This is a genomic window from Rodentibacter mrazii (assembly GCF_001998825.1).
Lineage (GTDB): Bacteria > Pseudomonadota > Gammaproteobacteria > Enterobacterales > Pasteurellaceae > Rodentibacter > Rodentibacter mrazii.
On record NZ_MLHG01000023.1, the window covers coordinates 1 to 44,320 of the forward strand.

The 44,320-nt window shown below is 39.3% G+C and carries 41 protein-coding genes, 1 other RNA gene and 1 pseudogene; 28 read left to right on the forward strand and 15 right to left on the reverse strand.

The features are described from left to right. Positions 1-1,404: ATP-binding cassette domain-containing protein (locus BKK47_RS04355; protein ID WP_077493681.1), on the forward strand; the 1,404-nt coding region annotated here is incomplete at its 5' end. Between the two features lie 41 nt (positions 1,405-1,445). Here BKK47_RS04355 and BKK47_RS04360 read toward each other — a convergent pair. The 13 genes from BKK47_RS04360 to malQ all read right to left on the reverse strand — a co-directional run bounded on the left by BKK47_RS04360 (position 1,446) and on the right by malQ (position 18,929). Beyond that, a complete protein-coding gene (locus BKK47_RS04360) occupies positions 1,446-2,819 on the reverse strand; it encodes a sodium-dependent transporter (protein WP_077493682.1) in 1,374 nt (457 codons plus the stop codon). Positions 2,820-2,863: 44 nt separating this feature from the next. Further along, on the reverse strand, positions 2,864-3,499 hold the full coding sequence (gene nth, locus BKK47_RS04365; protein ID WP_077493683.1) for an endonuclease III: 636 nt from the start codon (positions 3,497-3,499) through the stop codon (positions 2,864-2,866). A 1-nt stretch (position 3,500) separates the two neighbouring features. Then, entirely contained in the window at positions 3,501-4,214 is a 714-nt protein-coding gene (locus BKK47_RS04370; RefSeq protein ID WP_077493684.1) for an electron transport complex subunit E, read from the reverse strand. A 10-nt stretch (positions 4,215-4,224) separates the two neighbouring features. Then, complete coding sequence (rsxG, locus tag BKK47_RS04375) at positions 4,225-4,842, reverse strand: electron transport complex subunit RsxG (protein WP_077493685.1); 618 nt, start codon at positions 4,840-4,842, stop codon at positions 4,225-4,227. After that, the gene (gene rsxD / locus BKK47_RS04380) at positions 4,842-5,918 is read right to left on the reverse strand and encodes an electron transport complex subunit RsxD (protein WP_077493686.1); all 1,077 of its coding nucleotides are present in this window, start codon (positions 5,916-5,918) and stop codon (positions 4,842-4,844) included. Before rsxD ends, rsxG begins: the two co-directional genes overlap by 1 nt. A 3-nt stretch (positions 5,919-5,921) precedes the next feature. Beyond that, positions 5,922-8,093: an electron transport complex subunit RsxC gene (gene rsxC, locus BKK47_RS04385; protein WP_077493687.1), complete on the reverse strand. Its 2,172-nt coding sequence runs from the start codon at positions 8,091-8,093 to the stop codon at positions 5,922-5,924. Then, positions 8,094-8,675 carry an electron transport complex subunit RsxB gene (gene rsxB / locus BKK47_RS04390; protein WP_077493688.1) on the reverse strand — a complete coding sequence of 194 codons (582 nt, stop codon included), beginning with the start codon at positions 8,673-8,675 and terminating at the stop codon, positions 8,094-8,096. A gap of 96 nt (positions 8,676-8,771) precedes the next feature. Beyond that, a complete protein-coding gene (rsxA, locus tag BKK47_RS04395; RefSeq protein WP_018355691.1) occupies positions 8,772-9,350 on the reverse strand; it encodes an electron transport complex subunit RsxA in 579 nt (192 codons plus the stop codon). A gap of 108 nt (positions 9,351-9,458) precedes the next feature. Then, positions 9,459-11,612, reverse strand: a complete 2,154-nt coding sequence (gene yccS, locus BKK47_RS04400; RefSeq protein WP_077493689.1) for a YccS family putative transporter — start codon at positions 11,610-11,612, stop codon at positions 9,459-9,461. A gap of 65 nt (positions 11,613-11,677) precedes the next feature. Then, positions 11,678-12,346, reverse strand: coding sequence for a curli polymerization inhibitor CsgI-related protein (locus BKK47_RS04405; protein WP_077493690.1), 669 nt, complete (start codon positions 12,344-12,346; stop codon positions 11,678-11,680). Positions 12,347-12,676: 330 nt separating this feature from the next. Then, entirely contained in the window at positions 12,677-14,341 is a 1,665-nt protein-coding gene (locus tag BKK47_RS04410; RefSeq protein ID WP_077493691.1) for a PTS transporter subunit IIBC, read from the reverse strand. A 10-nt stretch (positions 14,342-14,351) separates the two neighbouring features. Next, positions 14,352-15,143: an endonuclease/exonuclease/phosphatase family protein gene (locus BKK47_RS04415; RefSeq protein ID WP_077493692.1), complete on the reverse strand. Its 792-nt coding sequence runs from the start codon at positions 15,141-15,143 to the stop codon at positions 14,352-14,354. 12 nt (positions 15,144-15,155) lie between these two features. Beyond that, positions 15,156-18,929, reverse strand: a complete 3,774-nt coding sequence (gene malQ, locus BKK47_RS04420; protein WP_077493693.1) for a 4-alpha-glucanotransferase — start codon at positions 18,927-18,929, stop codon at positions 15,156-15,158. A 182-nt stretch (positions 18,930-19,111) separates the two neighbouring features. On the opposite strand from malQ, the gene BKK47_RS04425 reads away from it, so the two are divergent. The 6 genes from BKK47_RS04425 (at position 19,112) to cspD (ending at position 21,875) form a co-directional block, all read left to right on the forward strand. Next, positions 19,112-19,843 carry a UTRA domain-containing protein gene (locus tag BKK47_RS04425; RefSeq protein ID WP_077493694.1) on the forward strand — a complete coding sequence of 244 codons (732 nt, stop codon included), beginning with the start codon at positions 19,112-19,114 and terminating at the stop codon, positions 19,841-19,843. A gap of 150 nt (positions 19,844-19,993) precedes the next feature. Beyond that, entirely contained in the window at positions 19,994-20,263 is a 270-nt protein-coding gene (locus BKK47_RS04430) for an acylphosphatase (RefSeq protein WP_077493695.1), read from the forward strand. An 87-nt stretch (positions 20,264-20,350) separates the two neighbouring features. Continuing rightward, positions 20,351-20,665 carry a YqcC family protein gene (locus tag BKK47_RS04435; protein ID WP_077493696.1) on the forward strand — a complete coding sequence of 105 codons (315 nt, stop codon included), beginning with the start codon at positions 20,351-20,353 and terminating at the stop codon, positions 20,663-20,665. Next, entirely contained in the window at positions 20,662-21,354 is a 693-nt protein-coding gene (truC, locus tag BKK47_RS04440) for a tRNA pseudouridine(65) synthase TruC (protein WP_077493697.1), read from the forward strand. Before BKK47_RS04435 ends, truC begins: the two co-directional genes overlap by 4 nt. A 4-nt stretch (positions 21,355-21,358) precedes the next feature. Further along, positions 21,359-21,517, forward strand: coding sequence for a YoaH family protein (locus BKK47_RS04445; RefSeq protein WP_077493698.1), 159 nt, complete (start codon positions 21,359-21,361; stop codon positions 21,515-21,517). A 148-nt stretch (positions 21,518-21,665) separates the two neighbouring features. Further along, positions 21,666-21,875, forward strand: a complete 210-nt coding sequence (gene cspD / locus BKK47_RS04450) for a cold shock domain-containing protein CspD (protein WP_018355702.1) — start codon at positions 21,666-21,668, stop codon at positions 21,873-21,875. A 153-nt stretch (positions 21,876-22,028) separates the two neighbouring features. Here the strand turns inward: cspD and BKK47_RS04455 are convergent. Together BKK47_RS04455 and ssrA are read right to left on the reverse strand one after the other, a co-directional pair. Beyond that, positions 22,029-23,298, reverse strand: a pseudogene (locus BKK47_RS04455) (integrase arm-type DNA-binding domain-containing protein). 246 nt (positions 23,299-23,544) lie between these two features. Continuing rightward, positions 23,545-23,909: a transfer-messenger RNA gene (gene ssrA / locus BKK47_RS04460) on the reverse strand. Between the two features lie 161 nt (positions 23,910-24,070). Here ssrA and BKK47_RS04465 point away from each other — a divergent pair. The 21 genes from BKK47_RS04465 (at position 24,071) to BKK47_RS04565 (ending at position 44,310) form a co-directional block, all read left to right on the forward strand. Continuing rightward, positions 24,071-24,508 (forward strand): hypothetical protein, encoded by a 438-nt coding sequence (locus BKK47_RS04465; protein WP_244149109.1) that lies wholly within the window; start codon positions 24,071-24,073, stop codon positions 24,506-24,508. Positions 24,509-24,675: 167 nt separating this feature from the next. Next, positions 24,676-25,743 (forward strand): DNA polymerase IV, encoded by a 1,068-nt coding sequence (gene dinB / locus BKK47_RS04470; RefSeq protein ID WP_077493700.1) that lies wholly within the window; start codon positions 24,676-24,678, stop codon positions 25,741-25,743. A gap of 41 nt (positions 25,744-25,784) precedes the next feature. After that, a complete protein-coding gene (locus tag BKK47_RS04475; RefSeq protein WP_077493701.1) occupies positions 25,785-26,321 on the forward strand; it encodes an elongation factor P hydroxylase in 537 nt (178 codons plus the stop codon). Positions 26,322-26,506: 185 nt separating this feature from the next. Next, complete coding sequence (gene prfA, locus BKK47_RS04480; protein ID WP_077493702.1) at positions 26,507-27,589, forward strand: peptide chain release factor 1; 1,083 nt, start codon at positions 26,507-26,509, stop codon at positions 27,587-27,589. 53 nt (positions 27,590-27,642) lie between these two features. Continuing rightward, the gene (locus BKK47_RS04485; protein WP_077493703.1) at positions 27,643-28,098 is read left to right on the forward strand and encodes an RDD family protein; all 456 of its coding nucleotides are present in this window, start codon (positions 27,643-27,645) and stop codon (positions 28,096-28,098) included. Beyond that, a complete protein-coding gene (prmC, locus tag BKK47_RS04490) occupies positions 28,098-28,976 on the forward strand; it encodes a peptide chain release factor N(5)-glutamine methyltransferase (RefSeq protein WP_077493704.1) in 879 nt (292 codons plus the stop codon). The genes BKK47_RS04485 and prmC overlap by 1 nt, the downstream gene beginning before the upstream one ends. Continuing rightward, positions 28,976-29,779, forward strand: a complete 804-nt coding sequence (locus BKK47_RS04495; RefSeq protein ID WP_077493705.1) for a SirB1 family protein — start codon at positions 28,976-28,978, stop codon at positions 29,777-29,779. Before prmC ends, BKK47_RS04495 begins: the two co-directional genes overlap by 1 nt. Before the next feature lie 12 nt (positions 29,780-29,791). Then, a complete protein-coding gene (gene kdsA, locus BKK47_RS04500; protein ID WP_077493706.1) occupies positions 29,792-30,646 on the forward strand; it encodes a 3-deoxy-8-phosphooctulonate synthase in 855 nt (284 codons plus the stop codon). A gap of 68 nt (positions 30,647-30,714) precedes the next feature. Further along, a complete protein-coding gene (locus tag BKK47_RS04505; protein WP_077493708.1) occupies positions 30,715-31,662 on the forward strand; it encodes a 2-hydroxyacid dehydrogenase in 948 nt (315 codons plus the stop codon). Position 31,663: 1 nt separating this feature from the next. Continuing rightward, positions 31,664-32,845, forward strand: coding sequence for a lipoprotein-releasing ABC transporter permease subunit (locus tag BKK47_RS04510; RefSeq protein ID WP_077493709.1), 1,182 nt, complete (start codon positions 31,664-31,666; stop codon positions 32,843-32,845). Between the two features lie 26 nt (positions 32,846-32,871). Further along, positions 32,872-34,161 carry an adenosylmethionine--8-amino-7-oxononanoate transaminase gene (bioA, locus tag BKK47_RS04515; protein ID WP_077493710.1) on the forward strand — a complete coding sequence of 430 codons (1,290 nt, stop codon included), beginning with the start codon at positions 32,872-32,874 and terminating at the stop codon, positions 34,159-34,161. An 8-nt stretch (positions 34,162-34,169) separates the two neighbouring features. Continuing rightward, positions 34,170-35,312 carry an 8-amino-7-oxononanoate synthase gene (bioF, locus tag BKK47_RS04520; RefSeq protein ID WP_077493711.1) on the forward strand — a complete coding sequence of 381 codons (1,143 nt, stop codon included), beginning with the start codon at positions 34,170-34,172 and terminating at the stop codon, positions 35,310-35,312. A 7-nt stretch (positions 35,313-35,319) separates the two neighbouring features. Beyond that, complete coding sequence (locus BKK47_RS04525; RefSeq protein ID WP_077493713.1) at positions 35,320-35,964, forward strand: pimeloyl-ACP methyl esterase BioG family protein; 645 nt, start codon at positions 35,320-35,322, stop codon at positions 35,962-35,964. Next, a complete protein-coding gene (gene bioC / locus BKK47_RS04530; RefSeq protein ID WP_077493714.1) occupies positions 35,955-36,725 on the forward strand; it encodes a malonyl-ACP O-methyltransferase BioC in 771 nt (256 codons plus the stop codon). The genes BKK47_RS04525 and bioC overlap by 10 nt, the downstream gene beginning before the upstream one ends. Positions 36,726-36,738: 13 nt before the next feature. Then, the gene (bioD, locus tag BKK47_RS04535; RefSeq protein WP_077493715.1) at positions 36,739-37,380 is read left to right on the forward strand and encodes a dethiobiotin synthase; all 642 of its coding nucleotides are present in this window, start codon (positions 36,739-36,741) and stop codon (positions 37,378-37,380) included. Positions 37,381-37,477: 97 nt separating this feature from the next. Continuing rightward, the gene (lolD, locus tag BKK47_RS04540; protein WP_077493717.1) at positions 37,478-38,164 is read left to right on the forward strand and encodes a lipoprotein-releasing ABC transporter ATP-binding protein LolD; all 687 of its coding nucleotides are present in this window, start codon (positions 37,478-37,480) and stop codon (positions 38,162-38,164) included. After that, positions 38,161-39,411, forward strand: coding sequence for a lipoprotein-releasing ABC transporter permease subunit LolE (gene lolE, locus BKK47_RS04545; RefSeq protein WP_077493718.1), 1,251 nt, complete (start codon positions 38,161-38,163; stop codon positions 39,409-39,411). Before lolD ends, lolE begins: the two co-directional genes overlap by 4 nt. A gap of 108 nt (positions 39,412-39,519) precedes the next feature. Further along, positions 39,520-40,605 carry a 3-deoxy-7-phosphoheptulonate synthase AroG gene (gene aroG, locus BKK47_RS04550; protein WP_077493719.1) on the forward strand — a complete coding sequence of 362 codons (1,086 nt, stop codon included), beginning with the start codon at positions 39,520-39,522 and terminating at the stop codon, positions 40,603-40,605. 179 nt (positions 40,606-40,784) lie between these two features. Then, the gene (araC, locus tag BKK47_RS04555) at positions 40,785-41,642 is read left to right on the forward strand and encodes an arabinose operon transcriptional regulator AraC (RefSeq protein WP_077493720.1); all 858 of its coding nucleotides are present in this window, start codon (positions 40,785-40,787) and stop codon (positions 41,640-41,642) included. Between the two features lie 148 nt (positions 41,643-41,790). Continuing rightward, positions 41,791-42,765: a substrate-binding domain-containing protein gene (locus BKK47_RS04560; protein ID WP_077493721.1), complete on the forward strand. Its 975-nt coding sequence runs from the start codon at positions 41,791-41,793 to the stop codon at positions 42,763-42,765. 51 nt (positions 42,766-42,816) lie between these two features. After that, complete coding sequence (locus tag BKK47_RS04565) at positions 42,817-44,310, forward strand: sugar ABC transporter ATP-binding protein (protein ID WP_077493722.1); 1,494 nt, start codon at positions 42,817-42,819, stop codon at positions 44,308-44,310. The last annotated feature ends 10 nt before the right edge of the window (positions 44,311-44,320 follow it).

Below are 44,320 nucleotides of genomic sequence, written 5' to 3' on the forward strand. Positions count from 1 at the left end.
GTGTTATTACTTGATGAACCGACCAACCATTTAGATGTAGAAGCGATTGAATGGCTGGAAAATTTTCTTTTAGAATTTAGCGGTAGTATTGTGTTTATTTCCCATGATCGTTCTTTTATTCGTAAAATGGCGACCCGTATTGTGGATTTAGATCGAGGACAGCTTGTTTCTTATCCGGGGAACTATGATTTATATCTCACGACAAAAGAAGAAAATCTCCGTGTCGAAGCCCTTCAAAATGAGCTGTTTGATAAGCGATTAGCTCAGGAGGAAGTATGGATTCGCCAAGGTATAAAAGCACGTCGTACCCGTAATGAAGGGCGTGTTCGAGCATTAAAGGCCATGCGTGAGGAACGCCGCCAACGTCGTGATGTGACGGGTACGGCGAAATTACAACTTGATACTTCAACCCGTTCCGGAAAAATCGTGTTTGAAATGGAAAATGTGAGCTATGAGGTGGCGGGGAAGCAATTGTTAAAAGATTTCAGCACCACGATTTTACGGGGAGATAAAATTGCCTTAGTTGGGCCAAATGGCTGTGGCAAAACGACGTTTATCAAGTTGCTCCTCGGTGAAATCCAACCTACGGCTGGAAAAATTCGTACGGGAACAAAATTAGAGATCGCTTATTTTGATCAATATCGTGCGGATCTTGATCCGGAAAAAACGGTGATGGATAACGTTGCTGACGGCAAGCAAGATATTGAAGTGAACGGCGTAAAACGCTATGTGTTAGGTTATTTGCAAGATTTCTTATTCCCACCTAAACGGGCGATGACACCGGTGAAATCCTTATCGGGTGGGGAACGTAACCGTTTATTGTTGGCGAAACTGTTGCTTAAACCGAATAATTTGCTGATTCTTGATGAACCTACCAATGATTTAGATGTGGAAACCTTAGAATTACTCGAAGAAATTTTAACGGATTATCAAGGCACATTATTGATCGTGAGCCACGATCGTCAATTTATTGATAATACTGCGACGGAATGCTATTTGTTTGAAGGAAACGGTATCGTCAATAAATATGTCGGTGGCTTCTTTGATGCGAAGCAGCAGCAAGCTAATTTTTGGGCAAGCAAAGGTGAACAGGAGGCAACGAAGAAATTGCCAACGAAACCGCAAGAAAATATTGCCAAAATTGACCGCACGGCTAAGCCAAAAGCCATTAAATTATCTTATAAAGAGCAGCGTGAGTTGGAGCAACTTCCACAGCAATTGGAAGAATTAGAGAAAAAATTGACCGCACTTCAGGCAGAGGTGAGCGAGCCTACCTTTTTCCAACAGTCCCATGAAATCACCGATGCGAAACTAAAAGAGTTGGCGGATATGGAAGCACTGCTTGAACAAACTTTCTTGCGTTGGGAAGAATTGGAGGAGAAAAAAACGATTGCAGAAAGTTAGTGATATAAGAAAAACCGAGCCTTGGCTCGGTTTTTTATGGGTTAGAATAAGTTGCTGATAAAAATCACGATAATAATTACCGGCACAACAAATTTTACATAGTTAAACCAAATTTTGGTGAAGGTCGAATCAGGTGTCGGGGAGAGTTCCTTTTTCGCTTCATCTTTCAGCACAAAGCCCACGAAAATCGCACAACCTAATGCGGTAAGCATAAATAAAATATTGCCGCTCGCATAATCATAGAAATCAAAAATACTTTTACCGAAAATAGTGACATTTTTCCAAACATTGTCGCCTAAAATAGCCGGAATATTCCCAAGTAGGAAAATTCCACCTAAAACAAGTGCAATCGCTTTTCCACGACGCATACGAAGTTTTTCTTGTAATGCCGTGATGAGGACTTCATAAATCGTAATAGATGTGGTGAGGGCGGCAATTAATAATAAACTAAAGAAAACTATCGCAAAAAACTTGCCTGCCCATAAATGGGAAAAGACGATGGGTAAACTTTGGAAAACTAAGGTTGGGCCGGCATTCGGTTCGATGCCGAAAGTAAATAAAGAAGGGAAAATCATAAATCCGGCAAGTACGGCAATGATAGTATTGGTAAAGCCGGTAATCACTGCTGTATGAATGAGGTTTTCTTCTTTATTAAGATAACTTGAAAGGGTGATTAGAACCCCAAAGCCAAGACTTAATGCAAAGAACACTTGCCCTAATACAAAAATGAAAAGTTGGGGGGTGATTTTGCTGAAATCCGGTTTTAAATAGAAAGTAATACCTTCCATTGCCCCCGGTAAGGTGATATTGCGGATCACCATACCGATTAGGAAAATAAAGAGCAGTGGCATTAAATATTTCACCGAGCGCTCAATGCCACCAATGATACCTTTTGCTAAAATAATATAATTCACCACCACAAAGAGGAAGGTGTAGAGCATGATTGCATAAGGGCTATTGCCGATATGCAGATCATAGAAATTTTTTGCAATATCTTTCGTAATTGGTGTTGAAATATCAAGCGTACCGCTGATTAAACTGATGATATAGGAAATAACCCAGCCGCCCAGCACCATGTAATAAGCCATAATACCAAAAGCACCCAGCAACCCCATATAACCGATGATTTTCCAATATTTAGAAATGTGTTTACCTTTGTCCTGAAGCTTATCACCGAAAGCATCAATGGAATTGACACGCAAACGGCGACCAATCACATTTTCTACTAAAATCATGGGAATGCCGATTACAATCATGGCAAGACAAAAAAGCAGTACATAAGCACCGCCACCATTTTCACCCACAAGATAAGGGAATCGCCAAGTTGCACCAAAGCCTACGGTTGCACCGGCAACGGTCATCACATAGGTTAATCGGCTCGACCAAGTTTGACGTTGTTGTTTATTTGTTGTCATTGTTTTTCCTATTAATAAAAGAGCGGTCAAAAAATTAATTATTTTTAATATTCGGTTTTTTCTTTATATTCGCAAAGATCTTCGATAATGCAGGAACCGCAGCGAGGTTTTCTTGCCACACAAGTATAGCGACCATGTAAAATGAGCCAATGATGCACATCCACTTTAAATTCATCAGGCACGACTTTTAACAGTTTTTCTTCCACTTTGACGACATCTTTACCCGGGGCAAAATTGGTGCGATTGCACACCCGAAAAATGTGGGTATCGACGGCGATTGTGGGGTGTCCAAAGGCGGTATTTAGCACCACATTCGCTGTTTTCCGCCCAACACCGGCAAGGGCTTCTAAGGCTTCACGATTTTCAGGTACTTCACCTTTGTGTTTTTCGATGAGATCGCGGCAGGTTTTGATAATGTTTTCAGCTTTACTATTATAAAGCCCGATAGTTTTAATGTAACTTTTTAAATCATCTAGACCTAAATCCAAGATCGCCTGTGGGGTATTGGCAACAGGAAAAAGTTTTTCTGTCGCTTTATTAACGCCCTTATCAGTGGCTTGTGCCGATAAAATCACGGCGATTAATAATTCAAAAGGCGAATTATACTGTAATTCGGTGGTAGGATGGGGATTTTGATCCCGCAATCGGGTTAATATTTCAATTCTTTTCTTTTTATTCATTTTATTTTTTCCGATTATCAATTCTGTTTTTTAGTGCAAGGAGTAATCCCAATCCAATAAATGCGCCCGGTGGCAGAATAAAGAGTAAAAAGCTGCTGTCCGTTTGGTAAATATGGAGTGTGAGAAATTTTGCTTGCTCACCAAAAAGATGTTCAATTCCTGCAAAAAGTGTGCCTTGTCCGAGAATTTCACGGATCGCGCCAAGTACGGTAAGGCTTAACGCCATACCACATCCCATAGAAAAACCGTCCCATATAGAATGTAAAAGGTTGTTTTTTGAGGCAAAAGCTTCCGCACGGCCAATCACAATACAGTTTGTCACAATGAGAGGTATAAAAATTCCCAAGGATTGATAGAGCGTATAAGTGTAAGCATTCATCAATAATTGCACCACGGTAACGGTGGTCGCAATAATCATTACATAAATAGGAATGCGAATTTCATGGGGAATTTGTTTCCGAAATAAAGAAATGACCGTGTTGGTACAAGTTAAAACTAACATGGTTGCCAGCCCTAAACCGAGGGCATTGGTCGCTGTACTGGAAACCGCCAATAGGGGACAAAGCCCGAGTAGTTGAACAATAGCAGGGTTATTTTTCCAAATGCCTTGAGTAAAAATGGCTTTCCATTCGGATGGTTTTATTTGCGTTTCAACCGCCTGTTGAGAAGGGGGATCTTCCAAAAGAGCGGCTGTTTTTTCGGTTAAATTTGTCATATCACAGTCCTTATTGGATAGCGAGTTGTTGTAGTGTTGCCTGATTGTTAATCATCACTAAAGCAGAGCGTTTTACTTGATTGACAATAGCGCGAGGCGTAATAGTTGCACCGGAAAATTGATCAAATTTCCCGCCGTCTTTTTTCACTGCCCAATCATTTAAATTTGTTTCATTAATCGGTTTATTATTGAAACTTAAAATCCAATTGGAAATACGTAATTCTATTTTATCGCCTAATCCCGGGGTTTCGTGATGTTCAATAACACGCACACCGAGAATTTCCCCTTCCGGTGTTAATCCCACAAGTAAGCGGATATCGCCGGAATAGCCATCCGGTGCGGTGGTTTCATAGGCGTAAGCAGAAATTTTTTGTCCTTTTTTAGCGAAATAAATTTTTTGAATTCCCTTTAAATTTTCGTGTGTTGGAATGACCGCACTTTCCACGAGATTATTATCAAAATAATCATGGGGAACGACTTGTAATAGCTGTTCATGTTGTTGTGCTGCCATAGTTTCATCAATTTTTTCTTTTGTCAGGAAAAAAATACCGGAGGATATTGCGGTGCAAATTAAAGCCACTAATCCTAAAATAACTGCATAGCGTGAAGTAATTTTAACAATGTTCATTATTTTCTTCCTTTTATGCCATAACCTGCAACACGAGGACGTGTGTAATGATCGATGAGGGGGACGCAAATGTTACTCAATAAAATAGCAAATGCCACGCCATCAGGGAAATTGCCATGATATCGAATAAGATAGACAAAAAGTCCAACCAATGCACCAAAAACAATTTTTCCACGTGGTGTTATTGAAGCAGTGACAGGGTCGGTAGCAATGAAAAATGCACCGAACATCATCGCACCACTCACCATTTGGCTTATAGCACTTAAATGTGCTCCACCGGCAAATGCAGTAATGGTTGCTAAACAGAAAAACGTCACTAGCATTGCGACGGGAATTTGCCAATGAATCGTGCGCTTTAATATTAGGAATAACCCACCCAGTAGAAATGCAACGTTCACTTGCCACCAACCCTGTGCGAAATCTGTACCGTTACCCATAAAAATTGGCATTTTAACGAGCTGATAGAAATCTGTGAATTCTTTGTGACTGGAATAAAAGATTTTTGCACTATCTAATGGTGTAGCCTGTGCTATACCATCAATGCTATGAGTAAGTTGTGACAGGGTAAACCCATCAGTAGTTAATCCGGAAAAAATTAATGCGCTAGCATCAGAAAATGTCGGGGGTTCTTGTAATAAATGAATTGGAGGAAGCCATGTTGTCATTTGTAATGGGAAAGAAATCAATAAGACGACATAGCCAACCATTGCCGGATTAAATAAATTTTGCCCTAGACCACCATACACATGTTTACCTAGCAATACGGCACAAAGTGTACCGATAATAATGATCCAATAAGGCGCATAGGGGGGAATTGCCATGGCTAAAATTAAGGCAGTTAATATCACACTAAAATCAGAAAGTGCGGATAATGGTTTATTATTACGTAATTTCATTGCTAAAAATTCAGTAAGTAATGCAGCGATGATTGCCAATGCAGACTGAATCAGTACACCGAAACCAAAATAATAAATTTGTGTAAACAAAGCCGGTATCATGGCTAAGATAACCCAAAGCATAATACGTGCTGTTAATTTCCCCGAATGAGTGTGAGGAGAACTGGCCATTTTAAACATTATTTATTCCTGAGATTTGCCTGATTGTTGTTGAGTTTGTGCTAATTTCTTTGCTTTTGCCCGAGCAATCGCCGCAGCCACCGCCGCTTTTTTTGGATCAAGTGCGGTCAGATTTTCCTCTGTTTTTTCTACTGCGCTTTCGGTGCTTGCCGTATCTTTGGTTTGTGTAAGCTTTTTAGCTTTTGCCCGAGCAATCGCAGCAGCTACCGCCGCTTTTTTTGGATCAAGTGCGGTCGGATTTTCCTCTGTTTTTTCTACTGCGCTTTCGCTTTCGGTGGTTGCCGTATCTTTGGCTTGAGCAAGCTTTTTGGTTTTTGCCCGAGCAATCGCCGCAGCCAACGCCGCTTTTTGGGGATCAAGTGCGGTCGGATTTTCCTCTATTTTTTCCACTGTGCTTTCGCTTTCGGTGCTTGTCGTATCTTTGGTTTGTGTAAGCTTTTTAGCTTTTGCCCGAGCGATAGCCGCAGCTACGGCAGACTTTTGGGTCTCTGCCGTTGTTTCTTCTATATAATTTTCTTTTACCTCATTTTGTTGGCGAGCTAAGCGACGAGCTTTACGCAATGCCATCATATCGCTATTATCCGGTAAAACTTCACCTTTTTCTGTTGTTAATGTTTTCTGATGAGTGGTTTCTTCTGCTTCGGTTTTCTTCGCTTTGAGACGCGCTAATGCTGCTTTTACCGGATCTTCACCTTTTGTTTTAGCTAATTCCTCGCGGCGGGCTTCCGCAGCGCGTTGAGAACGGGCTTTACGTTCCTGTTCTTCGCGTTCCATACGGGCTTGTTTTGCTTCAAAACGAGTTTTTGCTTCTTCCGATTTTTTCTGTTTTTCTTTTATTTGCCAAATTTTCGCTTTTTCTTGGCGGAAATATTGAATAAGCGGGATGTGACTTGGACAAACGTAAGCACATATGCCACATTCAATACAATCTTTTAAAGCATATTCTTCCGATTTTTTGTGATCCTCACTGCGTGCGAACCAATATAATTGCTGTGGCATTAAATTCACCGGACAGGCATCCGAACAGTTTGAACAACGAATACAGGCTTGTTCGGGCTCAGGTTCGGTATATTCAAAATGATCCGGTGCAAGTAAGCAGTTGACGATTTTTGTTACCGGTGCATTTAAATCCGGCAATTCTAATCCCATCATTGGGCCTCCGGCAAATACAGGAAAGCGTTCATCAAATTGATAACCTGTATGAGTTAAAGCATAGTAAATTGGCGTACCGAGGCGTATTAGGTAATTGCCTTTTTCTTGAATTTTATCACCAGTTAATGTTACTACGCGTTCGATTAAAGGTTCGTCATTTATAACCGCTCTTTTGATCGCAAAAGCCGTTCCCACATTATGCATTAATACGCCAATACTGGAGGAGCGAGAGCAGCTAGGCACTTCCATCCCGGTAAGTAAATAAATCAGCTGTTTTGCAGCTCCGGAAGGGTATTTGGTTGGAATGACTCGAACCTCAATATCATTTGCACCATGTAATGCCATATTGATCGCTTTGATGGCTTGAGGTTTGTTATCTTCAATGGCTATAACGACTTTTTCTGGGCGTAGGATATAGCGTAAAATACGAATGCCTTCAATAATTTCATCAGCACATTCACGCATTAGCCGATCATCACAAGTGATGTAGGGTTCACATTCAGCCCCGTTGATAATCAATAATTTAACTTTTTTATCTGCCGATTGGATTTTCGCGGCTGTAGGGAAGACTGCGCCTCCCAAACCCGCAACGCCTGCTAGATAAATTTTTTCGATAAGTTGTTCTGCTGTAAGACTAAGAAAATCGTCAATAGGGTGCCGCTCAATGCTTTGATCCAACCCATCTGCCTGTAAATGAATAGCCATTTCATCAAGCCCTGAAGGATGAGCGGCAACATAAGGGGCAATATTTTTAATTGTGCCGGATGTTGGCGCATGGACAGGTAGTACGCGTAAACCACCTCCCTGCGTTAAAGGCTGCCCTTTTAAAACATAATCACCAACTTTTACTAAAACCTCACCCGCCAAACCTGAATGCTGTTTGAGCGGAATATAAAAATCCTTGCTTAGTGGAAGTGTTTTGACTGGTTGATGGTTAGATTGATCTTTCATTTCCGGAGGATGAATTCCCCCTTTGAAATCCCATAGTTTACCGGAATTAAAACGAGATAATACGTCCGCCATTTATTCCCCCACAACCAATTTTTTTTCGCTACTGTTCACATTCACCACAGGAATGACTAATTTCGCATCAAATTTCCAATTCCAATTATCAATATCTTTTTTTACCGGAATCATCGAAATACAGTCTGTCGGGCAAGGCGCAACGCAAAGTTCACAGCCGGTACAAAGATCAGGGAGAATAGTGTGCATCATTTTATTTGTCCCAATGATGGCATCTACCGGGCAAGCTTGAATACATTTGGTGCAACCGATACACATATTTTCATCAATAAATGCTACCATTTCAATAGGCTCTTCCATACCATCAACTGTTGGTACATCAATCCCGAGAATTTCAGAAATTTTCACGACAGTTTCCCGGCCACCCGGTACACATTTTGTGATCTCATCACCGTTGCAAATTGCTTCCGCATAGGGTTTACAGCCGGGATAACCACATTGACCACATTGGCTTTGTGGCAATATGGCATCAATTTTTTCAACAATGGGATCGGCTTCCACTTTGAGTTTTAAGGATGCAATTCCCAAAATTGCACCAAATATGAGTGCAAGCAGTGTGATAACAATGAGTAAAATAGTCATTATTTCTTTGTTTTTCCTGAAAATCTTTGATAGAACCAGATTAATAAAATTAACAGGGTAATTACCATTAAAAAGTAGATCATAATCAACAATGAGTTATTTAATGAGTCCGGCAAATCCCATAAAAGCAAGCGACATTAAACCAGCTGTGATTAAAGCGATGGAGGCACCCTGAAATGTATTGGGAACATCTGCGGCGACCAAGCGTTCACGCAGTGCAGCAAATAAAACCAATACTAAGGAAAAGCCCAGTGATGCACCAAAGCCATAAATGACGGATTCGGTTAAATTATGGGCAAGATTGACATTGAGTAATGCCACACCAAGAACGGCACAGTTTGTCGTGATCAGTGGTAGAAAAATACCAAGCAGGCGGTAAAGTGTCGGGCTGGTTTTGTTGATCGCCATTTCAGTAAATTGAACGACAACGGCAATCACTAAAATAAATACAAGAGTACGTAAAAAAGTGGCGTTTAAAGGCAATAAAATATAGTATTCGACCAAATAGGCAGAAAGGGATGCAACAGTTAAAACAAACATTGTCGCTAACCCCATACCGATTGCGGTTTCAATTTTTTTTGATACGCCCATGAAGGGACAAAGCCCAAGAAACTTCACTAATACGAAGTTGTTAATTAATGCGGTACCAATAATTAATAAAATATAATGTGTCATCACTGCCTGCCTTTTGAATAGGGGCGTTATTATCGCTATTTATGGGCGGAAGAACAATAAGAAATTTGGGGTAGGGCATTACCCCAAAATAAGTGCGGTCAAAAAATCCTATCTTTTTTCTATCACCCGCTTTAAATCATGATTGAGTGTTTTATGAAAATAACCATAAATTTGCGGTAAGAGCTGTGCAATTAAATTTAATTGCTGGTAGGGGAGAATAAATGCCGTATTTTCAGCGATTTGAATCTCTTTCAAACTGGATTCAATATTTTCAAATAATTTAGCAAAAACCTCTGGGGAGAGTTTTTCGATATTTTCAAGAGTATAGATAATTTTTTTGGCGGTAGGGTAGAAACCGGATAAGAATCCTTTGGTTTGCTGTAATTCACGCATTTTGTAGCGGTATGAACCCAATGCGGAAATATAGCTCAGTAAAGAATAATTGATTTTGAGTAAATCAAAGCCTTCTTGTAAATGCGTTTGATATTTCATCGGTTCGCTATTCATATTTGAAATGGTTGTACTGAGTGCAGCGTTGTATTCGTGTGCATTACGGCGGGCAATGCGATATTTGAGATCATCACTTTTACTGAATTGTAGTTGGCTTGTGATATGTAGCAAATACTGAGCATCACTTTTAATAGCCAGTCGGCTGACTTTATCCAGTTGTAAGTACTTCCAATCCGGCCATAAATAAGAGACACCAAACCAAGCGATAGCCGAACCAAGCAAGGTATCAAGCAATCGCGGAATAAGTGCGGATTCTGTACTTACACCCATAATATCAAAGCCTAATAATACTTGTAGAGTAATGAAAAAAGTTGAGAAACTGTAGTTATTACTGCGAAAGAAGAAAAACAATGTACTGGTCATAACAATTAAACCGAGTTTTAATTCAAGGGTTGGATTTAAATAAGGTAATAATAATCCAACAATAACGCCTAAAATTGTACCGATAATACGTTGGCGTAATCGTGTTTTAGTCGCAGAATAATTGGGTTGGCAAACAAAAATTGCGGTGAGTAAGATCCAATAGCCTAAATTAAATTGAAAGAAGTCCACAATGGTACAGCAAAGGAAAACCACGATAGATAGCCGTACAGCATGACGAAATAATTGTGATTCAAAAGTAAAATGCCCGGCAATGGTGGAAAGGATATTTTTTAACCCTGTTACTTGCACGGTATGAATTTGTGCAAGTGGTTCATTGATGTTGGATTCTTGCTCTAACTGATTCATTTGCCAATTAATATTTTGCAAGTTATCCAATAAACCCTGAATATCGATAATCAGATCTTTGTCATCGGGGGATTTTTGACGGTATAACTCAAAAGATTGTAATGTGCCGAGGAGGGCTTTTTCTACCCGTTGATTATAATGGTAAGGGCGGTTATGGCGTAAACTTTCTTTAATTTCTTGACAGGACTGAGCCTGTAATTCTAATAGCCGCTGAATACGAAAAATCAGATCCGTATTTTTGAGTTTTTCAGCAATTTGTTGATAGTCAAAATGGGTAGAATTGGCACGTTCGTGGATTTCTTGGGCAGCAAAATAATAGCGCACCATTTTTTGTGTGCGGATATGGCGATGTTGCCCTCTAATACGGTAGAACAGCACCGTTCGGGCAAGATTAAAAGCACTAATGACATTGGCATTTTTCAGGGCAAAATTGAGGTGCTTTTTCTCGATCTCATCAATTTCATCGGGATCAAAAAATATAGATTTGGCATCTAAATATTCTCCTAATGCACAAAAGGCTTTAGCAACACTTTCCTGTACAGGGCGATTAGGAAAAAAAAGATGAACAATTAGAGTCACCACACTATAAAGTAGCGTGCCGAGTAAAATCATGGTTGGGTTAATAAACCAACTTTCTGTGGCATTCTGATCATAAGTGAGGGTTGTATAGAGTGCAACCACAAGTGAACCGAAAGCAATGGTGCTGTAACGTTGTCCAACCGCCCCTATCATTGTAAAGATAAAGGTAAGCGAGGTCATTAACGCAATGTATTGAATCGGTTTGCCGATATTTAGTTGAACTACAAAAGAGGAAATGGCAAAAGCAATTAATGTGTAAAAAATATTTTTTAAACGACCGGTCAAACGGTTATCCAAGTCCACTAATCCACCTGCAATAATTCCTAAAATTAATGGCATGGATTGACTGGAAATATCAAAGAACCAAACACCGAAAGCGGCGAGATTAACGCTAATAAATATTGGAATGGCAGCGATGACTTTTGCGTTTAACCAGTTATTCATTTTGAATCCTTATCAAAATAGAAAAGTGAGCTTGATAGCTCACTCTCCGTTATAAAGTGCGGTTATTATTTATGGGATTTTGCCCAGCTTAAGAAACGGGTTTGGGTTTCTTTATCCGCCTGTTGGAACCAATACTGTAATTGCTGCTCTGCGATATTTTCGCCTTGAATGATGACTTTACCTTTGGTTGCTTTGCCATTTGCCACAGGAACCATACCCATCATCGGTTGCACGCTCGCCGTAGCTAATGCCGGAACGGCTGCAGTTGCGCCTGAGGCGTTATAGTTCGCTAAATCACTAACAATATTTGCAGATGGAAATAGACCCTCTTGCTTTAACGTATCTATTTTTGCCGGAATTTCCTGACCGGATGTTGTTTTCACATTAATAACCGGCGCGCCGTTGAATTTTTCTGCCTCCGCTTTAGTGCGAATAGTCGGGGAGGAAATTACAATATCTTCAGCCGAACCCTGAAATGTAACAATAATTGGATTTGATTCAAAAAGAGATTGGCTTGAACCGCTACCAACGATTTCGCCTACACGTACTACCACTTGGTGGGTATTGGTATCATTTATGTTGAATGAATTGTTTTTCTTTAGAAGGGATTTACTTGCTTTTTGACCATCAATCGCTAAAAAATCAATATTTGATGAGCTGGAAACCATACCTGCAAAACTTGCAGTGCTGACAAATAGTGTTGCGATACCGAAGACAGCTGTACGTAATTTCATGATTACTCCTTTTATTATGATGAAAATAAGATTCTTTGCCTATGCTATGATAATTTCTACAAAATGAAAATAAAAAAGTGCGGTTAAAAATGAAAAAGTTTTTCGGTGTTATGTAGCAGATACACAAAAATAGAAATTTCAACGATATGTAGGGACACACTGCATGTTTCCGTTATAAAATCAAATCATTTCAATAGGTTAAAATTCGGACATTTTCAGTGTGTCCCTACGGGTTAATGTTTGTGTTTGTAATTGCTAAATAATGTAATGGGGAAATGATAAAAAAGTGCGGTTAAAATGAACCGCACTTTTTTGTTACCTGAATATAGTTTAAATTTTCGGGATTTCAGCACCGGAACCTAGCAGATCTTGAATATCGGATTTCAGTACATCAGCTTTAGGCCCGTAAATGGCTTGAATGCCAGTCCCTTTGATAATAATCCCCATTGCACCGGCTTGTTTCCAACCCGCCTCATCACCGACCAAATCAGCGTTATGCACAGTAATACGTAGGCGTGTCATACAGGCATCTACATCGGCGATGTTATTGCGTCCGCCAAGTAAATTCACAATTTGTACCACTTGAGCGCTGGCATTGGCAACTTTGGGCTCATTAGATGTATTTTCATCGGCACTTTTCGCATCATAGTTACCATTCCGTCCTGCTGTTGCGAGATTGAATTTTTTAATCATGAAGTTCGCAATAAAGAACATTGCTACCGCAAAGAGAATGGAAACCCAAATAAAGTTGATCACATCCATACCAATGCCGGCTTTAATCGCCATTGGTGTACGGGTTAAAAACTCAATATTACCAAAGGAATGCATGCGTAGGTTTACGATATCTGCCATAGCGAATGCAGCACCTTGAACTAAGGCATACACAATGTAAAGTGGCATTGCCGCAAACATAAACATATATTCAATCGGTTCGGTTACACCGGTTAAGAAAACCGCAAGGGCAGAAGAGAGGAAAATCCCTTTGTAGAGTTTTTTCTTATCCTCATCCACATTCACGTACATGGCAAGAGTGATACCCATCAAGATACCGCTTGAACCAATCATTTGTCCCACTTTAAAACGAGCCGGAGTGACGGTTGAGAGTAAATCATTATATTGTGCTAAATTACCCGCATCTTTTAAATTAATTAAGTCGGAGATCCACGCTAACCACAATGGGTCTTGTCCAAAGACTTGCGCACCTTTTTGTGCTCCAGTTAAAAACTCATAAGTTCCGCCTAATGATGTATAGTTCATCGGGATAGTCAGCATATGATGTAAACCGAAAGGCAATAAAAGGCGCTCTAATGTACCGTAGATAAACGGTGCAAGGATTGGTGCGCTATTTTGTGAACTGGCAATCCACTGACCGAAATGGTTGATTCCCGATTGAACTAAAGGCCAGAATAAGGCGAGGATTAATGCGACCAATACAGAACGATAAATGACCACAAAAGGGACAAAACGTTTACCGTTAAAGAAGGTGAGGACTTCAGGCAATTTGCGGAAGTTGTAGTAGCGATTGAAGGTCGTTGCGCCAACAAAACCGGCAATGATCCCCACGAATACGCCCATATTTAATGCCGGCTGCCCAAGTATATTGACAAAGTAGTTCGCCACTGGAATTTCACCTGCAAGTAATGTGCTGACATGGGCATTGGGATCCACCAACATTTCAATTTTTACACCGAAAAAGTGTCCGGTGATTAAGTTAATCAAAATAAAAGCTAACCCTGCGGCAAATGCACCGCCTGCACGTTCATTTGCCCAGCTCCCACCAATCGCTAAAGCGAATAATAGATGAAGGTTACCAATAATCCCCCAACCAATTTGGGCGATAATGTTACCAATGCGAACGACCCATTCGGCATCGCTCAACAAAGGCAACGAATTACCAATACTGACCATTAATCCGGCAGCCGGCATGACAGCAATTACCACCATCAGGCACTTGCCAAATTTTTGCCAAAATTCAAAACTTAGCAATTTTTTCATTTGTTTTCTCCTACAGTATGACATCCACTTCCAAGCCAAAATGGTCGGAAACCACAGGTTTATTTTTACCGTTAAAAATTACCTGACTGGATAACACCCTTTTTGCTTGATTTAAAAAAATATAATCCAAACGCTTTTCTTCGCTATGACCACACCAACCGTCAATGGCTTTTTCCACCGTAATACCTGAGTCTCTTTGCTCGGCAAGTTCGTAGCTGTCAAGTAAACCTAATGATTTGATTTGCTGATAGGCTTGCGGATTATTGATTGCATCAGTATTAAAATCACCCATGAGGATTTTTAAATTTCCACTTCGGTTACGCTTAACGATATTCCGAATATTGTCGAGTTGATTTTCGCCTTCGCAATCGGGCAAATTAATATGGCAGGAATAACAATCAATAAGTTGGTTTTGGTATTCCACCGTTAAACCGAGGATTTTACGTGAAAGGATAGAATCAAGATGTTGGTGCTGACTGCAATAAAAAGGATCTACTTCATAAACCGGTAAACGGGTTAAAAATGCGATACCTTCATCATATTTATCATAGCCAATATGTGAATTGCTCCAAAATAACGAATATTTTTGCTCAACTTGTCGGTTAATTTGGCGTAATAAGATTACGCCATAATTATCCTGTTTTAAGGATTGAGCAATTACCGGAGCTGTTATGAGTTGGTTTACTTCCTGTAACGCAATAATGTCGTAACCCTTTTCCACTATTGTTTGAGCAAGAATTGCGATTTTTTCTGCTTGGTTATCTTCTAACCAAGCGTGTACGTTTAGGGTAAGTAGTTTCATTTTGTTCTTTCCTTAGCTCTCACAGTGCCAAATATCTGTATTATATTGCGCAATAGTTCGGTCTGAGGAGAAGAAGCCTGCTTTGGCGATATTGTGAATCACTTTTTTATTCCAACTATCTTGATCTTCATAATCCGCTAAAATTTGCTCTTTAACTTTGATATAAGCGTTGAAGTCAATTAAGGTCATAAACCAGTCTTTATTCAATAGTTCATTATAGAGGCGTTCCAAACGTACCGAATTACCGAGTTTTACTAATGCCGGATTAACAATAAAATCTACCGCACGTTTAATGTGTTCATCATTGGCGTAGTAGTCTTTTGAAACATATCCTGCCGTCTCATAAAGTTTAATGATACTTTGCGAATCTTTACCAAAGGTGTAAATATTCTCTGCGCCTGCCAGCTCCGCGATCTCAACATTCGCACCATCCATTGTCCCCAGCGTTAATGCACCATTAAGCATAAACTTCATATTACCTGTGCCGGATGCTTCTTTTGACGCAAGGGAAATTTGCTCTGAAATATCCGTTGCCGGAATTAATTTTTCAGCTACACTTACATTATAGTTTTCTACTAAATAAACATTTAAATATTTGTTTACTTCCGGATCATTATTGATAAGTTCGGATAAACAAAGAATTAAGTGAATAATATCTTGGGCAATCACATAAGCTGGGGCAGCTTTACCGCCAAAGATAACGGTAATTTTACGTTGAGGTAATTTACCTGCCTTAATTTCAAGATATTTATGAATCACATAAAGTGCATTCATTTGCTGACGTTTGTATTCATGGAAACGTTTAATTTGTGTATCAATAATTGAATTTTCGTCTAATTCAATGCCTTTATTTTCTTTAAGATAGGTTTTTAAGGCTAATTTGTTCTTAAATTTAATTTCAGCCAGTTTTTGATGAACTTGTTTATCATCAGCAAAGGCAAGTAATTTTTCTAATTGTGTGGCATCTTGTAGATAACTATCCCCAATGAGTTGTTTGAGATAAGCCGCCAATTCTTGGTTGGAAAACTCTAACCAACGACGGAAAGTGATCCCATTGGTTTTATTATTAAATTTCTCCGGATAAAGGGCATAAAATGCTTTGAGTTCCGCATTTTTCAAAATGTCTGTATGTAACGCCGCAACACCATTGACCGAGTTTGAAAAATGGATATCCATGTGTGCCATATGGACACGATTATGTTCATCAATAATTTGTATTGTAGGATCTTTATATTCGCTACGTACTAATTTATCTAATTTTTTAATGATGACGACTAAGTGTGGTACGACTTTCTTTAAATAAGTAAGCGGCCATTTTTCTAAAGCTTCGGCAAGAATCGTGTGGTTGGTATAACCCACCATGTTACGCACGATTTCTACCGCTTCTGAAAATTTAAGATGGTGTTTTTCAGTAAGTAAGCGAATTAATTCAGGAATCACCATAGAAGGATGGGTATCATTAATTTGTACATAAGCATAATCCGCCAAATCGTGTAAATTGCTACCACGTTCAAGGGCTTCATCAATTAATAATTGTGCTGCATTGGAGACCATAAAATATTGTTGGTAAATGCGCAATAATTCTCCATTTTTATCAGAGTCATCGGGATAAAGAAATAAAGTTAAATTTTCTTTAATGTTCGTTTTATCGAACTTAATCCCATCTTTGATTAAGTGATAATTCACCGATTCAATATCAAATAAATTGAGGTAATTTTTAGTTGATTTTTTATAACCCAAGATATCAATACGGTCTAATTTTGAAGTCAAAGTAAAAGATTTAAATGGCACTTCATAGCTAATTTTTGTTGGAATTAGCCAAGAATTTTCTTCGATCCAATAATTCGGTTCGGTTTTTTGCTCGTTTTGTTTAAAGACTTGTTTAAATAATCCGCAATGATAATTCAACCCCACACCTTCGGCGTTTAAGCCAAGCGTCGCCATTGAGTCAATAAAACAGGAGGCTAAACGCCCTAGGCCGCCATTTCCTAATGAGGGTTCAGGTTCAATATCTTCAATATGACTTAATGATTTTCCGGCTTGTGCCAATTCATCTTTAACTTCTTGATATATCCCAAGGTTAATAAGATTATTAGATAATAATTTACCAATCAAAAATTCAGCAGAAATATAATACACTTTCCGTTTTCCTGTATTTTTTGGTTTATCCGCAGAAAGGGTTTTTATATAGTTTAATAACTGTGCATAAATCGCCTGATCATTTAATTCTTCAAGAGACTTGTTTGTATTAGATTGCACAAAATTACTAAATTTAATCATTGTTTTTTCCTTATTTGCTCTTTGATATAACGTGGTTATTTTCGTTAAGAAATCTTTTTTATCTTGCGTTAAATCGGTTTCTTGCATTCGCCATTGCCAATTTCCTCCAATGGTAGAAGGAATATTCATTCTTGAACGGGTTGGTAAATCTAAAACATCTTGCATGGTTGCAATCGCTGTGTTACTTACCGTCGCGAATAATTGACGAATTACTGCCTGACAAATAGATTCATCAGCACCACGATGGGTATAATCATTGACATATTGTTGTTGTTCTGAAGTTAAATTGTCATACCAACCGTTAATAACATCATTGTCGTGTGTGCCGGTGTAGGCAATACAATGAGGGATGCAATGATGTGGGCTATCAAAACTTGCGCCGGTGGTATCTTCAAAACCGAATTGTAAAATTTTCATACCTGGATAACCGCAATCTGCTAACAGTTTCTTCGCTTTATCATCAATATTGCCCAGATCTTCAGCGATAATCGGTAAGTCACCTAATTGTTGTTTTACCGCTTCAAATAATTCGTAGCCGGGACCCGGTTGCCAGCTACCGTACTTGGCAATGTCTGCTTTGCCGTCCACTTGCCAGTAATCTGAAAAACCTTTGAAATGGTCGATACGAAGTACATCGTAAATTTTGAAACTTTCCGCGATACGATAAATCCACCAAGCATAGCCTTGTTTTTTATGTTCATCCCAATTATAAAGCGGATTGCCCCAAAGTTGTCCCGTAGCGCTGAATTGATCGGCTGGAACCCCTGCTACAAACAGTGGATTGCGTTCATCATCCAATTGGAAGAGTTCCGGTTTTGTCCATACTTCCACACTATCTGCGGAGACATAAATAGGCATATCACCGATAATTTTGATACCTTTTTGGTTCGCATAATTTTTCAAGGCTTGCCACTGTTTGAAGAAAAAATATTGCGTGACTTTAAAATATTGAATCTGCTGTGCCAGTATTGTGCGGTATCTTTCTAAGGTTTCGGGGTTACGCGCAATGAGTTGTTTATCGCCCCATTTTTGCAAAGCTTGATTACCGAAATGCTCTTTAATTGCCATAAATTCCGCATAATCAGCCAACCAAGTGCGGTTGTTTTTTTCAAAGTTTTCAAATTCAGGCTGTAACTTATCACTTGCAACGAAATTTTTTACCGCAATTTCTAAAATAGGACGTCTTGCATAAGATATACGCTCATAGTCAACTTGTGTCGGATCATCGCCAAAATTAACAGAAAGGTAGTCTTTTTCTTTTAAAAGCCCCATTTGTGCCAATAAATCAAAATCAATTAAGTGAGGATTACCGGCAATAGCTGAAAAAGATTGATAAGGGGAGTCGCCATAGCTTGTTGTAGTTAATGGAAGGATTTGCCAATAAGTTTGCTTAGTTTCAACCAAAAAATCTACAAAATCATAGGCGGGTTGCCCAAAACTGCCGATACCGAATGAATTAGGTAATGAGGTGATATGCATTAAAATGCCACTTGAACGAGTAAGCATAGTTTTTTCCTTATGGGAGCAAGAATTGCTGCCAATTTTAGCTAAAATTTTGCGTTATGCAATATCTTTTACGTAAAAGTTAAATCATTAACGTAAAAGTGTGATTTTAATCACAATTTATACGTATAGCTTTAGGTAATTTATGCTATCCTATTCACTAAGCAAGAAACATGGAATAAAGAATGAGTAAATATAAAAAAGTCTATAATGATATAAAAGGTCAAATCAACAAGGGAGTTTTAACGAAAAACCAGGAATTACCTAGTGAAAATGAGCTAATGCAAAGCTATGGTTTTTCGAAAGACACTATTCGTAAAGCACTTTCATTGCTCGAAATAGACGGCTATATTCAAAAGCAACAAGGAAGAAATTCTATTGTTTTAGAGCAGGAGCCGGTAAAACCTCAGGTACTTTCTGAAATTAAAACGCTGAGAGAATTAAATTACTCTTCAACCCATCAAGTGAAAACAACATTAACGAGCCTGTATATTGTACAAGGGGAAGAAAACCTAATGCATATCTTTAACGTAAATGATCAAATTGATTTTTACCGTATAGGTCGTATACGTGAAATTGATGGGGAAAATGTGGAATATGAACTTTCTTATTTTGATCGCCGTATCGTGCCTTTTATTAACCGTGATATTGCGGAGCAGTCTATTTATCACTATTTAGAAAATGAATTAGGTTTGAAAATTAGTCATTCACAACGGAAAATTGTCTTTCGTTATGCCAATGAAGAAGAAAAAAATGCTTTGGACCTTGGAGAGTACGAGATGATTGTTAGTGTAACCAGTACAACCTATTTGGCGGACGGACGCCCGTTTCAGTACGGTAGTATTAGTTATCGTCCTGATAAAATTATCTTTGCCGCCACAGCGAAACGGAATGTAAAACATTCATCACCAGAGTAACAATTATGGTGACGTTTTATCTGAATTTCATGGATTTTGAGGAAATGGGCGGTTTAACCGATTATGGAATCAAATTTTTATCATAAAAAATTACTATGATGATCAAAATCAAGGAAAGTGCCGAGTAAGAGTTGGTTTTGAGAGGATTATATGACAAAACAATTTTTCATTTATGGACGAGTGCAAGGCGTGGGATTTCGTTATTTTACTTGGAAAGAAGCGAAAAAATTAGGGATTAAAGGCTCGGTCAGAAATCGGGCTGATGGTTCGGTGGAAGTTATTGCTCAGGGGAGTGAAGAGCAGTTAGAAGTTTTTGAGCAATGGCTAAAGTTAGGTCCTAGAACGGCAAAAGTTGAGCGAGTGATGATTTATATTCATAAAGAAATTTCAGCGGAAGATTTTTCCGTAATTCATGGTTAAAAATGACCGCACTTTTTGCCTAGTCACTCGGTTTTACGTAGAATACAGCAATTTTCTAAGTTGCGAGTTTCATTATTAAGGAGGATTATGCGTAATCAAACCAAACTTCATCTTGAGCTACTTCAACAAACCATGCAACGTTTGAATTTGTGGCAGTCTGTACCACCGGCACAGGAAGCATTTTTAAGTGAAGAACCTTTTTCGCTTGATACGATGACACCGGAAGAATGGCTGCAATGGGTATTTATTCCACGCATGCATGCTTTATTGGAAAGTGGAGCTCCATTACCAAGTCAAATTGCTATTTCACCTTATATTGAAGAAGCGTTAAAAGAGTTTGATGGGCTTACGTTATTACTTGCTCCCTTATTAGAATTAGAAAAATTATTGCAGAATCAATGAACCTAGAGATTCTATATCAAGATGAATGGTTGGTTGCCGTGAATAAACCTGCCGGGATGTTGGTGCATCGTAGTTGGTTAGATCCCCACGAAACACAATTTGTTATGCAAACGTTACGCAATCAAATCGGGCAGCATGTCTTTCCTATACATCGTTTAGATCGTCCTACATCCGGTGTGCTATTGTTTGCCTTAAACAGTGAAATTGCAAATTTGATGTGTCGCCAATTTGAGCAAAAAAAAGTAAAAAAATCCTATTTAGCGGTGTTGCGTGGTTATTTGGAAGGGATAGGTCGAATTGATTATCCGTTGAAAATTCAGCTTGATAAAATTGCCGATAAATTTGCAAAAGAGAACAAAACGGCACTAACGGATTATGACGTAGAAATGCCTTATCCGGCAGGACGTTATAAGAATTCACGCTATTCTTTGGTGCGTTTAATTCCACATACGGGGAGAAAACATCAATTACGTCGCCATTGCAAACATATTTTTCATCCTATTTTAGGTGACACACAATATGGTGATTTGCATCAAAATCGGGCTTTAACGGAAAACACAGGTTGTAAACGTTTATTGTTGCATGCGGAAATGTTATGTTTTATCCATCCTATTTCACAGGCAACAATCACAATTCATGCACTATTGGACGAGCAATGGCAAGATTTAATGACAAAATTCGGCTGGTAAATTTATGTTAGATATACAATTAACGCACGAAGAACAACAAAGAGCGGTTGAAAAAATTCAACAATTAATGGCAAAAGGTATAAATAGTGGTGAAGCAATTCAAATTGTGGCAAGAGAATTGCGCGAATTATATGAAAAATCAGCAAAAAATACTGAAAAATAAAAATATTTTGTGATCTCTATAACATTTTTTAATATTGGTTGTTGCATAAAAAAACAAAATATTTAAATATAGCGACCAATTAAGGTGATAAGGCATGCGCCTTATTTTGTTTTATGGTTGTATAGGCAAAGCCTATAAGAGGTCAATAATGGAAATCGGTATTGTTAAGTGGTTTAATAACGCAAAAGGATTTGGTTTTATTTCCGCGGAAGGCGTGGAGGCTGACATTTTCGCACATTACTCTGTGATTGAGATGGATGGTTATCGTTCATTAAAAGCAGGACAAAAAGTGCAGTTTGAAGTGATTCACGGCGATAAAGGATCTCATGCCACAAAAATTATTCCGATTGTGGAATAAGATAAGAGCGTGAATTAAACTGCGCTCTTAAAATTTCTCTATTTAGTTTAATTTAAAAGACAAGGTTTGCAGCCTTGTTTTTTCTTAATAGTCAAACATAGTTTGCCTATTAAGAAAAAGTGCGGTGAAATTTGACCACACTTTATTTCAGATTTAAACAACCATTTGTAAATGATGTTTAGGCAATGCACCTTGAGAACATTCCTCTATAAAATCACCCCATACTTGCAGTAATTTGAATCGTTGTTCTAATCGTTCGCCACGGTCATAAGCGGCTTTTATCCGGTCTGATTTCATGTGGGATAACGCCACCTCGATTAATTCGCTGTCATAACCTTGTTCGTTAAGGTAGGTGCTGGCGATTGAGCGTAAACCGTGCGGCCACCAGCTTACCGGCATAGCCCATTCGCTTAATGGCCGCATTTGCGGTTTGCGTGTTTACGTGGGTTTGAGGATTTTTCACACAGGGGAAGAGATAGGTTTTGCCACCGCTTAATTTCTTGATTTCTCGTAGCAAGGCGAGGGCTTGGCGTGACAGGGTTATTTTATGAATGCGTCCCTTATCGCTTTCTTTAATGCCTTTTTGAATGTAAATCGTCCATAGTCTTGTGGTTTCGTCAATGTCCTCATAGCGTGCCGTTGCCGCCTCATTTGGGCGTGTCATCGTGAGAAGTTGCCATAGGATTAAATAACGTGTCTGTAAGTGAATTTGAGCGTGATTTAAGGTGTAAATAAACTCGCTCAAATCTTCCGGCTTGATGGTTTTGAAATGTTCGACTGTGGGACTATCAAATTCTTTTGAGATATTGGCGGTAGGGTTCACCGATATAATGTCACGGTGTAGGGCGTAGGTCATTATCTCGTTGTGTTTTTGAATCGTGCGTTTGAGTTTCTCTAATTTACCCTCGTCTTGATATTGCTTAAAGGCTTTCAAGGCTAAAGGGGCGGTAATTTGAGAAATAGGCAAGTGTCCAAAGTGGGGGAGTAGATTCCGTTTAATGAGGCTTTCTACGTCTTTTTGATAATCAAGTGAAAAGTTCTTTTTGGTTTTGCGATACTCGAACCACGCCCAAGCGATAGATTCATAGGTATTGATTAATTCTTTGTGTTTGATTTCTTCTTGCTGTTGCTGTTGCTGTTGCTGTTGGTGGTGGATTTGCGGATCGATACCTTGAGAAAGCAAAGCCCTTAATTCTTCCCGTTTTTCCCTTGCTTGTGATAGTGAAACATCGGGATATTTTCCCAATCCAATTAAAGCCCGTTTTTTGGTTAGTGGTTTGTAGTAATTAAACCGCCATAGTTTCGCACCGGTTGATTTAATCAATAAATAAAGCCCCAATCCATCAGATAGGGTGTAATCTTTATCTTTAGGCTTGGATTTGTCGATCTCTGTATTTGTAAGAGGTTTAGTTATACGTGCCAAAATAACCGCCTTTTCTGAGTATAACTAACAAAAAAATCTAACCAGCAACAAAGCCTTAAATATCAAGCTCTCGTGAGTTTTTAGTTATACGTGATTTGTTGATTGATGAGCAGTATAACTAAACGTATAACTAAAACTCAAGGATTTAGTAATACCTCATAGGCTCGCATTGGACAATAAAAAAGCCTTGAAGTTAGTATTTTCAAGGCTTTGTCGGTTCTTGTTGGATTTGTTTGGATTTCAATTTGGTGGAGCTGGCGGGAGTTGAACCCGCGTCCGAAATTACTCTACCTTCAGTACTACACGTTTAGTCAGTCTTTAGTTTCACTTAAGCATGCGGACAGACACGCTAAACTTAAATTAGTTTGATTTAATTTAATGCTTCGATCCTCAAACGGCGGCTTCCACACGATCTCGTTTTGGTTTGACTCCGCGTTATCCCCGTCTTACGAGCGGAAGCTGGGGCGCGAAGGCTAAATGCAGGTTATTAAGCTGCTAAAGCGTATTGTTCGTCGTTTGCGACTATTTTTTTGCGGTTTATTTACGAGGCCTACCGCACCTCGACGTGCACCTTGGGCTTCGCTAATCCCGTCGAATCCAGAATCAGCCCCAAAATTCCGGCAAGTGTAGCAAAAAAGAGAACCGAATAAAAGAATCTATTTATTAATCCTCTGTATTAGGTTAGAATTCGACCATTTTTTATTAAAGGAAAAACATAATGAAAAATTTAAAACTTTTCATCACAGTTTCAATGGCATCGCTATTTTTGGCTATGAATACATTTGCGGCGCCGACAAAAGCATCATCAAAAACAACGAGTAAAAAAGAGGCTGCCGCTGAGGTAAATTCTATTTCACAGGCTGTTTCGATTAATGTTGAAGATAGTCAATTAATGATTGATAACAATGGTCAAGCTTTGGTGGTGTTTAAATATGTGGTGACAAATACTGGCAATAAACCTATTTCAAATATTCAATGGATAAGTGCTTATGTGAGTAAACGTGAGGTAATTCACAGTCAAAATATGCAGCTGGAATTAGAGTCCACTTTAATGCCAAGTAAATCAATCACAATTAATTTACAAATTCCGTTCGTACAAATTGAAGAAAAATTTAGACCAATGTTTACAGATTTACAGTCTAAAATTGATGTTTATTTCATCGATCGTATTGTTCGATTTAATGATAAAAAGGAACTCCACGAACGTTAAGATTTATAGGGCTTTTTTAGCCGAGTGGCCGAGAATTGCCACGTACCTTAATCATTTCCCTCTGAATTTAAGCCTGCCGCTATGCAGGCTTATTTTATATGTATGGTTGAACAGTGGTTTTGTTCTCGCTATACTAAACACCTGTATTTTTAACCGCACTTTGATTTATGTTTTTGGCCCGCAAAATTATTCATATTGATATGGATTGTTTTTATGCTTCGGTAGAGATTCGTGATAATCCTTCCTTGCAGGGGAAACCTGTTGCCGTGGGTGGTAGTTCCCGTCAGCGTGGTGTTTTAACAACATGCAATTATGAAGCGAGAAAATTTGGTTTACATAGTGCAATGCCAACTTCACAGGCGGTGAAGAAATGCCCAAACCTTATTCTCGTGCCGGTGAATATGCCTCTATATAAACAGGTTTCGGTGCAAATTCATCAGATTTTTCGCCGTTATACCGATATTATTGAGCCTCTTTCCTTAGATGAAGCCTATCTGGATGTGACTGATTGCAAAAAATGTTCAGGATCAGCAACTTTAATTGCAAAAGAAATACGCCAGGCTATTTTTGATGAATTGAAATTAACCGCTTCAGCCGGTATTGCACCGCTTAAGTTTCTCGCTAAAGTTGCCTCTGATATGAATAAACCCAATGGACAGTTTGTGATAAAGCCTGATGACGTGGATGAATTTGTGAAAGCCTTATCTTTGAAAAAAATTCCAGGGGTGGGAAAGGTGACATCGCAACGTTTATTAGATATGGGATTGGAACACTGTGGGGATGTGCAAAAATTAGATCAAACAATATTACTCAATCAATTTGGCAAAATAGGCAAGCGGATTTGGGATTTTAGCCATGGCATTGATGAACGGGAAGTGCTACCTCATCGGGAACGTAAATCTGTGGGCGTAGAACGTACGTTGATAGAAAATATCCATCATCTGGAGCAAGGTATTGTGTTGCTGGATAAACTTTACACCGAACTCATTCACCGTCTTGAACGTAGCGTGCCAAATACACCGTTATCCTCATTTCGCAAAATAGGAGTAAAACTTAAATTTGAGGATTTTCAAGTGACCACTTTAGAAAAAACAGGCTTGCCATTGTCATTATCAGGGTTTCAACAGCTATTAACTCAGATTTGGCAACGGAGTAAGGGAAAGTCAGTACGATTAATTGGATTACACGTTAATTTACCCGAAGAAAATAAACATGAGCAAATGACCCTTTGGTGATATAATTCGCCCCTTTCTATGGGATAGGTGCTGGAGAAGTAATGGAACATCAACTCGATGATATTATCGCAATTTTTAATCAATGTTTTGAACAAGAATATAATACCCGCCTTGTAAAAGGGGGCGAAGAACCTATTTACATTCCGGCAAATGAAAATGTGCCATACCATGCAATCTATTTTGCACGGGGTTTTTATAGCAGCGCATTGCATGAAATCGCCCATTGGTTGGTTGCCGGCAAAGAGCGCCGTAAATTGGAAGATTTTGGCTATTGGTATGAGCCGGACGGACGTTCTGAGGCGCGCCAGCGTGACTTTGAAAAAGTGGAAGTCAAACCCCAAGCCTTAGAGTGGATTCTTGCCACCGCAGCCGGTTTCCGTTATTTTGCCAGTGTTGACAATCTCAACGGTAATCCCGGCGACACTCAACCTTTCAAACAAGCTGTCTATGAGCAAGTAAAAATCTATGCACAAAAAGGGTTACCAAAACGAGCGGAAACCTTACGTAAAGCCTTGGCGGATTTTTATGGCACGGAAGATCGAATTGATTTAAGCAAATTTGATGTAAGTCGGATTTAAAAGTGCGGTTGATTTTATGCATAATCACTGATGTGATTATTTATGGCTTAGCCAGCGTTGGTAAAAAGCCAATGTTCAAAAAACGTTGTTTTTTGTGACCGCACTTTCCACGCTGTCAATTTTTCCTAAAATCAGCTAGAATACGCTGATTTTATTAGTGGTTTGGAATATAAAAGAAAAAGAAGATGAAAGAATCCATTATTGTAAAACTTGAAAGTTTAAAAGAACGTTATGAAGAATTGGAAGCGTTGCTGGGCGATGCATCTGTCATTAGTGATCAGGATAAATTCCGTGCTTATTCTAAAGAGTATGCGCAACTTGAAGATGTAGTGAAATGTTTTCATCGCTGGACACAACTTAATAGTAACATTGAAGAAGCGGAAATGTTGTTAGATGATCCGGAAATGAAAGAAATGGCACAAATGGAAATTGAAGAATCCAAAGAGGAAATCGAAGAAGTGGAACAACAACTTCAAATTCTCTTGTTGCCAAAAGATCCGAACGATGAATATAACTGCTATTTGGAAATTCGTGCAGGAACAGGTGGAGACGAAGCGGGAATTTTTGCCGGTGATTTATTCCGTATGTATAGCCGTTATGCGGAAAGTAAACGTTGGCGTGTGGAAATGCTCAGTGCCAATGAAAGCGAGCAGGGCGGCTATAAAGAAGTGATTGTAAAAGTCAGCGGTGAGGGGGTGTACGGTCAGTTGAAATTTGAATCGGGCGGTCATCGTGTACAACGTGTGCCGAAAACCGAATCTCAAGGCAGAATTCATACTTCTGCTTGTACTGTGGCGGTTATGCCGGAATTGCCGGAATCGGAAATGCCGGAAATCAATCCTGCCGATTTGCGTGTTGATACTTATCGCTCATCCGGAGCGGGGGGGCAGCACGTCAATACCACCGATTCAGCTGTGCGTATTACCCATATCCCAACAGGTATTGTCGTAGAATGTCAGGATGAACGCTCACAGCATAAAAATAAAGCAAAAGCCATGTCGGTGCTTGCCTCACGTATTGTGCAGGCAGAGCAAGAACGCCAAGCGGCAGAACAAACAGATATGCGCCGTAATTTATTAGGTTCGGGCGATCGTTCCGATAAAATACGCACCTATAATTATCCGCAAGGGCGGGTGACGGATCACCGTATTAATTTAACGATTTATCGTTTAGATGAAGTGATGAATGGTAAAATTGATGAACTGATTCAGCCGATTATCACCGAATATCAAGCGGACCAGTTGGCGGCATTATCTGAAACGAATTAACGATTAGGGCATCTGATCTCAGATGCTCTTTTTCACTTTAAGGGAGAAATAAAATGTTAGTTGAAAATCCAAAGGATAAAAAAGTGCAAGATGCAGAATTTTCTTCATTTTCCCAAACTTCACAGCCGGTGTTGGCGAGCCGTTTTAAACGCTGGCTTGCCAGTTTGATTAATAACGTGCTGTCATGGGTTATACTTGTTATTGGATTTATGTTTGGGGATTTTATCGGCTTATTATCTACCCTGTTGTGTTTAGGTTTGCAAATTTATTTTATCAAGACCTATGGACAAACTATTGCAAAACGTTGGTTGGGGTTACGAGTGCTGGATTATCAAAGCCAACAACCGTTAACCTTTGGTAAATATATTGGGCGGGAAGCCATTGATTTTTTATTTGCGTGGACGAGTTTTTTGATCATTATCAGTGGGATTGTTGCGCTTATACGTGATGATCGTCGCTCTTTAACCGATTTAGTCATTGGTACTGTGGTAGTTCAAGACGAAAAATAATGAATTATCGACAATGGCTGGAGCAAGCCTCAGAAACTTTAAATCAAGCCAATCCTTATGAGAACGGTAAAAATGAGGCGTTGATTTTATTACAACAAGTTACCGGTAAATCCCGTACGCAAATTTTAGCCTTTGATGAAACCGAGATTGATGAAAAAGTGCGGTCAAATTTAACCGCACTTTTAGCTCGTCGTTTAAAAGGTGAGCCCATCGCCTATATTTTGGGTGAAAAAGAATTTTGGTCATTGCCGTTAAATGTATCGAAAGAAACATTAATTCCCCGCCCCGATACGGAAATTTTAGTGGAATCCGCTTTACAGATTGCGAAGGAAAAACTTCAAGAAAATCCACCGTACTTTGGCATATTGGATCTTGGCACGGGAACAGGGGCGATTGCTTTGGCCTTGGCATCAGAATTACGACCAATTTGTGAAAAACAACAGACCGAATTAAACATTATTGGGGTGGATTTGATCCCCGAGGTGGTGGAATTGGCAAAATCCAATGCAGAAAAAAATCAGCTTAGTGTGGTTTTTTTACAAAGCAAATGGTTTGAAAAGGTAGAAGGGAAGTTTGATTTGATTGTGAGTAATCCTCCCTATATTGATGAAAAAGATGAACACTTAACACAAGGTGATGTGCGTTTTGAGCCGCTGTCCGCTTTAGTAGCGGAAGAAAATGGATATGCGGATTTACGCCATATTATTGAGCAAGCACCACATTATTTAACGGAAAATGGCGTATTGCTGCTTGAGCATGGTTGGCAACAGGGGCAAAAAGTGCGGTCTATTTTTCAGGAGAATTTTTGGCAAGCGGTTGAAACGGTGCGTGATTATGGCGACAATGAACGCGTAACATACGGTTTTTGGAAGAGATGATGAAATATAATAGACGTGCATTGTTCGATCAATTTGTCCGTTTTTATCATGTTATTTTTGATAATTACGGGGAATCAAAGGTCGCAATTCGAGGAAAAATGGGGGCTTTGGTACGCAAAGCACGCCGTGAAATTTCACCGGATTGGTCGGTTGAAGTGCGTATTCAGCGTTTATTGCAGCTGGTTTATCGAGATTGGGGCTTTCATTGCGATCCGAATAATTATTTCCGTTCAAGAAATCTGTATTTGCCTTATATCTTAGAATATCGAGAAGGAATGCCGGTAAGCCTCGGTGCGATAATCTTATATCTCGCGGAAGCGTTGGATTTACCGATATATCCTGTCAATTTTCCAACGCAGCTTATTTTACGTGTGGAAATTGATGACAAGGTAATATTTATTGATCCTTGGAACGGTAACTCTATTTCTCAAGAAAAATTACAACAGCTTTATGAAGGCGCTTTTGGTTTCGGTGCGCAAATTCAGCCGGAAGAACTTGAGCGTGCGGATCTCCAGCTCCTTTTTTCTCGTTTTGAGCAGCTTGCCAAAAATGCACTCATTCGCGAAGAACATAATGATATGGCGTTTCGCTATATTGAATCACTGGTTCATCGTTCTGACGATCCCTATAATATCCGCGACCGCGGTTTAGTGCTGGCACAAATGGGGGCATATCCTACCGCACTGAAAGATTTAGAATATTTTGTTGATAAATGTCCGCAAGATCCGACATCAACGTTCATTCGTACACAACTTTCAGAACTTAAAAATGAGCTTGAACAAGCTCCTTACGCTATTCATTAATAAGGAAAACTTATGCAAAATAAAATTGTAAAAATCGGTCATATTGATGTTGCAAACCACAAGCCTTTTGTACTTTTCGGCGGAATGAATGTACTTGAAAGTCGTGATATGGCGATGCAAGTGTGTGAAGCCTATGTCAAGGTTACCGAAAAACTTAACGTACCTTATGTGTTTAAGGCGTCTTTTGACAAAGCCAACCGTTCGTCTATTCATTCATATCGCGGGCCGGGTATGGAAGAAGGTTTAAAAATATTCCAAGAATTGAAGGCAACATTCGGTGTAAAAATCATCACGGATGTACATGAAATTTACCAATGTCAGCCCGTAGCAGATGTAGTGGATGTAATTCAACTTCCGGCGTTTTTAGCCCGTCAAACGGATTTGGTCGAAGCGATGGCACGCACTGGGGCGGTGATCAATGTGAAAAAACCGCAATTTTTAAGCCCTGGTCAAATGGGTAATATTGTGGAAAAAATCGAAGAGTGTGGTAATGATCAGGTGATTCTCTGTGATCGCGGGACTAACTTCGGTTATGATAATCTCATCGTGGATATGCTTGGTTTCAGTGTAATGAAAAAAGTTTCTAAGGGTAACCCTGTGATTTTTGATGTTACGCATTCATTACAATGTCGTGATCCATTCGGTGCAGCATCTGGTGGTCGTCGCGAGCAAGTCACGGAACTTGCCCGTTCAGGCTTGGCAGTGGGAATTGCTGGTTTATTTTTAGAGGCCCACCCGAATCCGAATCAAGCAAAATGTGATGGCCCATCAGCCTTACCGTTGTCAGCTTTGGAAGGTTTTGTGTCACAAATGAAAGCCATTGACGATTTAGTCAAATCTTTTCCTGAATTGGATACATCAATTTAATGGCGGAGTGCGGTTAAAAACACGAATATTTTTGACCGCGCTTTTTTTAAATAAAAAAGGAGAACATTATGCAAATCGTATTTTTAGACAGTACCGCTATTCCAAAACATATTCCTATTCCTCGCCCAAATTTTGAGCATGAATGGGTTGAATATCCCCATACTTCCGCCACCCAAACTATTGAACGGGCAAAAGATGCAGATATTGTGATTACCAGTAAAGTGATTTTTGATCGCAAGACACTCGAGCAATTGCCGAAACTTAAACTTATTGCAATTACTGCGACGGGAACCAATAATGTTGATTTAATTGTGGCAAAAGAATTAGGGGTTGAAGTCAAAAATGTGACAGGGTATTCAAGCGTCACTGTACCGGAACACGTAATGGGGTTGATTTTCTCCTTAAAACACAGTCTTGCCGGTTGGTTGCGTGATCAGACTTCAGCTAAATGGGGAGAAAGCCAACAGTTTTGTTACTTTGATTATCCGATTACCGATGTGCGGGGTTCTACCCTTGGGATCGTAGGAAAAGGTTGCTTAGGCTCGGAAGTTGGGCGTTTGGCACAGGCACTGGGAATGAATGTGCTTTATGCAGAACATAAAGATGCTACAACTTGCCGTGAGGGTTATACGCCTTTTAATGAGGTCTTAAAGCAAGCGGATATTTTGACTTTACATTGCCCATTAACGCAAACAACAGAAAATTTAATCAATGCAGAAACCCTGTCACAAATGAAAAAAGGGGCATTTTTAATCAATACAGGACGTGGACCTTTAGTAGATGAAAGCGCTTTATTAAACGCATTAACAAGTGGACATCTGGGCGGAGCTGCGTTAGATGTGATGATTAAAGAGCCACCAGAAAAAGACAATCCGTTGATTCTTGCAGCAAAAAACATGCCAAACTTAATTATTACTCCTCACATTGCGTGGGCAAGTGATAGTGCGGTGACGACATTAGTGAAAAAAGTAACGCAAAATATGGAAGATTTTGTGGCGCAGTTAAACCAAAAGTAATATGAATTTACCCATTTCTCTTTATATTGCCTTGCGTTATTGGCGAGCGAAAAGTGCGGATCGTTTTGGACGATTAGTGACGAGCCTCGCCAGTTTAGGCATTGTGTTAGGTGTGATGGCATTGATTATTGTACTTTCGGTGATGAATGGATTGGAGGGGTATCAAAAGCAACAAGTGCTTTCCTCCATTCCCCATGCTATTGTTAGTCAAACACAACCGATTTCGACAAAAAAACCGTTGGAAAATCTACCGCACTTTGTGCAAAAAGCCGTGCCGATTAACACCACAAAAGTGATTTATCAAACAGCCAAAGGCGTGAGTGCCGGGCAGGTGATTGGTGTACAAGCCTTTTCTGATGATCCCTTATTGGAAAGCCAAGATCGTGTTCCTTTTGAAACTTTATTGCCTGCCGGTGAGTTTAAATTGATAATTGGCAATCAGTTGGCACAAAAACTCGATGTAAATGTCGGCGATAAAATTCGTTTAATGATTACGGAAAATAGCCAATATACCCCCTTTGGACGGGTGCCGATGCAGCGTTTATTTACCGTGAGCGAAATTTATTTTGATTATAGTGAAGCGTCCGCTTATCAAGCCTTTGCCAATTTATCGGATATTGGGCGATTAATGCGTATTCAACCGGAAGAGGCACAGGGCTATCGCTTGTTCTTGACCGATCCTTTTTTAATTACTGAATTACCCGCCTATTTTCCTCAGCAACAAATTACCGATTGGCGGGTACAAAAAGGCGAATTTTTCCAAGCCGTGCGTATGGAAAAAAATATGATGGGGTTATTGATTAGCCTGATCATTGTCGTGGCGATTTCCAATATCGTTACCTCTTTGAGCCTAATGGTGGTAGATAAACAAGGGGAGATCGCCATTTTGCAAACTCAAGGGTTAACGAAATCGAAAGTGCGTTCGGTATTTATTTACCAAGGCTTATTGGTGGGATTGGTTGGTACGTTGGTTGGGGTGATATTGGGCATATCGATCACATTAAATCTGACAGAGATCATAAGTGCGGTCAATCCGAACGGTGTTTTTTTACCCACTGCACTAGAACCTTGGCAAATTTGCCTTGTCACTGCGTTCTCTCTTTTATTATCTTTATTATCAACTATTTATCCTGCTTATCGTGCGGCAAAAACCGAGCCGGCGGAGGCATTGAGATATGAATAGCAAAATGATAAATAAAGGATAAAATGATGAACGAACAACAACTTTTGGCTTTTGATCATCAGCATATTTGGCACCCCTATTCTTCAATTTATTCTGATATGCCCCTGTATGCCGTTGAAAGTGCTGATGGTGTGAAGATTACACTCAAAAATGGGCAAACCTTAATTGATGGCATGTCCTCTTGGTGGGCGGCATTACATGGTTATAATCACCCGCGTTTAAATGCCGCTGCACAAAATCAATTAGCTCGCATGAGCCACATTATGTTTGGTGGTTTTACCCATGCACCAGCGGTAGAATTAGCACAATTATTGGTAAAGGTACTACCATCGGGACTGGATAAAATCTTTTTTGCCGATAGTGGTTCGGTCGCCGTTGAAGTCGCAATGAAAATGGCTATTCAATACCAATATGCGAAAGGTGAGCTACAGCGACAAAAATTTGCCACAGTTCGTTCCGGTTATCATGGAGATACTTGGAATGCGATGTCGGTTTGTGATCCTACAACCGGTATGCATCATCTCTTTCATCATAGTTTACCTGTTCAATATTTTTTACCTCAACCTTCCGTCACATTTAATGAGCCTTGGGATGAACGTGCCATTGTCCCTCTTGCCAATTTATTGCAAACCCATCATCAAGAAATTGCCGCTTTAATTTTAGAACCGATCGTGCAAGGGGCTGGGGGAATGTATTTTTATTCACCTGAATACCTTGTTAAAGCGCAGGAATTATGCCAAAAATACGGTGTTTTGTTGATTTTCGATGAAATTGCCACCGGTTTCGGGCGTACCGGTAAATTATTTGCCGCAGAGTATGCAGGGATTGCTCCTGATATTATGTGCATTGGCAAAGCCTTGACAGGCGGTTATTTAACCTTAGCGGCAAGCATCACAACAGAAACCATTGCGGAAGTAATATGTAGCGGTGAAGCGAAATGTTTTATGCATGGCCCGACTTTTATGGCAAATCCTTTGGCTTGTGCGATTGCGGCAGAGTCTGTTCGTTTATTGTTGGAAAGTCCATGGCAAGCGAGAGTCCGGCATATTGAAAACGTATTACATCAACAGCTTTCGCCATTGGCAGAAAAACATTATGTGAAAGAGGTAAGAGTGTTAGGGGCAATTGGCGTCGTCGAAATGCGTAATGAAGTGAATATGAAAACCCTGGTTCCTCGTTTTGTGGAAAATGGCGTGTGGATTCGCCCTTTTGGAAAATTGGTTTATGTCATGCCGCCTTTTATTATTCAAGATGAAGAATTAACCCAGCTGACGGAAGGTATGATGAATGCCTTAAGACAAGAATATGAGCAATAAGGAATAAAATGGACGATTTTCAAAAGCAATTAGCCTCGCTAAAAAGTATCAATCAATATCGTTCAGTTTCTTACTTAACGCACTATGGGCGTTATATTGAACGAGATAATCGGCGTATGCTGAATATGTCGTCGAATGATTATCTCGGATTGGCATCAAATGAAACCTTACAGCGTGCTTTTTTTCAGCAATACGGTAAGGATTTGCCTGCGCTAACCAGTTCATCATCCCGTTTATTAACAGGTAATTTCCCTATTTATAATGATCTTGAAGAACTTATTTCTCGCCAATTTCAGCGAGAGAACTGTTTATTATTTAACAGTGGCTACCATGCTAATCTGGGTATTTTACCGGCATTAACCACCTCTAAAAGTTTAATCTTGGCGGATAAATTGGTGCATGCCAGCATTATTGATGGCATTCGATTAAGTCAGTGCAAATTTTTTCGTTATCGTCATCATGATTATGATCATCTACGACAACTTTTAGAAAAAAACGCCGATAAATTTGACCGCACTTTTATTGTGACTGAATCTGTGTTTAGTATGGATGGCGATGTGGCAGATTTAGCTGAATTAGTCAAATTGAAAAAGCAGTTTCCTCATGTTTATCTTTATGTGGATGAAGCTCACGCTATTGGTGTCTATGGCGAAAAGGGATTAGGTATTGCAGAACAAGCCGGAGTGATTACCGATATTGATTTATTGGTGGGGACTTTTGGCAAAGCATTAGCGTCAATGGGGGCTTATGTTATTTGCGATCAAGTGATAAAAGAGATCTTAATTAACCAAATGCGTCCATTGATTTTTTCGACAGCACTACCTCCACTTAATGTGGCGTGGACTTATTTTCTCTTTGAAAAATTGCCACAATTTCGGCAAAAAAGACAACACCTCAATGAATTAAGTGCTTTTTTACGTAATGAAGTGGCACGTCGAACGGGGAATATGCCTAGTTCGACCTGTATCGTGCCTTATATTCTCGGTGATAATGAAGCAACACTGATGACAGCACACAGGCTTCAGCAACAAGGCTATTATTGTTTACCAATTCGCCCGCCAACGGTACCAAAAGGCACATCAAGAATACGTTTATCCGTCACGGCAGATATGACAAAAGAAGAAATCACAGAATTTATCACCTATTTATAGGCAAAAAATGAAAATAAAATTTGAAGATCATCAGGCTCAGAATTTGCTGGTTTATTTTGCCGGTTGGGGAACACCTATCTCTGCGGTTTCTCATTTAGTGATGCCTGAAAATTATGATTTATTGATTTGCTATGATTATCAAGATCTTTCCTTAGATTTTGATTTTTCAGGCTATCAGAAAATTCGCTTAGTGGCGTGGTCGATGGGCGTATGGGTGGCAGAAAGGGCATTACAAGGCACTCCGCTTGAATCTGCAACCGCAGTCAATGGAACCGGTTTACCTTGTGATGATCAGGCGGGTATCCCTTTTACTATTTTTAAAGGCACGCTAGATAATTTAAATGAAACCACAAGGGCAAAGTTTGAACGTAGAATTTGTGGTGATAAGACTAATCTGGCATTTTATCATTCGATGCCTGCACGGGATTTTCAAGAAATTCAACAAGAATTGACCGCACTTTTTCATGCGATTGAGCAAGATCAACGCACGGATTTAATTCAGTGGACAAAGGCGATTATCGGATGTAAGGATAAAATTTTTTCACCTGAAAACCAACGACATTATTGGTGTACCCGCTGTGAGATTAATGAGATAGAAGGGGAACATTATTTATTTTCCCATCTAACACATTGGGCGCAACTATGGAATTAGCGCTAAAACTTATTGAAAAACAACGTATTCGGCAGCATTTTGATAAAGCTCTTGATAGCTATGATGAGCATGCTTGGATACAAGAGAAAATCAACCGGAAGCTACTTTCCCACATAACAGCCCGTTTGCCGACGTCTTCACTTGAAAGTGTGTTAGAGCTTGGCTGTGGCACAGGGCAATTAAGCGAAGGGTTACAACAACATATTCATGCTAATTATTGGATGTTTAACGATCTTTGTGATGTTAAAGAGCGATTAAAGAAAAGGTTATCTCAACCCTTTGCATTTTATTGTGGTGATGCCGAGCAATTTCCGTTTAACCGCTCATATGATTTGATTGTGAGTGCCTCTGCCGTACAATGGTTTCATCATCAGTCATTATTTATTGAACATTGTAAAAAAGGATTAAAGCGAAATGGTTTGCTGGCGATAGCAACGTTTGGTCAGGAGAATTTGTATGAAATTCGAGCCTTAACCAATATTGGACTGGTTTACCCGAAGCTATCTGATTGGAAAAAGTGGCTACAAGATGATTTTGAATTGCTGTATGCCGAAACCATTACAGAAGAACTGTATTTCCCAACCCCATTTGATGTACTAAAACACCTTAAGAAAACTGGGGTGACAGCAACAGGACAAGGCACTTGGACAAAACAAAAATTACAGATATTTATCGACCGGTACCAACGATGTTTTTCCTTATCCGACAAACAAGTGAGACTGACTTATCAACCGCTATGGATTATTGCACGATACAAATGATAAAGAGAAAATGATGGGAAAAGTGATATTTATTTCCGGTATTGATACCGATGTAGGCAAAACCATTGCAACGGGGCTTTATGCCAGAGAACTTATGAATCAAGGCTTTTCTGTGATTACGCAAAAAATGATTCAGACCGGTTGTCGGGCGTTTTCCGATGATTTGTTAGTGCATCGTAAAATTCAAAAAATCGATCTGACCGAAGACGATCTCAATGGTACAACTTGCCCTTATCTCTTTGAATACCCTTGCTCCCCCCATTTAGCGGCAAAACAGGAGGGGAGGCTCATTGAGGCAGAAAAGATTGAAAAATCGACCGCACTTTTGGCAAAAAAATATGACTATGTATTGCTTGAAGGTGCGGGTGGATTGATGGTGCCTTACCATAATTGGGAAACCACATTGGATTATATTCAAAATCAAGGTTATCCATTGGTACTGGTAACATCGGGAAAGCTCGGGAGTATTAATCATACATTGTTAAGCTTAGAAGCCTGCAAAACACGAAATATTAATGTGCGGCGTGTGCTATATAATCTTTATCCGGAATATGATCCGATAATTTCGGAAGAAACACAGCGATATTTAAAACATTACCTTGCGCAATTTTTTCCCCACACACAATTTGAATCTTTTGGAAAAATAGCGATTTAATTAGGGGTAACTAGAATTGAAGAGAGAAACCGGCTCACATTGCCATTGTTTATCTCAATTAATTTATTCTCAAATATAGCCAAAATATGAGTAAAAAATGAATCAGTATTTATTAGAATGTCAAAACATCAACAAATTCTATCAAGAAGGCGATAACCAAACTCAAGTGCTAAAAGGGGTGTCTTTTGCCATGCAACCGAATGAATTGGTGGCGATTGTGGGCAGTTCGGGTTCCGGAAAAAGTACGTTGTTGCATACCCTAGGCGGTTTAGATCAGCCAAGTAGTGGGGAAGTGTTTATTAAAGGGCAGTCACTCCAAAAGGCATCTGAGTCGGAATTGGCAAAATTGCGAAATCAAAATTTGGGCTTTGTGTATCAATTTCACCACCTAATGGCGGATTTTTCAGCCCTTGAAAATGTCATGATGCCGCTATTAATTGGTCGCCAAAATAAAACAGAAGCGAAAGACCGTGCAGAAAAAATGCTCAATGCAGTGGGATTAAGCCATCGCATTTCTCATCGCCCCTCTGCACTTTCAGGAGGCGAACGCCAGCGCGTTGCCATTGCCCGTGCATTAGTGAATCATCCCGCTTTAGTGCTGGCAGATGAACCGACGGGAAATTTGGACCATAAAACAACGGAAAGCATTTTCGAGTTAATTCAAACTTTAAATCAGGAACAAAATATCGCTTTCTTGCTCGTTACCCATGATATGGGATTAGCTGAAAAATTATCCCGCCGTCTTACGATGCAAGATGGGGTATTAAGGGAAGGCGTAGAATGAATACTCCGTTTTTTATTAGTTGGCGTTATCAGCGTGGTAAGCAGAAAAATCCTTTGGTGGCATTGATTGCCAAATTTTCGGCAATCGGTATTGCTTTGGGTGTGGCAGTGTTGATTGTCGGTTTGAGTGCGATGAACGGTTTTGAGCGGGAACTAAATCAACGCATTTTAGCCGTAGTTCCTCATGCTGAAATTATTGTGAGTGAAAATAGTCATGAGAAAACGATTAATCATTGGCAAAATCTTGCAACACGTTTAAAAACAAATGAAAAAATCACCGCACTTTCCCCTTTTGTGAGTTTTACGGCATTGGTTGAAAACGGCAGTAAACTGAAAGTGGTACAGGTAAAAGGCGTGGATAAAAGCGCACAAGATCAGGTGAGCTCACTAGGAAAGTTTGTCGAGGAGAATGGCTGGCAACAGTTTGAAAAAGAAGGTGGGTTAGTGCTCGGTTTTGGTATCGCAAAAGAGTTGGAGGTCAAAGAAGGAGATTGGGTTTCCTTACTGATTTCACAACCAAATGGAGAAGAGCAGCTATCCCAACCTCATCGTGAGCGGGTTCAGGTGAGCGGCATTTTGCGTTTAGATGGACAACTTGATCACAGTTATGCTTTGCTTTCACTTCCACAAGCCCAAGAATTATTGGGTTATCGGGCAGATCAAATTACTGGGGTAGAGCTTAAAGTGGCTGATCCTTTTACCGTTCAAGAGATAAATTATTCCGAGTTGAGTGATTATCCGCAGCTGCTTTATGTACAAAACTGGATTGCCAAATTCGGTTATATGTATCGTGATATTCAGCTTATTCGCACCGTGATGTATATTGCCATGGTACTTGTGATCGGGGTTGCCTGTTTCAATATTGTTTCCACCTTGATTATGGCAGTGAAAGATAAGCAAGGCGATATTGCTATTATGCGCACACTGGGTGCAAATAATGGATTTATTAAACGAATTTTTATCTGGTACGGCTTGCAAGCAGGGATGAAAGGGTGTTTAATAGGCATCGTTCTTGGCGTAATTTTGGCGTTGAATTTAACCTCGCTTATTCAAGGCTTAGAATATTTACTCGGAAAGAAATTGCTATCGGACGGCATTTATTTTGTCGATTTTCTTCCTAGCGAGCTTCATTGGCAAGATGTTTTGTTAGTTTTAGTGGCGGCGTTAGTCTTAAGTCTCTTGGCGAGCCTTTATCCGGCAAGCCGGGCAGCCAAACTTCAACCGGCTCGGGTATTGAGTAGTCATTAAACACGTGTTGAATATTTTTCAATGAACTAGTTTACTAGTACAAAAAATGAGTGTAGAGTATTTGCAATTTTCAAACACAACATTTTAACAATTATAAGAGAGTGATGTATGACGAAAGAAAAAATTGAAATCATCGTGGCAAATGATGATACACGTATCGAAAAAGTCGATCAGGTTTTACCCCCAATCGCGTTATTAGAAAAATTTCCGGCAAGTGAAGAAGCTGCCACATTAGTTAAACAAACCCGCCAAGAGGCACATAATATTATTCATGGCAAAGATGATCGATTATTAGTGATTATCGGTCCATGTTCCATTCATGATCCTAAAGCGGCACTTGAATATGCCAATCGTTTAAAACCTTTACGTGAAAAATACAAAGACAGTCTAGAAATTATTATGCGTGTTTATTTTGAAAAACCGCGTACTACAGTAGGTTGGAAAGGTTTGATCAATGACCCTTACTTAAACGATACTTATCGTTTGAATGACGGTTTACGCATTGCCCGTAAACTGCTCTCTGATATTAATAATCTTGGTGTACCGTCCGCCGGCGAGTTTTTAGATATGATTACACCGCAATATGTGGCGGATTTTATGAGCTGGGGAGCAATCGGTGCACGTACCACCGAATCACAGGTTCACCGTGAATTGGCTTCCGGTTTATCTTGTGCGGTCGGCTTCAAAAATGCCACAAATGGTGGCGTAAAAGTGGCATTAGATGCGATTGGTTCTGCAGAGGCACCCCATTATTTCTTATCAGTCACCAAATTTGGTCATTCTGCCATTGTTTCCACCAAAGGAAATGAAGACTGCCATATTATTTTACGTGGTGGAGATAAAGGCCCGAATTATAGTGCCGAGTATGTGGAAAAAGTCTGTGCAGATATTGAAAAAACCGGTCGTATTCCGCATGTTATGGTGGATTTTAGCCATGCCAATAGTAGTAAACAATTTAAAAAACAAATGGAAGTTTGTGAAGATGTCAGCAAACAAATCGCCGGCGGTTCAAAAAAAATCTTTGGCGTGATGGTTGAAAGCCACTTAGTTGAAGGTCGTCAAGATTTGGTTAATGGCAAAGCCGCTACTTACGGACAGAGTATCACTGATGCTTGTATCGGTTGGGAAGATACGGAGCTCTTACTCAAGCAGCTGTCTGATGCGGTGATTGCACGTCGCAACGTCAACGCATAGTTTTAATTTCATTTCAGTGTATAAGGGCGAGTTTTTCGCCCTTTTTTCTTATTCGTGGTTAATTCATCGCAATGCGAATTCAGTGGTCTTTAATGTGTTTTATCAAAGTATTTATTGCGTTAAAAGTGCGGTTGGTTTTAAATGAGAAAATATTTGTGTATTAAGGAATCTCATTTTTTATGAAATTTGATGAGCTGGCTCTGTCAGACAGTCGGGCAAAACCGGATTTGGTTGCAGGCATTATCCAAATAGAAAAAGGGAATTATCTGGATTTTATCGTTGATCGTCCGGAAGGTATGAAAGGATATATGTTACAACTCACTACCTTCGGACATGGAAAAGTGTTTGATGGAAAGCAATTTTTTTCAGTTAAACGAGGGCAACTTGTATTGTTTCCACCGAATACGCTTCAGCATTACTATCGCCAATCCGAATGTCAATATTGGCATTATAAATGGATTTATTTTCATCCCAAACCACAGTGGCTAAAATGGTTGAATTGGACAAATTGCAGGGAAAATATCGGGCGTATTGCCATTAATGAAATGCTTTCTTTCCAAGAAATTAGTCAACTTTTCAGTAAAATTGCACAAGAATCTGAGTCAAATGATTTACTTAATAAAGAAATGAGCTCTGGTTTGTTGGAATATTTACTGATGAAATGTATTTCAGTGGAAAATATCAAAGAGGTTTCGCAAATTGATAGCAGAATATTAAAGGTTTGCGATCTAATTTTAGAAAATTTGTCACAAAATTGGAGTGTTGAATATTTTGCTAATCAGGTCTTTTTATCTGAGTCTCGTCTTTCACATTTATTTAAACAATCTCTAGGAATTGGTTTGATTCAATGGCGTGAACAGCAACGTATTAGCGAGGCGAAAAAATTGCTTTACTTCTCGAGTTTACCAGTCCATAAAATTGCAAAGTCCTTAGGTTATGAGGATTCTCTGTACTTTTCAAAAATTTTCAAAAAACATACCGCACTTTCGCCCTCTCAATTTCGTGTTGGTGAGTTGAGTGGTGAAATTAAAATGTGATCCATTTCTCACTTTATTGGCTGTAGCGGATTTTTCCATATTCTTAACAGAAAGTTACCTATGCTTTTTGAATTAAATTACTAAGATATTTAATAGCCTTAATTGCTGTTGTAAGTTAAGGAATTATTCATTTTATGAGGAAAATCTTATGAAAAAGCCAACATTCAAACATTTCTTACTTTCCGGTCTTTTTACATTTGCTTGTTGCAGTTCAGCGATTGCAAGTGATGTGGTAAATATTTCAAAAATTGATGGTATGCCTTGGTTTAACCGTATGGCTGAAGGGGTTGTTCAAGCGGGCAAAGATAATCATATTAATGCTTATCAGGTGGGGCCATCAAATACCGATGCTCCTCAGCAGGTGAAATTAATTGAAGATTTAATCGCTAAGAAAGTCAGTGCGATTTCTATTGTACCTAATGATGCCAGTGCATTAGAACCCATACTGAAAAAGGCCAAACAAAACGGTATTGTTATATTAACTAATGAATCGGTTGGTCAACCGAGTGCTGACTGGGATATTGAAATTATTGATAATACCCAATTTGCAGCGGATTATGTTGAAGAGGTGGCAAAATCATTAGGCGGCAAAGGGGGGTATGTACTCTATGTCGGGAGTTTAACCGTTCCGCAACATAACCTTTGGGCGGATCTTTTTGTGAAATATCAAAAACAACATTATCCAGATATGTTTGAGGTAACTAGCAGAATGCCGGTGGCAGAGAATATTAATGATGCCCGTCGTACGACGATTGATTTAGTAAAAGCTCATCCTGATCTTAAAGCGGTCATTTCTTTCGGTTCACAAGGTCCGATTGGAGCAGGGCTCGCAGTAAAAGAAAAACGATTAAAAGGTAAGTTAAATGTTTTCGGTATGATGATTCCTTCACAAGCCGCTTCTTTAATTAAGAGCGGTAATATTACAATGGGGATTACTTATGATCCGGCGAATGCAGGCTATGCTTTAGCAGCAGTAGCGGCAAAAGTATTGAAAGGAGAAAAAATTGAAGAGGGATTGGTCATTCCAAATGTTGGCCAAGCTAAAGTAGATCAAGAGAGAAAACTATTGCAATTCCACAACGTATTGAAGGTAACTCAAGAAAATATAGATAACCTATATTAACTAAAATTCTACCGGGTTCTTTTGAACCCGGTTTCCGCTAAAGGAGATTATATGTCTTTTATTTCAATGCGTAATATTAGTAAAACCTTTAATGGCGTAAAAGCCTTAAATCAGGTTGAATTATCATTAAATTATGGCGAAGCACTTTGTTTAGCTGGGCAAAACGGCTGTGGAAAATCAACATTAATTAAGATTTTATCAGGGGTTTATCAACCGGATCGGGGCGCGGAAATTCAGATTGGCGCAAGTCAATACGATAAATTAACACCGGAAGAATCTATTAACAAAGGTATTCAAGTTATCTATCAGGATTTATCTCTTTTTCCTAACTTGAGTGTTGCAGAGAATATTGCGATGAATGCGTATCGCCAATTCGGTTGGGTGAGTTCACAAAAAATACGAGAAATTGCCCGCCAAGCAATTGATAGCATTAATGCGGATTTGAATTTAGATGCTCTTGTTGAGGATCTACCTATTGCTCGACAACAATTGGTTGCGATTTGTCGGGCATTGGCACAAAACGCTAAATTGTTAATTATGGATGAACCGACGGCTTCATTAACCGCAAAGGAAGTCAATCATCTACTTGATGTAGTGATTAAGCTAAAAAGTAAAGGAATTAGTATTATTTTTGTCAGCCATCGATTAAAAGAAGTGATGAGGGTATCTGACAGCGTATTAGTTCTGAAAGACGGTAATATGGTGGGTAAATATCCTATTAAAGAGATGGATGAAAAGCGTTTGGCTTTTCTTATGAGTGGATTGGAAATCAATAAAGTGCGGTTAAATTTGCCGGATTTTTCACAATATCCGACAGTACTTGATGTAAGACACCTGACCCGAGAGCATCAATACCGGAATATTAATTTTTCCATTAAAAAAGGAGAGATTGTGTCTTTAGTCGGTTTACTCGGTGCCGGTAGAACGGAACTTTGTCTGAGTTTATTCGGTATTACACAGCCAACGAGTGGGGAATGTTATTTAAACGGCGAACCAACAAAAATTAACAATAACCGTGAGGCAATTGCAAAAGGGATTGTTTATGTTTCGGAAGATCGAATGAATACCGGCTTGATTATGCAAGAATCTATTCATCATAATATTATTTCAACCATATTTAAGCGCATTATTAATCCTTTTGGAATTATTCAATCACATAAAGCCCGTCAATATACAAATCAACTTATTCAGTCATTAAAAATTAAAGTATCGGATCCTGATCTTCCGGTTAATACATTATCAGGTGGTAATGCTCAGCGGGTTTCTATTGCCAAGTGGTTGGCAATCAACCCTAAAGTGATTATTTTAGACTCACCCACTATCGGTGTCGATGTTGCTAATAAAGAGGGGATTTTTCAAATTATTCAATCTCTTGCAGAACAAGGCATTACTGTTATTTTTGTGACCGATGAAATAGAAGAAGCCTATTATTATAGTCATCGTATATTGGTTATGAAAAAAGGGGAAATCATTGCAGAATTTATGCCGTCAAATTGTACTGAGCAAGATATCGAGGAACTGGTCTATGAAAAATACGAACAATAAAATCCTATTT

Coding starts and splice junctions, on each gene's coding strand:
- BKK47_RS04360 (WP_077493682.1), bottom strand. CDS start 2,819: ATGACAACAAATAAACAACAACGTCAAACTTGGTCGAGCCGATTAACC.
- nth (WP_077493683.1), bottom strand. CDS start 3,499: ATGAATAAAAAGAAAAGAATTGAAATATTAACCCGATTGCGGGATCAA.
- BKK47_RS04370 (WP_077493684.1), bottom strand. CDS start 4,214: ATGACAAATTTAACCGAAAAAACAGCCGCTCTTTTGGAAGATCCCCCT.
- rsxG (WP_077493685.1), bottom strand. CDS start 4,842: ATGAACATTGTTAAAATTACTTCACGCTATGCAGTTATTTTAGGATTA.
- rsxD (WP_077493686.1), bottom strand. CDS start 5,918: ATGTTTAAAATGGCCAGTTCTCCTCACACTCATTCGGGGAAATTAACA.
- rsxC (WP_077493687.1), bottom strand. CDS start 8,093: ATGGCGGACGTATTATCTCGTTTTAATTCCGGTAAACTATGGGATTTC.
- rsxB (WP_077493688.1), bottom strand. CDS start 8,675: ATGACTATTTTACTCATTGTTATCACACTGCTTGCACTCATATTTGGT.
- rsxA (WP_018355691.1), bottom strand. CDS start 9,350: ATGACACATTATATTTTATTAATTATTGGTACCGCATTAATTAACAAC.
- yccS (WP_077493689.1), bottom strand. CDS start 11,612: ATGAATAACTGGTTAAACGCAAAAGTCATCGCTGCCATTCCAATATTT.
- BKK47_RS04405 (WP_077493690.1), bottom strand. CDS start 12,346: ATGAAATTACGTACAGCTGTCTTCGGTATCGCAACACTATTTGTCAGC.
- BKK47_RS04410 (WP_077493691.1), bottom strand. CDS start 14,341: ATGAAAAAATTGCTAAGTTTTGAATTTTGGCAAAAATTTGGCAAGTGC.
- BKK47_RS04415 (WP_077493692.1), bottom strand. CDS start 15,143: ATGAAACTACTTACCCTAAACGTACACGCTTGGTTAGAAGATAACCAA.
- malQ (WP_077493693.1), bottom strand. CDS start 18,929: ATGCTTACTCGTTCAAGTGGCATTTTAATGCATATCACCTCATTACCT.
- BKK47_RS04425 (WP_077493694.1), top strand. CDS start 19,112: ATGAGTAAATATAAAAAAGTCTATAATGATATAAAAGGTCAAATCAAC.
- BKK47_RS04430 (WP_077493695.1), top strand. CDS start 19,994: ATGACAAAACAATTTTTCATTTATGGACGAGTGCAAGGCGTGGGATTT.
- BKK47_RS04435 (WP_077493696.1), top strand. CDS start 20,351: ATGCGTAATCAAACCAAACTTCATCTTGAGCTACTTCAACAAACCATG.
- truC (WP_077493697.1), top strand. CDS start 20,662: ATGAACCTAGAGATTCTATATCAAGATGAATGGTTGGTTGCCGTGAAT.
- BKK47_RS04445 (WP_077493698.1), top strand. CDS start 21,359: ATGTTAGATATACAATTAACGCACGAAGAACAACAAAGAGCGGTTGAA.
- cspD (WP_018355702.1), top strand. CDS start 21,666: ATGGAAATCGGTATTGTTAAGTGGTTTAATAACGCAAAAGGATTTGGT.
- BKK47_RS04465 (WP_244149109.1), top strand. CDS start 24,071: ATGAATACATTTGCGGCGCCGACAAAAGCATCATCAAAAACAACGAGT.
- dinB (WP_077493700.1), top strand. CDS start 24,676: ATGTTTTTGGCCCGCAAAATTATTCATATTGATATGGATTGTTTTTAT.
- BKK47_RS04475 (WP_077493701.1), top strand. CDS start 25,785: ATGGAACATCAACTCGATGATATTATCGCAATTTTTAATCAATGTTTT.
- prfA (WP_077493702.1), top strand. CDS start 26,507: ATGAAAGAATCCATTATTGTAAAACTTGAAAGTTTAAAAGAACGTTAT.
- BKK47_RS04485 (WP_077493703.1), top strand. CDS start 27,643: ATGTTAGTTGAAAATCCAAAGGATAAAAAAGTGCAAGATGCAGAATTT.
- prmC (WP_077493704.1), top strand. CDS start 28,098: ATGAATTATCGACAATGGCTGGAGCAAGCCTCAGAAACTTTAAATCAA.
- BKK47_RS04495 (WP_077493705.1), top strand. CDS start 28,976: ATGAAATATAATAGACGTGCATTGTTCGATCAATTTGTCCGTTTTTAT.
- kdsA (WP_077493706.1), top strand. CDS start 29,792: ATGCAAAATAAAATTGTAAAAATCGGTCATATTGATGTTGCAAACCAC.
- BKK47_RS04505 (WP_077493708.1), top strand. CDS start 30,715: ATGCAAATCGTATTTTTAGACAGTACCGCTATTCCAAAACATATTCCT.
- BKK47_RS04510 (WP_077493709.1), top strand. CDS start 31,664: ATGAATTTACCCATTTCTCTTTATATTGCCTTGCGTTATTGGCGAGCG.
- bioA (WP_077493710.1), top strand. CDS start 32,872: ATGAACGAACAACAACTTTTGGCTTTTGATCATCAGCATATTTGGCAC.
- bioF (WP_077493711.1), top strand. CDS start 34,170: ATGGACGATTTTCAAAAGCAATTAGCCTCGCTAAAAAGTATCAATCAA.
- BKK47_RS04525 (WP_077493713.1), top strand. CDS start 35,320: ATGAAAATAAAATTTGAAGATCATCAGGCTCAGAATTTGCTGGTTTAT.
- bioC (WP_077493714.1), top strand. CDS start 35,955: ATGGAATTAGCGCTAAAACTTATTGAAAAACAACGTATTCGGCAGCAT.
- bioD (WP_077493715.1), top strand. CDS start 36,739: ATGGGAAAAGTGATATTTATTTCCGGTATTGATACCGATGTAGGCAAA.
- lolD (WP_077493717.1), top strand. CDS start 37,478: ATGAATCAGTATTTATTAGAATGTCAAAACATCAACAAATTCTATCAA.
- lolE (WP_077493718.1), top strand. CDS start 38,161: ATGAATACTCCGTTTTTTATTAGTTGGCGTTATCAGCGTGGTAAGCAG.
- aroG (WP_077493719.1), top strand. CDS start 39,520: ATGACGAAAGAAAAAATTGAAATCATCGTGGCAAATGATGATACACGT.
- araC (WP_077493720.1), top strand. CDS start 40,785: ATGAAATTTGATGAGCTGGCTCTGTCAGACAGTCGGGCAAAACCGGAT.
- BKK47_RS04560 (WP_077493721.1), top strand. CDS start 41,791: ATGAAAAAGCCAACATTCAAACATTTCTTACTTTCCGGTCTTTTTACA.
- BKK47_RS04565 (WP_077493722.1), top strand. CDS start 42,817: ATGTCTTTTATTTCAATGCGTAATATTAGTAAAACCTTTAATGGCGTA.